The sequence below is a fragment of the Rhodoferax sp. genome (genome assembly GCF_028715765.1).
Lineage (GTDB): Bacteria > Pseudomonadota > Gammaproteobacteria > Burkholderiales > Burkholderiaceae_C > Rhodoferax.
Genome location: NZ_JAQURE010000022.1, coordinates 1 through 54,829, shown reverse-complemented (window position 1 = coordinate 54,829; position 54,829 = coordinate 1). Strand labels below are relative to the sequence as shown.

Genomic DNA, 54,829 nt, shown 5'->3' with positions numbered 1-54,829 from the left:
CATCAGGTCGCGCCACTCGCCAGCAGGTGGCGCTTTTTGGGTGATGACATCAGGGTCAAAACCGGGAATGTTCATGTCCAAAATGATGTCAACCGCCCAAATGATCTTGGCCAGCCCCAACGCGGGGAAAGCCATCAGCAAAGCATCCAGCACTTCCATGGGGCTGCAACCTTCACGCAGGGCACGGCCAAGGTATTGACGAAAACCTCGGTCAGTTTGCGAGTGAACCTTGGTAATGACCGAAATCAAATTTCGCGTCTTGGGGTCCAGGTGCTTGCCGGTTTCTTTGAGGAAGGCAAAGTAATGACTCACCGTTTCGGGGCGAGTCTTGATCAGGTAAGTAAGCGCATCACTCATAAATATTCACTCGAAAGTTAAGTGGGTTAAGTTGAAAAAGTCGTTATTTCTCGACACACAACGACGCCTGAAGGGATGGATAAAAACGGCTATCACCAATGGATTGGGCCAGTCCCGTGCGCCGCGCGACATCCATGAAGTGCTGCTTTGCATCGACAAACACCAGTTCGATGCCGTTTTCTTTCAGGTGCACAACCAGCTCTTTGAGCATGTCGACGGCCGAAGCATCCAGCAGATTGATCCCGGTAGCCAACACAATGAGTCGTTGCAACATGGGATGCTCTCGTTCAATTTGTCTAACCGCATCCTCAAAAAAAGAAGCGTTGGCAAAAATCAGAGCAGCATCAAACCGCAACACCATCACCTTGCTGTCGTCATGGGCTGGCGATGCAGTCGTCTTCTCGATCAAGTCATCAGACTCGCCGAGTCTGAAAATGGATATTTTCGGAAACATTCGGCGGTAAATAAACGCAGCAAGGGAAAAACTAATGCCAATCAAAATGCCTAACTGAATGTTTGGTGCCAATAACAACGTTGCACCAAACGTGACCAGAGCAGCTAGTCCGTCATCTCGACTCGCCGCCCAAGCACGCTTCAGAGACGAGAAGTCAATCAAATTCACGACCGCCATGACAATCATGGCGGCTAGAGCTGGCTTGGGAAGGTGGTACAGCAAAGGCGTGAAGAAGAGCAGCACCAGCAAAATACAGACACCGCCAAAAACCGAGGAATACCCAGTGCGGGCACCCGATGCCAAGTTGAGGGCTGACCTTGAAAATGAACCACTGACAGGCATCGAATGACAAAATGAAGCCACAATTTTGGCTAACCCTTGCCCAATCAGCTCCTGATTCTCATCCCAACCGGTGCGGGTTTTGATGGCCATGACTTTGCAACTGGACATGGCCTCCATGAAGCTAACCAAGGCAATCACGAAAGCCGCCGGAACTAAAGTGAGCGCGATATGCCAATCTACAACTGGCCAGATCAGATCAGGTAACCCCTTGGGAATATCCCCAACAATTTGGCCACCGATCTGACCAAATTGAAGCTGTGCACTGACCACAGTCATGATCACCACCATCACCAAGACACCAGGCACTTTAGGTACAAAACGTTTCAGAACCAATAGGATACCCAGGCTTAACAGGCCAAGCAAAGTAGATGCGGGGTGCAGCGTTGGCACATTCAAGATCAAGAAAAAAGTGTCCTTGACGATGCTGCCTGTCTGTACCGGATGAATGCCCAGCAGCGTTGGCAACTGTGACAGTGTGATGACAACAGCCGCAGCATTGATGAAACCCGACAACACGGGTCGCGAAAGCAGATTGAGCAAAACGCCGGCCTTGAAAACGCCCATCAAAACTTGAAAAATGCCCGATAGCAACGCTAACAACGTCACACTAGCAAAAAATTGTTCTGTGCCTGGATACGCCAATTGCACGACGCTAGCTGCCGTTAACAACGACGTGAGCGCTACCGGGCCAGTAGAGAGCCAGACCGAAGAACCAAACAGCGCCCCCACCACCGATGGAATAAACGCCGCATAGAGCCCATATACAGCGGGCACCCCTGCGAGTTGTGCATATGCCAAAGACTGGGGTACAACCAACAAAACAACCGTCAAACCCGCCACAAGGTCGGCCGTCAAAGTGGCGCGAGTGGGAGCTGGCCACCTCAAAAATGGCAGCAGACGGAAAAGTAAAGAGCCCATTGACACTGGAAATAACACTCAGGAAATGGTTTGGTAGTAAAGGTTTTGCGGGTGATTGGCCTGCGCAAAAAAGAACCAGCGTTCTGCCAGCAACCCCACATACTGGATGGCAAAAACCAAAAACAACACGGCGCTGGATGCGGTGTTCACCCCCAATGCCAAACCCAGCAAAGGCAGCGGAAACACCATCAACAAAAACGCCCACTTGACTGAACGCAACATCTGTGCCGTGCGGCCATGAAAAAACTCACGTGTATTGAACGAGCCCCCCATAAACCCTTGGGCTTTTTGCACAATGCGTGGGTGTTTGATGCCAATGGCGCTTTGCAGATTCGACTTTGGCCGGATGCGCGCATTGCGCAAAAGCGATGCGCTGCGGGTAACCCAAGCCAGTGCTGTCATGCCGGCGGCAGCCATGGCATAAGGTACCACCAGTTCGTTGACGCCCATGAGTGCGGCCAGCAAGGTTGCCAAGGTTAACCCGGAAGCGCACCCCAGCAAGATGTAATTCACCACGGTGAGCGGACTCGCCCACTCTTGCAAAAACTTGACTGACGCATAAATCATGGCGGTAGCCACAAACAGCCCCAAACACAGCACGGTGGTGATGCCACCGACCCAGCTGGTCACACCCCACCCCATCCAATGCGCAGCGCCGTACACGCAAAGACCGCCCATGAACATTGGCAATGCAATCACCTCGCGCGACAACCAAGAAGTGCGCCACATGGTGGCAGCACGCCAGGCACGCTCGGGATGCCCCAAGTGAAAAAATGATGCCAACAAACCCAGCCCGGTAAAGAACAGGGCAACCAACGTTGAGTAGGCTACAAAAGGTCGAAGTTCAGCGACCGAAGTCGCACCAAAAACACCCAGCTCGGTCGCGTAAAGGGTTAAAAAGAGCCCTTGTGCAGCGCCAATGAGGGTGGTGAGAAAGATGACAGAGTAAGCGGGTTGCATGGTCAGTTGGGCCCATTGTCAGGTGGCAAAGTCTTCACGCCCAGGCTCGCGGTGGGCGTACTCAGGTTGTTTTCCGTCAAGCTTGAGCGGGTTGTCAACACGCGTCAGGTCTTCAGGGTGAATGCGCATGTCAGTTTTGCGCCGTGGCAGATAGTGGTTGGATGGGCGGGTGCCCCACTCTGGCATGAGTTGATAGCCACCACGCTCGGCAATCGCTTTGGAAACCACCGATTCAGGGTCATGCACATCACCAAACAAGCGCGCATTGGCCGGGCAGGCAATCACGCAAGAGGGTTTGCGTTGTGGCTCGGGAATGGTGGTGTCGGTGATGCGATCCACGCACAGCGTGCATTTGGTCATGACCTTGCGGTCTTCATCAAATTCGCGAGCGCCATAAGGGCAAGCCCACGTGCAGTATTTGCAGCCAATGCACTTGTCATAGTCCACCAGCACAATGCCATCTTCGGCTCGCTTATAGCTGGCACCGGTGGGGCACACGGGCACACAAGGTGGCTCCTCGCAGTGCAAACAAGATTTGGGAAAATGCACCGTTTGGGTGTTGGGGAACTCCCCTACTTCAAAGGTTTGCACCCGGTTGAAAAAGGTTCCGTTGGGGTCTTTTCCATAGGGGTTGAGGTCTACCAATGAGCCTGCCGAACCCGACGTGTTCCATTGCTTGCAGCTGGTGACACACGCATGGCAGCCCACGCACACATTGAGGTCAATGACCAAAGCCAATTGCGTCATTTCTTGGCTCCTTTGCCAGCAAAATAGGCCAGCCAGCTTGGCCGAGCTGCCTGCTCACCGGGGACTGCAGAGACGGTTTTAAATTGAGGAGAGGTTTGCTCTGGCTCACCTTCTTCGGCCTTGTAAATGCGCACCCGCACATCGTACCAAGCCGCCTGACCGGTGATGGGGTCTGAGTTAGACACTTTTGCACCACCCGCGTCCAGCGGCAATTCTTCAGAAATCAGGTGGTTAAGCAAAAAGCCACGTTGCGACTCATTGGCGTCTGGGGAGAGGTTCCAGGCGCCACTGGATTTACCAATGGCATTCCACGTCCACACCGTACCAGGCTCCACAGCTTCTGAATAACGGCACAAGCAGCGCACTTTGCCCCACTGCGACTCCACCCACATCCAGCCACCATCTTCAATGCCTTGGGCTTGCGCCGTTTTGCTGTTCACCATCAGGTAGTTGTGGGTATGAATCTGGCGCAACCAGGCGTTTTGCGAGTCCCAAGAGTGGTACATGGCCATGGGGCGCTGGGTGATGGCGTTGAGCGGGTATTTGGAAATATCTGTGGCCGACTCTTCCAGCGGTGCATGGTGAAACGGCAGCGGATCAAAGTAGGTTTCAACCCGCTTGCGCAATTGGTCTGGGGGCTGCTTGCCTGGGCGCTTGCCTTGCGCAGCACGGCGAAAGCCTTGTAAAAATTCGGAATAGATGTGAATGACGATGGGGTCTTTGTCACGCCTGATGCCAACTTTTTGCGCCCACTCCATGTAGCCCAGGTTCCAGTTGCGCATGTAGAGGTGCTCTGGGGGCATGTGGTACTGAAAGACGCAATTGTTTTTTTCGTACATTTCCCACTGTTTGGGGTTGGGCTCGCCGCGCATCGGTTTTTCACCACCCTTGCCACGCCAGCCCGCCAAAAAGCCAATGCCAGAGCCAGGTGCAGTTTCGTAATTGACGATGAAATCGGTGTAGCCTTTGAATTTACGTGTGCCGTCTGGATTCGTAAAAGCCGGCAATTTGAGTCGACTGGCCAGCTCAACCACAACCTCTTGAAAGGGCTTGCACTGCCCTTTGGGCGCCACCACGGGTATGCGCACTGAGTCTACCGGGCCTTCAAACTCTGAAATAGGTCGATCCAGCATGGACATGGTGTCATGCCGCTCCAGGTAAGTGGTGTCTGGCAAGATCAAATCTGCAAAGGCCGTCATTTCTGACTGAAAAGCATCACACACCACCAGGAAGGGGATTTTGTATTCACCAGCATTGTCACCATCGGTGTGTTTGTCGTTCAGCATAGAACGCACTTGCGTGGTGTTCATGGTGGAGTTCCAGGCCATGTTGGCCATGAAGATCAGCAAAGTGTCTATGCGGTAGGGGTCACCACGCCAGGCGTTGGTGATGACGTTTTGCATCAAGCCGTGGGCAGACAGCGGGTGCTCCCAAGAGAAACCTTTGTCAATGCGCACAGGCTGGCCTTGGTCGTCTACAAACAAATCATCCGGACTTTCAGGCCAGCCCAAAGGAGCACCATCAAGCGGGGTATTGGGCTTGACGGCTTGTGGCCCCTTGGGTGGACGCGCATTGGGCGGCACGGCACGCGGGTAGGGTGCTTTGTGCCTAAAGCCACCCGGCCGGTCAATGGTGCCCAGCAATGACATCAATATGGACAAGGAGCGAATGGTTTGAAAACCGTTAGAGTGTGCTGCCAGCCCCCGCATGGCGTGAAAAGCCACAGGGTTGCCAGTCACGCTTTGGTGACGCTTGCCCCAGCAGTCTGTCCAGGCAATGGGCAACTCAATTTTTTGATCGCGCGCGGTGATGCCCATCTCATGCGCCAAGCGGCGAATGGTGTCTGCGGCAATGCCGGTGATGCCTTCGGCCCATTCGGGCGTGTAGGGTTTGACGCGTTCTTCAAGCAACTGAAATGCCGGTACCGCAGCAGTACCGTCTGGCATGGTGAAATGCCCAAGCAACGAGGGGTCTGCGCCTTCGGTGTGGTCAGCCACAGGTTGGTCTGTGAGTCGATCCCACCAATGAAAGTTGGCTGGACGCAAGGGGTTGGCTATGTCGGTGTCTGCTTTACGCAAAAACATCCCGAACTCATCGCTTTGAGTGTCTTGATTGACCAGTTGACCCGCATTGGTGTAGCGCGCTAAGAATTCACGATCATACAAACCCAATTTGATCAATTCATGGATCAGCGCCAAAAACAGCGCCCCGTCCGTACCCGGCTTGATGGGGATCCATTCATCGGCAATGGCTGAATACCCCGTGCGCACCGGGTTGATGGAGACAAAACGTCCGCCACCGCGTTTGAATTTGGCCAGCTCACGCTTCATGGGGTTGGAGTGGTGATCTTCAGCCGTGCCAATCATCACAAACAACTTGGCGCGTTCAAGATCTGGACCACCAAACTCCCAGAACGACCCCCCAATGGTGTAAATCATGCCCGCAGCCATGTTGACCGAGCAAAACCCACCATGCGCTGCATAGTTGGGGGTGCCAAACTGACGAGCAAAGAGACCGGTCAAAGCCTGCATTTGATCGCGTCCGGTGAACAGGGCAAACTTTTTGGGGTCGGTGGCACGCAAGTGCTTCAGTCGCTCTTCGAGCATGGCCAAGGCGGCATCCCACTCAATTTCTTCAAATTGTCCATCCCCACGATCACTGCCAGGTTTGCGCAGCAGGGGCTTGGTCAAGCGGGCAGGCGAATACTGCTTCATGATGCCCGACGAGCCCTTGGCGCAAATCACACCCTGATTCAGCGGATGGTCGGGGTTACCTTCAATGTAGCGAACTTCGCCGTTGCGCAAATGAACGCGAATGCCGCACCGGCACGCACACATGTAACAAGTGGTGGTGCGTACATCAGTTACAGCACCAGCCAGCGGCGGATTCAAAGGGTTATGGATGGGAGTGTCAGACATGCAATGGGTGCGGGTGTGTCGTTAGAGCAAACTGTCGGTGGGACGCTGTGCATGTCACCCAAAAAATGGCCGACACACATAGCAACAAAGTACCTGTATTACAAGCAAGGTCTTGTGGTGCGTCTATCACCGACAAGGGTGGTGCGCTGTAGCCCAAATGGGTAGCATAAAAAAACTTGAGAACATCGGGTTTTCCCAATACATAAGTTGCCTGTAATGTTTTACGATGCACCAAAACATCACATTCCATGATTGCCGTTATTCCCGTACCCACAGAAAACTCGCACAACCAAATCGCTTTGGAGACAGAGTTGATGGCAAGCTTGCAACCCAGTCAATTGGCTCATCCTGAAAACTTGGAAGCCTTGTTAGGGCGCTTTCTTGACTCAATCATCACTTTGGCGGGCGCCCAAGCAGGTGCTGTGCGGGTATTGGACGACGATGATGCATCTATGCGGTTAGTCGCCCATCTGGGGTTGCCTGCTGATGTGATCCAAACCGAACAACGGGTGGATAAAAACTGTGGAGTATGTGGTCAAGCAGCCACGGCTGACGTGTTGTCCTGGGTGGATGATTTAAGCGTGTGCAGCCACCACGGAAGCCAGCATTTCTTTGGTCAACAATGCAAAAGCATGCTGGCTATTTCACTCCCCTATGGCTCAAAAATTCTGGGTATTTACAACCTTTTTTTCAACACCAAACAGCCCATCCGCAATGAAACGCTGACCCTGTTGCGCTTGGTTGGGCAATTGCTCGGCTTATCCCTGCACAACGCACGTATTGAGCGTGAACGCTTGCGTGTGACGGTCTTGAAAGAACGGCAAGAAATGATCAATGAAGTGCATGATGTGCTGGCTCAAACCTTGGCCTACGCGCGCATGCGAATTCCGCTATTGAATGACGCCATCCTCAAAAAAGATGAACCACACGCGCTGAAGTATTTAGCCGATCTGCGCACTGCAGTCACCGAAGTGCATGACAACTTGCGCGAAGTCATGACCTACTTTCGCTCTCGCATGGATCCGCTTGGGCTCTTGCATGCGCTCCATGCCATTGCGGAGAGTTTTCACTCCAAGAATGCCATTGAACTCGAAATCCGCAACACGGTTCCACACCTCAACTTGACTGACGAGCAAGAGGTTCAGATTTTTTATGTGGTGCAAGAGGCTTTGGCCAACATTGCCAAACACTCTATGGCGCGCCACGCAGTGGTGATGATCTGCAGCACCCCACAACACCTTGAATTTTTGATTGAAGACGATGGCCTTGGCATGGATGAACCCTCAGTGGCCACCATCGTGACCTCAGCCAAGCCGTTGGTGCCGTCCACTCACTTTGGGCTAGACATCATGAAAAGCCGTGCCAAACGCCTGGGCGGCAGCCTTGAGGTTGGCAGCAAAGACGGTGTGGGTACCCGTGTTCGCTTGCAAATTCCGCATCATCGTACAAATGAGTTGGCATCATGACCCAACCGACGCGCATCATGCTGGTGGATGATCATTCGTTGTGCCGAAGTGGCTTGACAGAATTGTTGGAGCACCGGGGCGGCATGTCAGTGGTCACAGCCACAGGCAACCCCGACTTGGTGCTGCCACTGCTGCATGAGCATCAACCTGATTTACTGGTGCTTGATTTGCGACTCGCTCAAACGGATGGCCTGAGCGTGCTGCGCATGATTCGCGCCGATGGCTGCGAGACGCCTGTGGTCATTTTGACCATGAGTGACAGCGAGGACGACATGTCTGCAGCATTGCGCGCAGGTGTCAAAGGCTATTTACTCAAAGACATGGAGCCCGAAGAAGTGATTGATGCCATTGGCCGGGCGGCCAGAGGCGAAATGGTGGTGGCCTCCGCCATGATGCTCAAGTTTGCACAAATCCTGCAAACCGGCCCAAAGGGCTCGGCCATGGGAGATTTGGTTGCTACTTTGACCGACAGAGAACGCCAGGTGCTAGACCATGTGGCCAGTGGACAAAGCAACAAAGTGATTGCACGCGCTTTGGACATCAGCCACAACACCGTCAAGCTGCATGTGCGCCACATCATGGACAAACTCAACCTTCGATCACGGGTAGAAGCTGCAGTGTTTTCGTTTGAATACCGAAGCTCTCCCGACAAGCCAAAAAGTCACTGAGCCTACCAAGCGCTTGGTAGGCTCCCGATTAAACGCTTTGATTAGGCCGTTGAGCCATCAAACCGCATAGCCAGGGTTAGGCAACGCACCAATGATTTTTGGGGTGTTGAGTTTGCGTTTACCGACCTTGCCGCCACGCGCAGCCAGCCAGGTTTCGACCACTTCCCACACTTGCTTGTTGCCTTGGTTTTTAGCTTCTTCTGCGACAGGTGCCCAGCCGGCCACTTTGTATTTTTTATCAGCCTCCAAGAGCTTGCCATTGATGCGCATGTCAGTAATGCGTTTACCCATGCCCTCAGTTGGGGAGCAGCTGTATTGCAATCCGCCCACGCGCACCATGTCTCCCCCTTGCTGATAGTAAGGATCAGGGTTAAACAGGTTGTCTGCCACGTCCTCCAGCACAGTTTTGATGGTGCTGCCTGTCATCTCTGTCAAGGTGGCATAAGAATAAGTGGTGGCAGTCATGTCCATCAACCATTCACGGGTGATAGCTTGACCTGGCAGCAGGGTGGTACCCCAACGGAAACCCGGTGAAAAAGCAAGGTCAGCCCCCTGCACGTCCATCAAGGCATCTACCAGCAACTGATCACCGGTGCCATTGAAATTACCTCGGCGATAAAGCGTCCCTTCGGTGATGGCCAACTTTTCATTCAACTTGGCTTCATAGGGTGCACGCACTTTGGTGATCAGGGCTTGCATTTCTGGATCTGCTGGCAAGATGTTCGCAAACACAGGCAACAGTTTGTAGCGGAAGTCAGTCACCCTTTTGTCTTTGACATCAAAGTCGAGCACCCCCAGAAACTTGGCGTTGGAACCTGCATTGGTCACCAAGGTTTTACCCCCTTTGTTGCTGATGATGCTGGCCACGGGCATGCCATCGTGCGTGTGGCCACCCATGATGGCGTCAATGCCGCTCACTCGGCTGGCCATTTTCAAATCTACATCCATGCCGTTGTGGCTGATGACCACCACCACTTGTGCGCCCTTGCCACGGCACTCATCGACCATCTTTTGCATGTTTTCATCTTGAATGCCAAAGGCCCAATCTGCCACCATGTAGCGTGGATTTGCAATAGGTGTGTAGGGGAAGGCCTGGCCAATGATGGCGCAGGGAATGCCATTGATTTCGCGGATGACATAGGGTTTGAAAACCGGGTCACCAAAATCGTTGGTCTTGACGTTTTGAGCTACGAAATCAATTTTTCCGGCGAAATCTTTCTCAATGATTTCCTTGACCCGATCCATACCTAAGGTGAATTCCCAATGCCCCGTCATCACGTCCACGCCAAGCAATTTGCAGGCATCAACCATGTCTTGGCCATTGGTCCACAACGCGGTGCCTGAACCTTGCCAAGTGTCACCCCCATCAAGCAGCAGAGCCCCTGGGCGACTGGCTTTCATGCGTTTCACCAGTGTGGCCAAGTGTGCAAAACCACCCACTTTGCCGTAGCGTTTTGCCGCCTGCTCATAATTTAAGTAGGTCAAAGCGTGCGCTTCGGCTGTTCCAGGGCGAATACCAGAGGCTTTCAGCAAATGCTCGCCAACCAAATGGGGCAAATTCCCCTTCATGCTGCCAATACCTAAGTTGATACTGGGCTCGCGAAAGTAAATGGGATTGAGTTGCGCATGGCAATCTGTCATGTGCAAAAACGAGACATTGCCAAATTTCGGAATGTCATAAAGCCCGCGGGTGGCTGTCGTCGTGTCGGCTTGCGCATAAGCACTCAACCCCATGCCCGCCATCGTGCCAGCGCCCAGCACTTGGAAAAACTCACGTTTAGTTAGATTCATGATGTAACCGCCAATGGTAAGAAAGAAAAAAGCCCGGGCAAACCGGGCCTTGTTGATAAAAATGAACTTATTGATTGACGGGTGACTTGGGGTCAAGCAGCAACGCCATCAAATCTTTGGCTTGCTTTTCAGTGATGATGCCCTTGTGAACCGCACGTGGCATGACAGAGCATGCGTTGTAGGCTTTGGCATTCCAGATCTTGCCCCATGTGTATTCCACAATGGCTTTCGATGCAGCACTGTTGGGGTTAGCAATCACGCCGCGTGATTTACCGTACCCAGTCAGGCTCGGACCGATGGTGCCAAAAGAAATTTCTTTCGGGTCTAACTGGTGGCAGTTGTAGCAATTGCCGCCATTGGCTGTGTCAGCCTTGTCTGTCCAGGTCAAACCACGGCCGCTTTGTGCCAATTTTTCACCCGCTTTCCAGTCGCCCAAGTATTGACCATCAGTTGGCCATTTGATGGTTTTAAGCTGAGCAGCCTGCAGCTGTGCAGCAAGTTCAGGCGCTATGGGCTTGCCTGCCACGTCGGCAGCAGTGCAGGCAACGTTGATATCTTCAGGTGCGATGGCAGAAACCTTAACGATGCCTTTGTCGCTGAATGATGACTTGACGATCGCTGCAGCCATTTGGTCGAGGTCAGCTGAGCTCGGCCCGGTTGCGCAGCCTGCGACCAGCATAGACGCCAGCGCCGAGAGAGCAAAAGTAAATTGCTTGTTCATGGTGATGTTCCTTCGCCTTAACGCTTGATGGCAGGCGCAATAGATTTCGAGCCCTGACTGTTGACGCCCAAGTAAACCCCGAGCGCAATGGTGGCATCACTGCCAAACCCAGGGTATGGAAAGCGTTGCTGACGGTAGCAGTCATTCAGACGCAATTGCATGCTCCACATTTGACCATTGGACACACGGTAAGCCGGCCAGGCTGCAAAGCCAACGCCATCTCCGGGGTTTTTGGTCAGGTTAGGCAGGTCTTGCAAGCGAATACGCCAGTTGTCTGCGCCGTGGCAAGATGCACATGAGAAATCGTGCGGTCCACCACGTTGGAAAAACAAACGTTTTCCAATCTCATAGGCTGTTTGTTCCTTGATATGGGCTTGCGGCAAGTTGAACTTCATGTCGCGCGACTCGGCTGCAATCCAAGTTGCCAGTGCCGTGACATTTTTTTGCTCACCCTTGCCAAACGGTGTTTTGGCAATCTCTGCAGCATCGAAACCTTGGAGATTTTCCATGCAAGTCACCAAGCGAGACTCTAAGTCTTGCACGCGCTGGGTATCTGCAAAAAAACGGGGCAAGGTCACAAACGCTGCTTTCACGACACCTGGGCCTTGACCTAAATCACATTGCTCTAAGGAAGCATTTTTGGGACCACGTTTTTGCTTCCAAAGGTCTTCGCCTTTGGCTTCAAACAATTCTGCAGGGTTACCGTCTGCCAACATGGCACGGTATTCCTCAATGGCTTGTACTGCAGCAGACTTTTGTGCATGGGCAGAAACAGCTATTGCTCCAACTGTGACCAGCAGAAAAATATTTTTTTTCATGCAACCACCACTTTCATAAAAGAATTTTTATCAAACAAGGGATGCATGAATTTCTGCATCCCAAAGGCTTGGCACATTCATTGAATGCCATACCTTGTATCGACAAATGTTCAAGAAACAGTTGCTTCGTCGGTGCGGGTGTCACCCTTGGTGTCTTTCCAAGTGATGGCAACCTTGTCACCAGCTTTGGCGTTCTTGATATTGAATTGCAAGAACGGGTTTTTGGAAACCGCTGAGCCCCAGTCGGCCGTCAAGACGACTGCGCCATTGAGGCTGGCACTGACTTCCGTGATGTGCATGGCGGGCACTAATTTCCCGCTGGCATCTTTGCGTTGCCCGGACTCCATTTCGTGGCTCATGAGGACACGTACTGTGGCTTTGCCACCTTCTGCTTTGGCGCGAATGCGCATTGGATCTGCCATTTTTAGCTCCTGTTGGTTTCAATTGATTGGTTTTTGCCAAAGATTGCTTTGGACTGTAGGAATGAAAGCAGTGGTGGGTTCAACCGCCGCAGCCGCCCAATGTGACCTTGACTTCTTTTTTGGCAAACAAAGCTTTACCGTCGTTCAAGATGGCCACGGCATACACGTCTGAGGACTGTCCCATCTTGGAGCGGGTGGCAAAGTTGGGCTCGACACTGTCAGTGACATTGAATTGCGCCACCAGCGTAGAGGGGTTCTTTTCAACCAAGATCAGCATGTGCTTGACACCAGTCAGGCTGGTGCTGGCGGTCAAGGGCACCACAGCGCCGTTTTCTGCAATATCTGGGCCGCCGATGGTGACTTCTTTGCTCTCTGCAGGGGCGCTGGCGCCAAGGGCTTTGAGCACGTCTGCCACCGACTTGGCTTCAAAAGCGCCCTTGTTGTAAGCCAGTGCGTACTGGGGAAACAGGCCGGTGGTGGCCAACAGGCCGGCCACGATAGCGCTGTGTTTGAGTGTCTCGCGACGAGTTTGCATGGAAAGCTCCTTCATTAAGTTCATGCTGAAAATTTTTAAAAGTCTACCCACAGTGAAGTCTATTTGTTTGCACCCGCTGCCAACCAAGTCGCAATGACTTTGGCATCAGTTGCATTCAACGTTTGGGGCGGCATGGGAATTGACCCCCATACCCCCACTCCCCCAGATTTGATCTTGCCAGCCAGGTAATCCACTTGCCCTGCATGTTTTTTGGCTACATCAGAGTAGGCTGGCCCGACAATTTTGTTATTGATGCCATGGCACACCAAACAGCCATTTTTTTGCAAAAGAGACACTGCTTTTTTGGCATCAGGCTTGGTGTCATCCACTTTTGATGGGGCTTTGTCAATGGCAGCGGGCGGCGCAGATACCGGCGCTTGGCGTTCGCCTGTAGCAGATTCAGGGCGTGACGTGTCAGCGCCATGCTGTGCCCCCACCATGCGATTTTGTTCAGCCAGGTTACCGTGCGCATTGCGGGCAAATTCTGGGAGCAAAGAGGCCAACTTGGGTTCGGGCGTGCAATTGCTCATGCAGGCAACGTTTTGCGTGTCGGGTTTGGCCACCCCCCCAAATTCTTTGCCTGGCCACAATGCATGCTGCCGCGTCATGCTATGTCGGTTGGGCATTCGGGCTTGGACATCGTGCATGGTCTTTTCATTGAGCACAAAGTCTTCGGGCACGATGCCAGCAATATTCAACATGAAGTCGAGCACCGAATACACCTCGTCTGTCTTGAGGGTTTTGGGTGCATTCCACGGCATGGCACGGTTAATGAAATCCCATACAGTTGAAATCGTTGCAACCTTCATAAAGGTTGTGCGCCCGGGATAATTTGGATTGGTCAAATTTTGAACGTGACCGGTGACCAAATCGTTGGGTTGAACACCACCGATCAAGGGGTTAAAAACTTCACCAGATTCACCAAAAAAACCGTGGCACGAGGCACATTTGGCCTCCCAAATTTCCTGCCCTTTTTCAACTGTTCCCGAACCAGCAGGCAGACCTTTGAAGTCGGGTCGAACATCAATATCCCATGCAGCAACCTCTTTGGCAGTTGCATCACGTCCCAGATTGGTGATCTTGACTGAAGACTGGGCACACACCCCTACAGACAAGCCCAACAGAGCCAAGCTCAACCATGTTTTACGAAATCTGAACATTTTTTACCTCGCCGTTTTCTTGGACTAACCACGACTGAATGGCATTGTTGTGATAAATGGAGCGTGTGCCGCGAACCGCACGCAGCTGTTTGTAGGTGGGCTGCACAAAACCAGTGTCATCCATGGCTCTGCTCTGAATGATGGCTGGTTTGCCATCCCACACCCAGTCAATATTGAACCGTGTCAACGCTTTGGACATGACAGGTGACTGCAACCGGGCAGTGCGCCAATTGCGACCACCATCCACAGAAACATCAACTTTTTTGACCTTGCCTTTACCACTCCAAGCCAAGCCGGTGATGTTGTAAAAACCCTTGTCAAGCAGCACCTGACCGCCTGACGGTGTGGTCACAACACTTTTGCACTCTTGCAAACCTGAATACTGACGGTGCTGTCCAGAGGGCAACAAATCAATGTAGTGCACGGCTTCGTCTTTGGTGGCGTAAGGCATGTCACCCACTTCAATGCGACGCAAATACTTGACCCAGCTCACGCCCTGAATGCCTGGAACGATCAACCGCAGTGGATAACCTTGCTCTGGGCGAAGCATTTCACCATTTTGGCCATAAGCCACAAACACTTCGCCTGACAAAATCAGGCTCATGGGAATGGTGCGTGTCATGGATGAGCCATCGGCACCCTCCGCAAGCACAAACTTGCCATTTTTCAAATCAGCACCCGCTAACTCCAACAGCGTGATCAGCGGCACCCCCGTGAATTCACTGCATGAAATCATGCCGTGTGTGTATTGCACAGTGGGCACGGCCACGTTGCCCCAATCCACCGCAGTATTGGCACCACACTCGATGAAGTGAAAACGTGAAACCGATGGCAAGCGCATGATTTCATCCAGCGTAAACACTTTCGCAGCTTTGACCATGCCGTTGATCATCAACCGATGCTTGGAAGGGTCAATGTCCCACCAACCTTGGTGATGACGTTCAAAATGCAGACCACTCGGGGTGACAATGCCAAATAGAGACTGCAAGGGGGCAAAAGATACCGAAGCTTGGGTGGTTTGCGTCAACCCCGGGCTTTGCCGACGCTGCACACCGCTTTCATATTGCGAAGGTTTGCCGTAGCCATCGTTCTGAGCGACACCTTGACCAAGACCCACACTGTGCGCAGGTAAATTCAAAATGTTGGGGTCTCCCCCCTCAGTTGGAACAGGGTTGCTTTGAGCCATGACGGCTGGCACAGCAGCACCCGTGGCAGCTGCTGCAAAAGCTTGGCGAATGAAATTTCTCCGGCCATGTTTGGCCTCTGAAATCACGGTTTTGATGCCGGCTTGGCTTAGAAAATTCTCAGGCGCTTTGATGAATCGGCCTGAACTCGGACTTGAAGTCATTCAAGAAACTCCTTTAAAACTCACACATAAAAATCAGCAAAAGAAACCACGCTGGCACATTCCCGTGGCTGGAAAAATCACGCAACCAGGGGTGTTTTTATTTGAACTTGTAATGGTCTCTGTTCAAGACCGCTGCAATGGAATTGACTTCATCAGGGAACAACGCCAAATTGAGATTTGTGTTGCAGGCTTCGACTTGACCGCGTAGCAAGGCTGGTGAATTGATCCGCCCTTTGGGACGATAGATGCCATGACCGTTTCCACCTACATTGCGTACATGGCACGCATCACACTGATTTTCAGAAATCAATTTTTCGCCCACTTTCATATCGGCGCCCTGGTAAATTTGAGGCACCTCTTGAGCCCCCACCGAAATACCCAAAGACAGCAAACTGACTAAAACACCCCATGTCCACCCAGCTCTGTCACCAAGAAAATTGACACCTGATGATGGGCTAGCAAACACAATGTTCCTAAATGATTTTGAGCTGGATTTTATTGACATAAATAAAGTTTCGTTTAATTAAGTGAATCGGCATATTAGGATTTACCCTAGGGCATGTCTGCTTAGCGGCACAGCAGCACAGCAGGCAAAAGCACACGGTAAATACGGCGCTGCTTGTCCAGCGCTTCAATCACACCTTCTCGCTCCCAGCGGCCAATTTCGCGGCTCACTGTTTCAAGTTTCAGGTCAAGCATGGCACCCATGTCTTCACGCGAAAAAAGCACAGCAACGTCATGATGGCTTGGACTGCGCATCTTGAGAATCAAGTTCGCAACCCGCTGTCTGGCAGCACCAAAGTTCATGTCGGCTAGCCAATCGTCAGCGTCCTTTAACGCGCGTTGCCACTTGTGCATCAACTGCATGTGCAAGCGCGGGCTTTGTGAAGCCAATTTTTGAACGACCTCAACGGGGATACGACAAACTGAAATGGGCGTCAGCGCAATGGCATCGGTGGCGTAGCGCGCGCTTGCCAACACCTCCAACCCAATCACATCGCCTGAGCGCAGCACTCGAACAATGCGCGGACGGCCATCCAATGTACTGCGCACCAGTTTCACCATGCCGTCGCGCAAGGTAAAAATACCTTGCGACAAACTGCCCTCTGCAAACAAAACAGTACCTGCTGCACATTCAAGGTCGTCAATGGGCGCATGAATTTGGGCAAAGTCAGTCTCGTTCAAGTCAGCAAACAAGGCTATTTCACGAATACCGCAATTTCGGCAGTCAGAAATGCCACGCCATGCGGAGGCTGTTTTGATGGGGATCATCGAGCAGCTCCAGCTTTCGATAAGACCGCACGCGCCACGTTAAGACGTTCATCCAAATAAGCGCCATAAAAGTCAGGCAAGTAACCTCCAACCAACCGCTCGGCAATTTCTTTACCAGATAGCCCCACAAACAACACGGTTGGGGCAACTTTGATTCCCCAACTTTTCAGCAATTGATCATGGCTGTGACTGAGACCATCGAATCCCACAACAGTTTGCTGACTGCGCATGTTCAATTGAACAATAAAGTTGTCAGGATTGATTTGCAAGGGGCTCAAGTAATTTTCCCTGGCAATTTTGCAAAATGGGCAGCCCTCCAAACTTGCCAGAATCACCAGCGGGTTGCCACTTTTCAAAGCCAATGCCAACGCCTCAGGTAGTGAAGACGGCACCGGCAAGGAAGCTGTTTCAGCCAAGGCTGTGGTTGACGCACAAGCCATAAGTGATCCAAGCACTGCTGCACGGCGTGTCATCCACAAGTTGCACAGACTCATGGTTTGGCCTCTTGCTCCATTAACAAATAGGTGTTGTAGGCGTTCATCCGGTTGGCAACCTTGAACAAAGGCAAATGTTCAAAATATGACCAATCGGTGTGCTGGTAAGCCTCATCAAATGGCTCCATGGCCTGCGCGGCTTGCCCCATGGAGGTTCGAAGGTAAGTCAAATATTCGCGCGTGAGTTGCATGTCTTTGCGTGCCTCATGTGACAGTGGGCCGTGGCCTGGAACAATCACTTGGGTTTCAAAAGCCAGCAACTGATCCAGTGCCTTGATCCAATGCTGGCTGTCAGCTTGACCCACAAAGGGAATTCGGCTTCTGAAAACCAAGTCGCCAGCGAAAAGAACTTTCTCTTGGGGCAAGTAAAACGCCAAGTCCTCAGGGGTGTGTGCAGGGCCCACGGGTTGTGCCTGAATCTGCATGCCACCAAAATCAAACGTCTGGAAACCGTCAACCCAAATGTCAGCCTCGATCAAGCGGGTAGTGTCGTCAATCCATGGAAAAAGCTGCTCGCGAGACGCGGCCAAACGCAAGCGAGCGGTTTCACTGTTGAGGTAAATCAGCGCCGCACGATGCGCCACCACTTTGGCACCCAGGGCTCTGAAAACTTGCAAGCCATAAATGTGGTCAGCGTGGTAATGCGTCACCAACACATGCGTGATCGGCTTGGATGTGATTTTTTTAATTTCATCAACCAAGCGATGCGCCAAAGCGGGGGAACCTAAGGCGTCAATCACCACCACACCGTTCGGTGTGACCACGAACGCAGCGTTAGAGATAAAGTTTTGATTGGCAGGTGTACCGAGCGTTGACAACCCTTGTACATACCAGGTTGACGCAGAGATTTTTTGCACCTCAAACGCAGGCACTTCCTGCGCATGCACGGCTTGAACAGCAATAACACAAAATGAAACAAGCAAACTTCTGAGGGCGTGTAGGCATCGCAACATTTTGAATCGAGTCTCCTAAACAGGTTGTAGCTTTGTTCTAGAGTCTGTAATATAAGCTAAATATTAATTACATGGAGCCAACATGACCATTGCCGCCCTGATTGAAAACTATGGAGAAAAATACGTTTTGGCTGTGAGTGGCTTGATGGTGGGTTTGATGTTCGGCTTCTTTGCCCAACGCTCCAAATTTTGTTTACGCGCAGCCACACTAGAGTTTTGGCATCGCAGCTATGGCGAAAAAATTTCGGTCTGGTTGCTGACCTTTTCAAGTGCCGTCATTGGGGTTCAAGTACTCATTTTGATGGGGCAAATGGACAGTGCGGTCACCCGTCAAATTTCTGCCACGGGCAGCTTGTCTGGCGCCATCTTGGGTGGACTTTTGTTTGGCTCTGGCATGATTTTGACGCGTGGCTGTGCCAGTCGGCTGCTGATTTTGTCGGCCAATGGCAATTTGCGCGCCTTGTTGTCAGGGCTTATTTTTGCGGTCACCGCGCAGGCTTCATTGGGCGGGGTGCTGGCACCTTGGCGTGAAACCATCAGCGGCTGGTGGACGGTGGACGGGGGTCAATCCAGAGACCTGCTGGCGCTGGTTGGATTAGGCCCCTGGGGCGGGCTGGTCTTTGGGCTGGTCTGGTGCGCTGCTGCGCTTTATTTCTCTCTTCGCAGCGGCTGGGGCTTGTGGAAATGGGTGGGCGGCATTGGCACTGGGTTGGCAGTGGCGGCGGCTTGGGCCATGACTTACGCGGTCTCAAAAAATTCATTTGAGGTGGTGTCTGTGCAAGGCCTCACCTTCAGTGGCCCGTCTGCCGAATGGTTGATGCGCGTCTTGGCCTCACCCGCGCCAGAGATAGGTTTCAACTTTGGCATGTTGCCTGGCGTGTTTTTAGGCTCCATGGTGGGCGCCTGGGTGGGCAAAGACTTTGTCCTTGAAGGATTCAAAGATGGCTACAGCATGCGCCGCTACATTGCGGGTGCTATTTTGATGGGCTTTGGTGCCATGCTGGCCGGTGGTTGCGCCGTGGGTGCAGGCATTACGGGGGGAGCCATATTTGCTTTGACCGCCTGGCTGGCTTTGGCTGGTATGTGGGTTGGAGCCGGCATCACAGACCGGCTGGTTGACAGCCCAGCCCAAGTGGTCACATCGACCCAGCCCGCTCCCACCCACAAAGCGCCCTGAAAACAGCTTGGCTTACTTGCCGCTGATGTATTCAGCCACGGCAGCCATTTCAAGCGCCGTCATTTTGCTCACAATCGAATGCATGACAGCGTTGTCATTGGTGCGGTCGCGCTGATTGAAAAGCTTGAGCTGGGTTTCAATGTAGCTGGCATATTGACCTGCCAATCGTGGCAAATTGGCACTGCCCAGCCCGGCCTTGCCATGGCAACTGGCACATGCTGGCACCCCGCTGAAACGGTTACCAGTATGAAATATATAGTGCCCTACGCTTGCCAAATCTACGTCTTTGACTGTTTCTTTGTCTGAACTCTTGCCTTCAAAATATTGGCCTAAAGCCAGCATTTCATCCTCGCTCAAACGCGCAGCCATATCGGCCATGGCCGTACTTTTGCGCTGTCCAGACTTGAAGTTGGCCAACTGCTTGGCAATGTAGTTGGCGTGTTGACCCGCAAGCTTGGGGAAAATCTCGCTGGAAGACTCGCCATTTTCGCCATGACATAAAAAGCAAGAGCCTGAAACGATTTTGGCAGCGCGTGCCTGGTCAGCCTGAGCCCATACCGAGCCCAGACTGAACGCAAGGCAAGCCGCTGTGATTGCTTTGCGAACTTGCATCTTGATTTACACCAGCGTATCGGCCCAAATGCCTTTGGCCCATGACAGCGCAAAACGACCTTCAAGCTCATTGGCTGCCTTAGAGACACCCCCTGAGCCCGCCACGGTGACCATGGTTTTCTTGACCGGGTCATAGGTGTGCACGCTGGCCACATGCACCACATCTTCAGCACTGACAAAGCTGTAGCAGGTGTTGTTGTAAATAGGCGTTTGGTTGGGTGTTTGACCCGTCAATAAGGCCACCACAGCCGCTGCGCATGTTTTGCCATGCTGGTTGGCCATGTGGCCTGACTTCGGCATACCCGGCGCCACTTGGATGGAGTCACCCAACACGTGGATGTTTTTGGCTGCTTTGGACTCAAAAGTCAAAAAGTCAACCTCACACCAACGTTTATTGGCAGTAGCCAAGCCCGTTTGCACCGCAATCGCACCCGCCCGCATGGGTGGCAACACATTGAGCACAGAGGCCTTCACATCATCATGGAACTCAAATTTAAGGGTATTGGTTGCGGCATCCACATCTGCCAGCGCATGTTTACCACGGTATTCGACCATGCCTTTGTAACGTTCTGCCCAGGCTTTTTTAAACAGGGGACCCTTGGAGGTGACGTCTTCATTGGCGTCCAAGATCAGCACCTTGGACTTCGGCTTGGCCTGCGTGAAATAGTTGGCCACTTGACAGGCGCGCTCATACGGGCCGGGTGGGCAACGGTAGGGTGCCAAAGGAATGCTCAATGCAAACACACCACCATCTGGCATGTCTTGCAGTTGTTTGCGCAACGCCACGGTTTGTGCGCCCGCCTTCCACGAGTGCAAAACTTTGTCTTTGGCACCCGCTTTGGCCATGCCTGGCAGTGCTTCCCACATGAAATCAATGCCAGGCGACAAAATCAAACGGTCATAAGCCAGCTCGCTGCCACTGGCAAGTTTGACCACACGTTTGTCAGCATCGATGGTGTTGACTGTGTCATGCACCAGTTTGACACCATGGTTTTTGACCAAGCCATCGTACGGTGTGGTGATGTCCGCCATGGTTTTGACACCACCCAACACCAGATTTGAAATGGGGCAAGAGATGAAACTGGCGTTGGGCTCAATCAAGGTCACTTCAATGCCGTAGTCAGACCACATGCGCACATATTTGGCAGCGGTTGCACCACCAAAACCACCGCCCACCACCACCACTTTCAATCCGTTGCCCTTGCCAGTGGCGGCACAGCCCGAAAGCAGGCTGACACCACCCAACGCACCCAAGGCCGAACCAGCACCCAAAGTCTTTACAAATTGACGACGTAACATGTTTTCTCTCCTTATTTTTTGAGTGCTGAAAAATAACTGGCCAGTTGGTCAATTTGTGTGTCTGAGTAGCCTTTGGCAATTTGATGCATCAAAGTGGCTGGCTTTTTGCCAGACTTGAAGTCTTGCATTTTTGTAAGCAAATCGTCTTTGGGTTTACCGGCTAAAGACTCCATGCCTTTTTCAGCCCACCCATGGGTTCCGTGGCAAGCAGCGCATGAGGCTGCCATAGATCGCACTTGCAATGCATCTGCGTTCGCCCACGAGGAAAGGCTTGCGAGCGCCAAGCCCGCCATAACACAACAAAACTTTTTCACTTGAGCTCCTTGAATGAGTCGAACTTGAGAAAATTGATAACAACGGAAAATTCGAATCTTTAAATAAATGGATACGAATATACAAATGCTAATGCGAAATGTGCCCGCTTTGTCACCGTATAAACCCGGGGTCGCGCAGGTATTGCATACCCGTTACGCTCTGACTTCTATCAACATTTAAGGAAATCCACCATGCGTCAAATCTTCACTGCTTTCATTTTTATGCTCATCAGCCACATGGCTCTGGCGCAAGACACCAAGGTGGTCTATCACCTCACCACTGGCATCGACACCGCGGCGGCGGCATTGAACAACGTTAAAAACCATGTCGCGGCAGACCCCACGGCCAAAATTGTGGTGGTGACCAATGGACCCGGCATTGATTTTTTGATTGCCGATGCCAAAGACAGCAAAGGCCGTGATTTCTCTGGGTCAGTGAGTGATTTGGCCGCCAAAGGCGTAGAGTTTCGCGTCTGTAACAACACCCTGACGAGTCGCCACATTGACCCCAGCAAGCTGCTGCTTGAAACAAAAATTGTGCCTTCAGGTGTGGCAGAAGCTGCCAAGTTGCAAAGCAAAGAAGGTTTTGCTTACCTCAAGCCCTGAGCTTGAGTCAGGCCATAGCCTCATAACCCATTTGGGCTACCCCAGCCCACCCTTCGAGGTGATGGACGCTGGGGAGCGCGCCACTGAAAATCGTTTGAGAGTGCCAGCGTTACGCCCCCGCACCCGGGGCACAAATCACTGGCATACCCCTTTTTAAACTGATGGAGACACTTTATGGAATTTAGCAAAGAATTTGATGCATCTGGCCTGTCTTGCCCGCTGCCCATTGTTCGCACGAAAAAAGCCTTGGCCGACATGACGTCAGGTCAGGTGTTGAAAGTGATCGCCACAGACCCTGGCTCGGTCTGCGACATGGCCGCCTTTGCCGAGCAAACCGGCAATACCTTGCTGGAACAAGGCAGTGAAAACAGCAAATTTGTTTTCTTTTTGAAAAAAGCCTGATTCACCCCTTTCACTGACAGCAACAGACACCCGGAGCGCTCGCATGGCAACCAAAAAAATGGCACTGATCGCCACCAAAGGCACCTTGGACATGGCTTACCCGCCATTTATTTTGGCCTCCACTGCCGCCGCGCTGGGCTGGGATGTGCAGATCTTTTTCACGTTTTACGGGCTTCAACTGCTGCGTAAAAACCTTGACGACATCAAAATCAGCCCACTGGCCAACCCCGCCATGCCCATGCCTGTGCCGATGCCCGTGATGGTACAAATGTTGCCCGGCATGGAGTCCATGGCCACCATGATGATGAAAAACAAGATGAAGTCCAAAGGCGTGGCTTCGTTGCAAGAACTGCGTGACATTTGCCTCGAGTCAGATGTGAAGTTTGTGGCTTGCCAAATGACCGTGGATTTATTTGAGTTTGAAACCAGCGAATTCATCAAAGACGTCGAATACGGCGGAGCCGCCACGTTCATGAAGTTTGCTGGCGAATCTGACGTTTGCTTGTTCATTTAAGCCATGCGCAAACATTGGCTCATCGGTTGCGCCCTGTGGTGTGTAGCGCAACTCAGCATGGCGCTTGCGCCCTACACACACGCCAGCCCATTACCCGCAGCCGACCTTAACGCCCAAATTTCTCAGATTGAGGGCAAGCTCAAGAGTGAAGGCTTTACGCTGCTCGGGCATCACGTGCCCAAAGGCATCACCGGCCAGGCCAGCATTGTGGTCTCTGACCCCGCCATGTTGGCAGTGATTCAAGCCAACGGCACGGGCAGCAGCATTGTGGCGGCCGGGCTTCGGGTAGGCATCGCCCAAGATGGCGCAGTGTCCTACATGACCCCTGAATACTGGTACCGCGCTTACTTGCGTAACCACTATGCGGGCGCACAAACGGCAGTGAAATCCATTGAACAACGCTTGGCTAAAGTTTTGGGGTCGGGCGAAGGTTTTGGCGGTGATGTGCCGTTTGCGCAGTTGACAGACTACCGCTACATGTTTGGCATGGAACGGTTTGACTCAGCCAACAGTGAAATTGGCAGCTTCACCAGCTTTGATGAAGCGCTCAACACAGTTCAAAGCAACTTGAATAAAGGCTTTGGCGATACCCAGCGGGTTTATGAAGTGGTGATGCCAGCCCAGAAAATGGCAGTGTTTGGTGTCGCCATGAACAGCGCCAGCGACGGTGAAGGCTGGTGGGTGAACAAAATTGGCACCGATTTCCCTGCGGCCTTGCCGTATGAAGTGTTCATTGTGGACAACAAGGTCTATGCCTTGTACGCCCGCTACCGCATTGCGCTGGCATGGCCCGCTTTGGGCATGGGGCAATTCATGGGCATCATCAATGCGCCTGAAGCCATTCGCAACACCTTAGCGCGCGTAGCCGCTGCCAGCACCGCAAACAACTGAACCGTACCTTGCTACCTGAGGAAAAGATCAAATGACTGAAGCCGTCAATCCTTCTGCATGGGTAATTTGGGGGGGCTTTGTGCTGGCCTTCGTGTTTGGGGCATTGGCCAATAAAAGCAACTTTTGCACCATGGGTGCCATTTCAGATGTGGTCAACATGTCGCATTGGGGGCGCATGCGCATGTGGTTTTTGGCCATGGCGGTAGCCATCGTTGGCACCGCTTTGCTGCACACGCAAGGGTTGATTGACTTGACTAAAACCATTTACACGCGCCCCAATGTGCCCTGGCTGTCCATGCTGGTGGGCGGCGGTTTGTTTGGCGTGGGCATGACGATTGCCGGTGGCTGTGTCAACAAAAACCTGGTTCGGGTGGGCGCTGGCAGCTTGCGCTCTGTGGTGGTACTGGTGTTTGTGGCCATATCTGCTTACATGACGCTCAAAGGCTTGTTTGGTCAATGGCGTGCCAGTTTTTTAGACCCGGTGGTACTCGATTTATCTGCCTGGGGGCTGGCTGGGCAAACCCTGCCGCAGTTGGTGGCCAAGCTCACTGGCCTATCCGGTAATAGCGTTGTGTGGTTGACGGCTGCGGTGGTCAGCATCGGATTGCTTCTGTTTGTCTTGAAAGACAAACGTTTTCGTGCCAACAACCTTCAAATGGTCAGCGGCGTGGTGTTGGGGTTGCTGGTGGTGGCCGCTTGGTACCTGACCGGACACGTGGGTCATGGTGAAAACCCTGACACCATGGAAATTGTTTACTTTGCCACCAACACCCGCACACTTGAATCTTTCAGCTTTGTGGCGCCCACTGCGTTTGGCTTGGAACTGCTGATGCTCTGGACAGATAAGTCGTTGCTACTGACCTTTGGCATTGCCAGTGCCATGGGTGTGGTGCTGGGCTCCATGGCTTATGCGCTGAGTGCTGGCCAATTCCGTTGGGAAGGTTTTGCCTCGGTTGAAGACTTGCGCACCCAGTTGCTGGGGGCAGTGTTGATGGGGTTTGGGGGTGTCACCGCGCTGGGTTGCACTGTGGGTCAAGGTTTGTCGGGGGTGTCCACTCTGGCCATGGGCTCGTTTTTGGTGCTGGGCAGCATCACGGCGGGTGCGGTGGCCACCATGCACTACCAAAACCGCTGACCTGCGCCATGGCACATGTCATTGACGTAGAAGAAGCCGACTTTGAAGCCCGGGTAGTACTGGCTTCACATCAAGTGCCCGTGGTGTTGGACATTGGCGCCGAATGGTGCAGCCCGTGCCGCGTGTTGACGCCCTTGCTGGAGCGTCTGGCGGCGCAGTACAGCGGTCAATTCATTTTGGCCAAAGTGGATGCCGATGAAAACATGCGCATTGCAGGGCGGCATCAAGCCAAAGGCTTTCCCACCGTGGTGGCCTATAGCCGCGGTTTGGTCACAGACCGTTTTCACAGCATGCAAACCGAAGGATTTTTGCGCAGCTTTTTAGATCGGCTGATCGCGCACCATGCGGCTGGTGCGGCGTTCACAGTTGAAACCCCTTTACCCACCGCAGACACATCAACCCAGAAAGCACCCTGAAAAATGAACCTACCCGAACGCGATGGCGATGGCTACCTGACCGACATGTCTGCCTGGACAGACGATGTGGGGCGCGCCATGGCGCAAGCTGACAACTATGAACTTGACGATGTGAAGTGGTCGCACATCCTGAAAGCGCGTGCCTATTACGACGAGTTTGGCAGCGTGCCGCCGATTCGTAAATTCGCCAAGTACATTGAAGAAGACCAAAACGCTGTCTTCAAATTGTGGATGACCGGCCCCATGAAACCCATCACCAAATACGGTGGACTGCCCAAACCTACCGGTTGTGTTTAGGTCGGTTGCTCCATCGAATTGTTTGAATTTGTGAATCAAAATAGCCTCTACTGCTTATTTCATAAGTGCAAGCAGCTATGAAAATAGTAGTTTTCAGGACAACTGCTTTCGGCAATAGCAGTAGACAAACTTTTGCACGCTGCCAAACGGCGTATGGTGATCTTCGCGCTCATGGCTCAGCAAGACAAACGGGGCGCCAAACTCCGCATGCAATGCATCTGGCTCGTAGCGCATGACCGGCAAACCACTGCATTGCAGGGGGCCATCGCTGGCAAATGTGGCCATGATGACGTGACCCCCTGGTTTTAGCGAGCGCAACACGCAGTTTACATAGGCCTCACGATCTGCTTTGTTGGTTAAAAAGTGGAACACCGCACGGTCATGCCAAACATCAAAAGCATGCTGGGGCAGGGCGAGTTTGGTAATGTCGCCCACCAGCCATTGAACCTTGTTGGCTTGTGCGCCAAGTCTGGCCTGTGAGGCTGCCAGTGCGGATGCAGACAGGTCAAGCACCGTCACGCTTGTGAAAGCGTGCTGTAAAAGATCATCGACCAGGGTGGAGGCTCCGCCACCCACATCAATGATGGCTGCCGACGCTTGCACCCCGGTGCCCTGAATCAGCCGCAAGGATTGTTCTGCATGCACCTGAAACCAACTGACATCGGTGGCTGGTTTGTGGGTGTAAACATTTTCCCAATGGTCTTTGGTTTGCATGCAATGCCTTTCAATCATCACCCTTGGGGCCTGCCACACGCACCTGGCACAGCAAGTCTTGCGCCTGCAGAGGGTCTTCGGCAAATATGACTTTCACCTTGTCAGTGGCTGGCAGCTCAAGCTGCAAACGCAGCAGCTTGGCTTGCTTGGAGGCCTCTGAAAACGTGTCAAGCGCACGCAGTTGCTCAAGTTGACCAAAGGGTTTGACGTGGTAAATGTAGTAAGGCATGGCGCTGAAATAGGTTGGGTTCGGGACGGGGTTCAGACGTAAAACTTGGAAGCACGGCGCCTGCCGGGCAAGGCTTTTTGAATGATCACCCCTTTGATGCCAGACAAGTCGGCAATCGGCTCATCGGCAAATGCCGGGTTGAGCGCGTGCAAAAACCAACCCGTGTGGTCACGCAGCAGCTGCCTGAAAATCCAGTTGTCTTGGTGCCAGGCCAAGACAAAAGCGCCCGCTTTGGCCAAGCCTTCGGGTTCAATCAAAATGATTTCACCCTCTTGAAACTCAGGCACCATGCTTTGCCCCTGCACCATCAAAGCAAACGACTCGCCACCCGCGCACTCTGGCAGCGCCATGGCATGTGCATCGAGGGTGGCCTGGGCATAAGTGTCGGTGGCGGCGCTCACAGGCTCAGTAGCCAATGTGGTTTGAGTGGCAATGGGGACAGAAGGATGCATCAGATCACCTGGGCAAAAATTTGAGCTGCGGCCACACCCGAAGCACGCAACTCGTCATGCAAGGTTTGCACAAAGATGGCCGGGCCACACAGGTAAAAGTCGCAGTCAATGTCAAACAGATCAGCACGCATGGCCTGGGCAATTTGCCAGGCGCCCAAGGCGGCATCGGGGTGGGTGACCAACTCGAACTCGAAGGGGTCAAGCGCTTCAGACCAGGCGCGGCATTGGTTGCTGTAGAAGTGCCCATCGCTGCGCGTGGCCAGCCAAAACAGCGACAGCGAAGGCGATGCGTCTAACGACAGCGCGTACTCAATCAAGCTTTTGATGGCGCCAAACCCTTCATCGCAGGCCGCAAACACCAGCGGCCGGTGCCCTTCAGCCAACACAAATTCGCCATCGGGTCCAGTCACCGTCAAGCTGCTGCCATGGTGAAGCTGGCGCTCAAACAATGCTGTGGCAAAGGCATCCGCCGGGTTGCGGGTGATGAAAAATAGCAAATTGCGGTCGTCACACGGACAGCTGGCCAGCGCGTAAACGCCAGACACGTCGCCCACACCAGGCACGGCGGCACCCAGTTGGACCGACTGCCCCGCCAAAAAGCGCAGCCGGTGGGTGCGCGGGGTTTGCAGATGCAACAGCCAGGTGTTAGGGGCGAGTTCGGTCACAGCACGCACCGTGGTCACGATCAATTGCAAAGCGATGTCTTGCGGGCCATGGGCTTCAAGCAACTCCAGCGTCAGGTTGCTGCTGGCTGCGGTGTGGCAACACATCAGGGTGTAGCCCTGGGTTTTTTCAGCCTCTGAGAGCACGTAGTCAGCGTGCTGGGTGGGTGCCACTGCGCCTTCTATCACCCGCACTTTGCACATGCCGCAACTGCCGTTGCCACAGCCATAGTTCAGCTTCAAGCCAGCATGTAGCCCGGCTTGCAACAAGTTGGCATGCCCCTCGACCGAGAACTCGTGCCCGCTGGGGCGCACTGTGACCTGCGCCGTCATGATTTTCAACATATCGTCCATCACCTCCAGCATGCCCACCGACTCCGTGGCCAAGACCTTGGCCAACCCTTGGGTCGCCGCTTGCTCTAACGCCTGCCACTGCACTGCTTCCGGGCTGCGCTGGCACTGCTGGCGAATCTGCTGCTGCAGCTCAATTACCAGCGCGTGGTAGCGCTGCACATGGCGGCGCAGGTCGGCCAGCTCTTGGCTTTGGGTAAACAAGCGCTGTGCCAACACCTCTTGGCTGGGAAGCAAGCGCTCGCGCACCCGTTTGCCAAAGGCTTCATCGCGGATTTGCGTCACGCGCTCCAACATGCCCGACGCTTCGAGTTGGGCGTTGGGGTAAAGCCGTCGGAGTGTCTCGGTGCTGACCCAGCCGTCTTCCAGCACCAGCGTGCCATCGCGCACCTGCTGTTGCAAGACACCACGCGCCAACCCCAAGAGCTGTGCAGCACGCCAAATACTGACTTTGTGGGTCATGGTGATGCTATCTAATAAAGAGCTGCTTGTGCATATATATCAAGCGCTAGAGGCCAATTTGTTATAAATTTCTGGCGCCATAACGCGATCCAGGTAACGCGCCCGGTACAGCAAGCGTGGCTGGGCGGGGGCATCTTCAAAAGCGGCGCGGTCGTGCAAGACGTTGTTGCACACCAGCCCCATGCCCGGCTCCAGCTTCAAGCGAAAGATACAGGGGCTGTCACTGGCCAAAAAATCTGTCAGAAACTGTACCGCCGCACGGGTAGATGCGTCATTTTTCCAAACAATGCTGCGCGTGCGGGCGGTGTAGCGCATGTGCAAAACACCGGTGTGCGGGTCAACCGAAAACACCGGCCCAGTTTGCTCAGGGCGTGCCACACCGTCGTCGTCCAACCGCGCGGGAATGGTCATGGCATCAGCGGCCATCAAAGCACGCACCCAATCTGGGTTGGCGTCGCGCATGGCGATGTAGGCCATGTCGTGGTCAAGCAGCGCGGTTTCACCGCCACGGCTGGCAGGGCGCACGCAATGCAGCACCATGCCACGTATCAAACGCTGCGCGGGCTGGTAGTAGCCGTCGGTATGCCACTTAATGGCGCGGTTGGTGTAGGGAATAAAAGCCGGGCGGTCGCCGCTGGGCTCTGCCACTGCGATGGGTGAAATGCCATCCACATCGGCCAGCCAATTGCCATCAAGCCGGTGCAAGCCCAGCTGTTGACCTAACCGCAAAGGAATGTTTTTATCAGCTTCGGTCACAGCGCTTTGGTATATGACCATATTGACCTGAGAGCATTTATTTATAAGCGCAAGCAGCTCTGTTTTTTGTAGTAATCTAGGGTCTGCTACAGGCACCACCAAGTCACTCGCCTGGTGTGGCTGGGCGGCCCATTTGGCGGCGCGCCAATGGGCATAGGCGGGTGCATTGTTCAAATCAAAGGGGGTTGACATGGGTAGAGGGTGGGGCTTGGTTGGGGGCTTAGGGCAACTCAATCGCCAGAAACCGCGCCTCTGGCACCACGTTTGGCATGGGGTTCGGTTGACAGCACGCCGTCCATGCCGCGGCCGATCATGCCCAGGGCGTCGGGCACCTCGCTGGCCATGACCTGGTCAACCACCCAGCGTTTGTCTTTGTCAGGCATCAAGGCCTCAATGCGGTGACCCAGGTAGCGCACAAAAGCAAAATCCGGGCCATGGGCATCAAAACCAAAGTCGGCGTAGTGGTCAGCCAGCTGGTTGTAAAGGTCAATGAATTGGTCAGCGTAGCTGCCCTGCCCGGCGCCGGGCTCGCCCATCAAACCCTCTTCGTTGTCTTGCAGCACCTGCGCCACGCGTTGCACCAATGCGGTCATGAATTCAGTGCGCATGGCATCATCCATGCGCTGGGCTGCCAGGCGGTCAATGACCTGGGTCAAAAACACCAGCACTTCATGCGTAAAAGCAAAGTATTGCGCCCCTACTTCAATGTCAAAGCGCGCCGAACGCATTTGCTTGAGCGTGTTTTGCGCCACCCGCCAGGTGATGAAGGCCATGGCGCTGGCTTGCTGTTGCGGCGTTTTGGAGGCGCCGTCATGAAACCACTGGCTCTTGATGCGGATGTTGGCCATGGTCAGCAGGCACCCGCATCAAGCCACTTCAGCGACACCATCTCAATACCCACCTTTGCCCAAAGGCTGTGGCAACCCAGCCACTTTGGGACCCTGCTTGGCTGGCCCAACAGGGAACAGGTCGTAGAGGTATTTGCTGTCAACACCGGGGTGAAGCTCGGCAAAGCCTTTGAGCATGTTGCGAAAGTTGGGGGTGTGGCCGTGTTCACGGTATTCATCACGCAGGTAGTTGACCACTTCCCAATGGGCGTCTGTCAAGCTGATGCCTTCGGCTGCTGCGATCACGCGCACGGCTTCATCGTCATAAAGGGGTTCCAGCAAGTAGCCCAAATCGTCTGTTTCAACTTCCGAACCGTTGATGATGTATGCCATGGGGTTGCTCCTTTCAGGGTTAAAAAAATAGGGTTACACCGCTGCTGCGGATTTGTGGGGAATGAAAATGCCGCAGCCTTGCAAGCGGTAGGGTCCCAGGCCTTGCTGCTGCAGGTGCAAAGACGGTGCCGGAGCCAGACCATGCAGCATCAGGCTGAAGGCGGTGACTTTGCCATGCGCCAAACTGAGCTGCTGGCGTTTGCCACACACGCGCTCACCGGCAATGCCCAAACCAGCTAACTCGGCCGCCATGCCTTGCATGAAAGCCACCTCGTCTGGGTCTGAGGCGGCCACTCGGTAGGCATACAGCGTGGTGTGTGGCACCAATTCATGCAGGTGCGGCGCCGCCAGGCGCAACGCATGGCCGGCCACCGTCAGGTCAATGGGGGCGCACGACAACAGCGCTTGCGCCCGCTCGCGTGACAAGCGCACCATCAATTTGGCACGCCCAGACAACATGGCCAAAGGCTCGGCTCCCGTGACCAGCTTGATGGTGTGCACTGCCGCCAAAGGCTCGTCTTTTAGCCAAGGCCAGGCTTCACACAGCGCCTCTTTAAGACTCTGGGCATGGTCACGCGGTAAAAACCGGCCCGTGACTGGAAACACCAGGTCAACCGTGGCGCAGGGATCAGATGCGTTCATGACACCTCCGGGGGCTGCGTTTGATGCGCTGGCTGGGCTTGTGCCCAACGCACCAAGGCCTCACCCCACAAGCGTGCCGACTGCGGGTCGATGTCAAACACCGTGAAGCGGCTTTTCTCGCGGATGCGCGTTCGCAGCAAACGCATGCCGCCGCCTTCAAAGTCAAGCTGCTGCAGTTCAATGACCTGTCCGGTGACTGGAATCGTCCATTTTTCAAGCGGTGTAAGTGTGCTCATGGTGTTTTTTGGAGGGTTGTCAACAAAGCTTGAGGGCAGGCTGGGCGCGCAGTTTCAGGGCAAAAAATGCTATTTTCTTCAAGCCTCTATTGGGCGCAACAGCAAGCCCGCCCGTCTATCACCGGGACGGGTGGGGGCATATAGCCCAAATGGGTAGCCCAAAATACCCAACGAGGGGGATGGTTTGGTACGGCGCTGACTCGTACGATTTGCGCCAGAGTTGAGGAAATTGAGCTGCAAAGTTCAATGGATGCAAAAGCCCGGTTCGATCGACCAGCGCAAACCCCGCGCACCATGACAGGAGACACCCCATGAGCATTAAGCAACACGACACCCCCATGCTTGACCAACTCGAAAGCGGGCCTTGGCCCAGCTTTGTGACCGGTCTGAAACGGCTGGCCAAAGACAGCGAGTACATGACCGATTTGGTAGGCCAACTGGAGCACTCCTACAAAACCCGCAAAGGGTACTGGAAGGGTGGCACGGTGGGTGTGTTTGGCTACGGCGGTGGCGTGATTCCACGGTTTTCAGAAGTGGCAGAGATGTTTCCCGCTTCCAAAGAATTTCACACGCTGCGCGTGCAACCCCCGGCTGGCATGCACTACAACACCGACGTGCTGCGCAAAATGTGTGACATTTGGGAGCGTCATGGCTCTGGGTTGATCGCTTTTCATGGCCAGTCTGGCGACATCATGTTCCAAGGTGCCAGTACCGCCAACGTGCAAGGTGCGTTTGACGAGATCAACGAGCTGGGTTTTGACCTGGGCGGTGCCGGGCCCGCAGTGCGCACCAGCATGTCATGTGTAGGGGCGGCACGTTGCGAGCAATCTTGCTTTGACGAGGCACGCGCTCACCGCCAAGTGCTCAACACCTTTTTGGATGACATGCACCGCCCGGCGCTGCCTTACAAGTTCAAATTCAAGTTCTCAGGCTGCCCGAACGACTGCATGAACTCCATTCAGCGTGCGGACATGGCGGTCATTGGCACCTGGCGCGACAACATCCGGGTTGACGAAGCCTTGGCGCGCAAGTGGTTTGACAAGCATGGCATGACCGAACTGGTCAACGACGTGGTCAGCCGTTGCCCCACCAAAGCCATCATGCTCAAAGAAATCAAACAGCAAACCAGTGGCGAAAAAATCTCTAGCGTGGCTGTGAGCGACACGCATTGCCTTGAAATCGACAACAGCAACTGCGTGCGCTGCATGCACTGCATCAACGTCATGACCGGCGCTTTGGCCACTGGGGTGGACAAGGGTGTGAGCATTTTGATGGGGGGCAAGCGCACCCTCAAGATTGGCGATCTGATGGGCACGGTGGTGGTGCCCTTCATGCCCATGAAAACCGATGAAGACTACGAAGCACTGGTGGATCTGGGTCAAAAGTCGATTGACTTCTTTGCTGAAAACGCCTTAGAGCACGAGCGCACCGGCGAAATGATCGAGCGCATTGGGTTGATCAACTTTCTGGAAGGCATTGGCCTGGAAATTGACCCCAACATGGTGGCCACCCCACGCACCAACCCCTACGTTCGCACCGATGGCTGGGACGACGAAGTGGCCAAGATCAACGCCCGCAAAGCCGCGGCCTGAAGCCCGTCGTCACCCCACGCATTGACACCAACTCCATTGAACAGGAAAGACAACCATGGCTACTAAACGCACCCCCATTGAGAGCGGCGTACCAGACAACAAGCAGTTTTTGCACCCGCTGATGGCCAAAAATTATGGCAACTGGAAATACCATGACCGGCCACGCCCAGGGGTGTTGCACCATGTATCTCACAGCGGCGATGAAATCTGGACGGTGCGTGCAGGCACGCAGCGCCAAATGGATTTATTCACCATCCGCAAGCTCTGCGACATTGCCGACACCTATGCCGATGGCCATGTGCGCTTCACCATTCGCTCCAACATCGAATACATGGTGTCTGACCCAGCACGGGTTGAGCCGCTGGTGGCTGCACTCACCACCAACGGTTTTCCGGTGGGTGGCACAGGTAACTCGGTGTCTTCCATTGCCCACACTCAAGGCTGGCTGCACTGTGACATTCCAGGTACCGATGCCTCCGGCGCAGTCAAGGCCTTGATGGACGAACTGGTGGATGAATTTGTCAAGGAAGACATGCCCAACCGGGTACACCTGTCGACCTCATGCTGCGAAATCAATTGCGGCGGCCAAGCCGACATTGCCATCGTGATGCAGCACACCAAGCCACCCAAAATCAACCATGACTTGGTTGCCAACATGTGCGAACGCCCCACCGTGGTGGCGCGCTGCCCGGTGGCCGCCATTCGCCCTGCCATGGTCAACGGCAAGCCGTCTCTCGAAATTGACGAGTCCAAATGCATGTGCTGTGGTGCGTGCTTCCCACCCTGCCCGCCCATGCAGATCAACGACCCAGATCACAGCAAGCTGGCCATTTGGGTAGGCGGCAAAAACTCCAACGCACGCGGCAAACCCACCTTCATGAAGATGGTGGCCTCGGGTCTGCCCAACAACCCGCCACGTTGGCCAGAAGTGTCGGCCATGGTGAAAAAGATTCTCTACACCTACAAGGCAGACGCCCGCTCGTGGGAGCGTATTTCTGACTGGATTGAACGCATTGGTTGGCCCGCATTCTTTGAGAAATGCGACCTGCCTTTCACCAAATACCTGATTGACGACTGGCGTGGTTCACGCGCTAGCTTGAACGCATCAACCCATATCCGTTTTTAACTTTTCTGACCCCACACACCATGAAATTTGGCATTCTCGTCAATGAAGGCCCCTACACACACCAAGCGTCTGACAGCGCTTACCAGTTTGTGGTGGCGGCACTGGACAAAGGTCACACCATCCAGCGTGTGTTTTTCTACCACGATGGCGTCAACAACGCCACCCGACTGACCGAGCCACCGCAAGATGACCGCAACGTTGTCAACCGCTGGTCGGCCTTGGCGGCAGAGCACAAGGTGGACTTGGTGGTGTGCGTGGCCGCGGCGCTGCGCCGTGGCATCAAAGAAGAAGTGTTGGCACCAGGGTTTCGGATTTCAGGCTTGGGGCAGTTGGTAGACAGCGGCATCAAGGCAGACCGGCTGGTGACCTTCGGCGACTAACTTCAACCCAAGAAACAAACACACCATGAGCGAACAAGCAGCACCCAGCGGCCCCAAAGTGAAGAAATTCATGTTTGTGAACCGCAAAGCCCCTTACGGCACGATTTACGCATTGGAGAGCCTGGAGGTGGTTTTGATCACCGCCACATTTGACCAAGACGTGAGCTTGGTGTTCATTGACGATGGCGTTTATGAATTGGTCAAAGGCCAACAAACCAAAGGCATTGGCATCAAAAACTTTTCACCCAGCTACCGCGCGCTGGATGGCTATGACGTTGAAAAACTTTATGTGGATCAAGCCTCCATGGCGCAACGCGGTTTGACCGAAGCCGACTTGCTGGTGCCTGTCGAAGTGCTCGATGACCAGCAAATGGGTGAGCTGATGGCACAGCAAGATGTGATCTTGAGCTTTTAACAACAAGGACAACCTCATGCTGCACATCATCAATCAATCACCTTTTGAAAATAACTCGCTCGACACGTGCCTGCGCATGGCACTGCCCGGACACGCCGTGCTGCTGATTGAAGACGCGGTGTACGCCGCCACACAAGGCAACGCCCTGCAAGAGCGCGTGACCCAAGCCTGTGCCAAACACAGTGTCTATGTGTTGCAGCCTGATCTGGATGCCAGGGGCTTGGGCAGCAAGCTGCTGGCTGGCGTGAGCCCGGTGGACTACGGTGGCTTTGTTGACCTGGTTGAAAAACACGACACCTCGCATTCCTGGCTGTAAGCCGAATCATCCCTTTTTATTTTTACCTACTGGAGTACACCATGAGCTTTGAAATCAACGGAAAAACCTACGAAACAGACGAAGAAGGCTACTTGCTCAATTTGGCTGAGTGGACCACCGAGGCTGCCGGCCACCTGGCAGTCGAGGAAAAAGTAGAACTGACAGACAACCACTGGGAAGTCATCAACTTTTTGCGTGAGTACTATAACGAGTTCCAAATTGCGCCCGCCGTGCGTGTGCTGACCAAAGCCATTGGCAAAAAATTTGGTGAAGAAAAAGGCAACAGCAAATACCTGTACGACCTGTTCCCCTACGGCCCGGCCAAACAAGCTTGCAAGATTGCAGGTTTGCCCAAGCCAACCGGTTGCATCTGACCCAGATTGAGCCAAACCCCACGAACTTGCGGCCTCAACCATGACCTTGTTGACCATTGCTTATGCGGTGTTGTTTTACGTCGCCACCATCGTCTTCGTGGTTGGGTTGACCCGCAAAATTAGCACCTACGCCACCACCCCCGCTCCGTTGAAGATCCCCACCACACCTGCGCCCACCACCGTGGCGGGGGTGCGCTGGCGCTTGGCGCGCGAAGTGGTGTTGTTCGAGAGCCTGTTCAAGTCCAGCAAATGGACATGGTTGTTTGGCTGGTTGTTTCATGCCAGCTTGCTGCTGGTGACCCTGCGGCACTTGCGCTATGTGCAAGAACCCGTGTGGTTGCCAGTGACACTGGTGCAACCCTTTGGCACTTACGCCGGGTTTGCCATGGTGGCTGGCCTGGGTGGGCTGTGGGCCAGACGCTGGTTGGTCGACCGGGTGCGCTACATCTCCACCCCTTCAGACCACTTGATGTTGGTGCTGCTGTTGGCCATTGGCATGTCGGGGCTGGCCATGCGCTTTGTAGCTCACACAGATATTTTGGCGCTCAAAGCCTTTGTGCTGGGCTTGATGCGCTTTAACTTGCAACCCCTGCCCACCGACCCGGTGCTGTTGGTACACCTGGCGCTGGTGGCGTTGCTCATGATGATTTTCCCCATCAGCAAACTGTTGCACGCACCGGGTCTGTTTTTCAGTCCCACACGCAACCAAGCTGACAACGCCCGCGAAGTTCGCCATATTTCGGCTTGGGCAGCCGCTCTGGATAAAAAAGCCTAAGCACACACACCATGGCCACCGCAGCGTTCGAAACCCCCAAGCTCAAAAGCTACCCGGTCATCCCCTTGATTCAAGTGGGTGCCATGTCGCACATCAAGTCTTTTCCAGCGGCAGCACCCATTCAAAAGGCGCTGGGCTTCCCAGAGGGCTTGGTTGACGACTGGCAAGACAAGGTCATTGCCAAAATGGGCGACATGCTGGGCAAATACAGGTCGCTGCAGGTGTACATGGACGCCTGCGTGCATTGCGGTGCCTGCTCAGACAAATGCCACTATTTTTTAGGATCAGCCGACCCCAAAAATATGCCGGTGGCACGCCAAGACCTGATGCGCAAGGTCTACCGCCGTTACTTTACTTTTGCCGGCAAGCATTTCCCCAAGCTGGTGGGTGCGGTTGATTTGACGCGCGAGGTGCTCGACGATTGGTACAGCTACTACAACCAGTGCTCTGAGTGCCGGCGCTGCTCGGTGTTTTGCCCCTACGGCATTGACACCGCTGAAGTCACCATGGCGGCGCGCGAGATCATGGACTCCATTGGGTTGGGTCAAAAATATTCCAATGAAATCATTGGCAAAGTCCACCGCATTGGTAACAACCTGGGGCTGCCCGGCCCAGCGCTGATCAACACGCTGGAAGGGCTTGAAGAAGACGTGAAAGATGACACGGGTGTGGATGTCAAATTCCCCATTGATGTCAAGGGTGCAGAAGTTTTGCTCATCACCCCATCTGCTGACTTTTTCTCAGAGCCGCATGTAGAGAGCCTGATTGGTTACGCCAAGGTGTTTCACGCAGCAGGCATCAGCTGGACACTGAGCTCGCATGCATCTGAGGCTGGCAACTTTGGCATGTTCATTGGCAACTATGAGCAAATGCGCAATATCTCCATGCGGGTCAAAGAAGCTGCGCTTGAACTGGGCGTGAGACGCATTGTGGTGGGCGAATGTGGCCATGCCTGGCGCGTGGCCTACAGTTTCTGGAACACCTTGATTGGCCCCTTTGACTATCTAGACCAGCGCTACCCGGTGCCGCAGCACATTTGCGAATTCACCGATGATTTGATTCAACAAGGTGCGTTGCAGTTTGACAAAGACGCCAACGATAACCGCATCATCACGTTTCACGACTCCTGCAATGTGGCACGTGGTTCGCGCATGGGCAACATGCCAGGCGGGCAGTTTGTGATACCTAGACGCATCATCACGACGGTGGCCAATCATTTTTATGACATGGCACCTGAGACCATTCATGAAAGCACCTTTTGCTGTGGCGGCGGCGGCGGTCTGCTGACCGATGACCTGATGGAGTTGCGTGTGAAAGGCGCCCTGCCCCGCATGGAGTCTTTGAAGCAAGTGGTTGATGAGCATCAGGTGAACTTCATGGCCACCATTTGCGCCATTTGCAAAGCCCAGTTCACCAAGGTGTTGCCTTATTACGGCTTCAACATGAGCATGGTGGGCGGTGTCCACCAACTGGTCAGCAAAGCCATTCGACTGGGCGACAAATAGCCCTGCCTTTCCTATTTCACGTACAAAAACCAGGAGATTCCAACATGTCTGCGACCCCCGAAGTCATTGAAGCCAAGCCCTTGACGTTTCGACGTTTTAAAGACGGCGATGCCAAAGTCAAAACCTGGCAAGCACAAATTTTTGATGCGGGTCATTCGCACAAGTGCCCCACTTACATTCAAAGCACCCCACCTTGCCAAGGAAGTTGCCCCGCGGGTGAAGACATTCGGGGTTACCTGAACATTGTGCGTGGCATTGAAAAACCACCCGCAGGCATGGTGTGGCAAGAATATGCCTTTCGGCGTCTGACCGAGGCCAACCCGTTTCCGTCGGTGATGGGTCGGGTTTGCCCAGCACCTTGCGAATCGGGTTGCAACCGCAATCAGGTGGAAGATTTTGTGGGCATCAATTCGGTAGAGCACTTTTTGGGTGACTACGCCATCAAAAACAAACTGGCCTACCACAAGCCTGCGCAAAGCACGGGCAAAACCGTGGCGGTGATTGGTGGCGGACCGGCAGGCTTATCTACCGCTTACCAATTGGCGCTCAAAGGCCACGCCGTCACGATTTTTGATGAGCGCGCCGAGCTCGGCGGCATGATGCGCTACGGCATTCCTGGGTTCCGCACACCACGTGATGTGCTGGATGCTGAAATTCAGCGCATTTTGGACTTGGGCGTGGCAACACGCATGAAATGCCGCATTGGTACCGACATCACCATGGCGCAAATCCGTGAGCAATTTGATGCGGTGTTTTTAGGACTGGGTGCGCAAGCGGGTCGTGCACTGCCCGTAGACGGTGCTGATGCGCCCAATTGCGTCACAGCCACTTCGTTTTTGAAGGCGTTTAACGACGGCCGGTTGCGCCACGTGGGCAAGCGGGTGGTGGTGATTGGTGGTGGTGACACCTCCATTGACGTCGCCACAGTGGCGCGGCGCTTGGGTCATATTGACAAAATCAACGAATCAGACCGGCCAGAGCATGCCATTGCTGGCCATGTGGCGCACGATGTGGCCGCAGCTTCTGTGCGCCAGGGCGCTGAGGTCACGCTGACCACCATTTTCGACATTGAGAAAATGCAGGCTTCCAAGCATGAGGTCGAGCACGCTTTGTCTGAGGGCATCACCATTCGCGGTGGCATGGCGCCAGTGGCCGTGATTCGCGGTGAAGATGGCCGTGCTGTGGCACTGCGCATCATGCGCTGCGAAGCCAAAGTGGTGGGGGGTCGCTTGGAGATCAAAAACATTGAAGGTACCGAGGAAGACATTCCTGCCGATTTGATTGTTTCAGCCATTGGTCAGTCGGTTGACTTCTCCGGCTTGGAAGAATTCAACAACGGCAAGGGTGCCATTGCGTCTGACAAAAACTACCAAGTTCAAGGCCAACCTGGCATTTTTGTTGGCGGTGATGTGGTGCGCCCCCATTTGCTGACCACGGCCATTGGCCATGGCGCGATTGCAGCAGATGGCATCGACCGCTTTTTGCAAAACGAGGCGCTGGACAAACGTCCCAAAATTGACGTTCACACCTTCGATTTGAAGCGCAAGATGATCGAAAAAGGCTTGAACTTTACCGAGGTTCATGAGCCAACCCGTGGCACGGACAAAAGCACTGCAGCCATTCACAATTTTGACAACCGGTCTGATCGCTATGTCATCTCTCACAAAGAATTGTTTTTAGGGCACTTTCCCTTTGCACCTCGCAACAAGCGTGGCATTGTGTCGCTGACTGCGCAAGAAGCGCTGGACAATTTTGAAGAGCGCCTGCAACCCTTGCTTGAAGCCCAGGCCGTGGCTGAAGCCAAGCGCTGCATGAGCTGTGGCCAGTGTTTTGAATGCGACAACTGCGTGGTGTACTGCCCGCAAGTGGCCGTGTTCAAGGTGCCCAAAGCCAAAGCCACCACCGGGCGCTACGTGGACACCGATTACAGCAAATGCATTGGTTGCCATATTTGTTCAGATGTCTGCCCCACGGGTTACATCCAGATGGGCTTGGGGGACTGAGGTCATGGCACGAAGCGTGTGTGATGTGCGGCACAGCCTCTGGCGGCTGGTCTGCCTGGGTTTGTGTGTGGGCTTAGGGCTGTCTGCACAGGCTCAAACGCCTGCCGCAGCGCCAACACCCGGCTTGACGCTGCAACCCAAGGTGGAAAAAGCTCGTGGTGGCCAGTGTGTGGAAGACCCTGTATTCATGCGGCGCAACCACATGACTTTGCTCAAGCACCAGCGTGACGACACAGTGCATGGCGGCATTCGCACCGGTCAATATTCATTGAAAGCATGCGTAGCGTGCCATGCCAGTCAAACCAGCCAAAGTGTCAGTGCCCATCCAGGCGATTTCTGCCAAAGCTGCCACACCTATGCAGCGGTCAAGATTGATTGTTTTGAATGTCATGCCAACAAGCCTGATGCCACATCAACACCGGCCACAGCCACACATGCTGATGCAAATCAGTCAGCCAAATTGGCGCAACTCCAGCAGCTTTTAGGTCAAGAAAAGGCCAAACCATGACGCATGAACCTACGCCTCGCCCGGCTTCACCCCACACCCATCGGCGTGGCTTCTTGGGTGTCGCCGCCGCTGGTTTGGCAGGTGTGATGCTGGCACCTGGGGTGCGCTTGATGGAAGTTGCCCAAGCCGCAACATCCACCACCACGGCCGGAGTGAGCCCCAAAGTACGCTGGGGTATGCTGATTGACACGGGCAAATGTGCCAGTGGCTGCACGGCGTGTGTCACGGCATGTAATTCAGAAAATGGGCTCTCTGGTGGAACCCTGCCAACAGATTCGCAGTGGATTCGCAAGCTGGAGTTGACCCATGCGGGCAGCGGCAACACCGTTTCAATGCCCATGATGTGCCAGCACTGCGCCGAGCCGCCTTGTGTGGATGTCTGTCCCACGGGTGCTTCATTCAAGCGGGCGGACGGTATTGTGCTGGTTGACAAACATATCTGTATTGGGTGCCGCTACTGTGTCATGGCCTGCCCTTACAAAGCCCGCTCGTTTGTGCACGAACCTTTGCACAACCAAAAAACCGATGTCCCCCGTGGCGTCGGTACCGCAGAAGGTTGCACCCTCTGTGTGCACAAGGTTGATCAGGGCGAACAGCCGGCGTGTGTCACGGCCTGCGCTGAGGCCGAGCATGGCGCCATTTTGTTTGGCGACCTCAACAACCCCGAGAGCGACATTGCCAAACGTGTGGCCAGCTATCCATCGCGCCAAATCCGGGAAGACCTCAACTTGAACACGGGTGTGCGTTACAGCGGCATTTGAAGAAAGATCTAGGCCATGAAATTTGTCTTACGCCCTTTGAAAGAAACCGGGTTTGGCTTCCAAGCCTTGGCCGCTGGCTTCAGCCTGATGCTGGCCGTGGGGCTGGGTGCAGTGTGGTACATGGAGCACAACGGTCACATCGTGACCGGCATGAACAACCAGGTGGTTTGGGGCTTGCCACATGTGTTTGCGGTGTTTTTGGTGGTGGCAGCTTCTGGCGCGCTGAACATGGCTTCGATGGCTTCGGTCTTTGGCAAAACAGAGTTCAAACCCTTGGCTCCGCTGTCTGGTGTGTTGGCCATTGCTTTGCTGGCTGGTGGCTTGTTGGTGCTGATGTTGGACTTGGGTCGGCCTGATCGACTGCTGGTGACAGTGACGCACATGAACTTCAAGTCTATTTTTAGTCTCAACATCTTTTTGTATTCTGGTTTTTTTGGCTTTGTGGCGGCGTACATCTGGACCATGATGGAGCGGCGGATGAACCGTTTTACGCCCCTGGCAGGTTTTTTTGCATTCATCTGGCGCATGGCACTGACCACTGGCACGGGCTTAATTTTTGGTTTTTTGGTGGCGCGACAAGCCTATGACTCGGCTTTGTTAGCTCCTTTGTTCATTGCCATTTCACTGAGTTACGGTCTGGCCGTGTTCATTTGGGTACTGATGCTCGCCTGTCATGCAGGAGACCGGCCTTTGGGTGATGTTCTGGTGGCTAAACTGGCACGGTTGCAAATTATCTTCATAGCGGCAGGGTTTTACTTTGTGTTGGTTTACCACCTGACCAACATGTACTTCACCAAACATCACGATTTTGAACGCTTTATTTTGCTGGAAGGTGGCATCTACACCGCCCTGTTTTGGTTAGGACAAATTGTGCTGGGCTGTGTGGTGCCATTGTTGATGCTGTTGCACCCCCACATTGGCGCGCTGCGTGGCAGAGTTGCGGCCAGTGCAGGCTTGGTCATGGTGGGCGGTCTGGCGCAGATGTACGTCACCATTGTGGGTGGTCAGGCGTTTGGTTTGGTGCTGTTTCCTGGTTACCAAGTTCGTAGCAGCTTTTATGACGGTGTGACTGCCAGCTACGCATCCAGCCTGCCGGAATGGCTGTTGGGGCTAGGGGGCGTGGCATTGGTCGGACTGATTGTGATGCTGGCGCTTCGCGTACTGGGGTTTTTACCTGAGCGGCTGGATGACAGTGTCTTTAACGCCAACAGTGCGGCGGCCACCGCGCACGCCAGCGCTTGAATTTCAACTTGAGTTGACCCAGTGATGTCGCGTTTTTTAGTTTCAGCTGCACACAAGTCATCGGGTAAAACCACCATCAGCATTGGGTTGTGTGCTGCGTTGTCAGCGCAAGGGCTGCGCGTACAAGCCTTTAAAAAAGGGCCTGATTACATTGACCCCATGTGGTTGGCGCAAGCCAGTGGCCACCCCTGTTTCAACCTAGACCCCTACTTAAGTCCGGCAAACCAAATCATTGACAGTTTTGTGTGTCATTCAGCGTTGGCTGATGTCAGCCTGGTGGAAGGCAACAAAGGGCTTTACGACGGCCTGGCGCTCGATGGCAGCAACAGCAATGCTGCGCTGGCGCATTTGCTTGATTTGCCTGTGGTGTTGGTGTTGGATGCGCGTGGCATGACGCGTGGCATTGCACCCTTGATTTTGGGTTACCAAGCCTTCGACAGCCGCATTCGCATTGCCGGAGTGATCCTCAACCAACTCGGTGGCAGCCGCCACGAGGCCAAACTGCGCGCTGTAATTGAGCACTACACCGATGTCCGAGTGTTGGGCGCTATCGCGCATGACCCCCAACTGGCCTTGGTTGAGCGGCATTTGGGCTTGATGCCCAACCAAGAAAAAGACGATGCATCACAGCTTGTGCGCCTGATTGGTGAGAGAGTTTCAGAACAAGTCGATTTAGCTCAAGTGTTGGCATTGGCAAAAACTGCGCCGCCACTGCAACCTCAAATCACCCAAACGCACGTGACACAGGTCACGGCTCAAGGTCTAAAGAAACCTCAAAAACTGCGCATTGGCCTTGTGCAAGACAAAGCGTTTGGGTTTTACTACCCAGACGACGTGTTGGCACTGCAAGCGGCTGGTGCGGAATTGGTAACGGTCAATGCTCTGCAAGACACACACTTGCCGCCTTTGGATGGTTTGTTCATAGGCGGTGGCTTCCCTGAAGTGTTTATGGCGCCATTGGAAGCCAACCACGCATTTCGCATGCATTTGAAGTCATTGATTGAAGCGGGACTGCCGGTTTATGCTGAATGCGGCGGGCTGATGTACCTGGCGCGAAGCCTGCGCTGGAAAGACACTGTTGCCGACATGGTGGGTGCATTGCCCATGGATGTGGTGATGCATGACCGCCCCGTCGGCCGCGGCTATGTCCGCTTGCAAACCACAGCAGATGCACCCTGGCTGACCAATGCCCATGAGCATGCGCCTGGGCAAACCCTTCAAGGGCATGAGTTTCACTATTCAAGTGTTGAAAACTTGCCGATAGATTCAAAATTTGCTTACCGTGTTTTACGCGGTTACGGCATCGACGGTCAGCACGATGGGCTTGTTGTTCACAATGTGCTGGCTTCATATGCACACTTGCGAAGTGGCGCCGGGGCAGATTGGACGCGGCAGTTTATGGATTTTGTCCGGCTCAAGAAGACGTCTGAATCGGTTACCTCGGTCTGCTGCGCGCCTTTTGTTTGGGTCAATGGCTCCCCCATAGCCACTGACACCGAGGGCTATCTTAAAAATCTGGGCGACTGGTCGGAGGATTTTGCCAAAACTCAGGCACAAGCTGAAAACCTGACCCTGACCGAAGCACACTGGCAGGTGATTGCGTATTTGCGCGCCTACTACGAAGAGCACAGGGTGCAGGCGCAAGTTCGCGCGATGATTTGGCATTTTTCCAAACTTTGGGGTCCAGAGTTAGGCAACAATCATCATTTACACACGCTTTTCCCAGTTGGTGGCCCGCAAAAGCAAGGCAACCGTCTGGCGGGTCTGCTCAAGACCAAAGGCGAACATTGACTTGCATGGGTTTGAGCTCGACACGATCAGAGTTTCACGTTAACAACTTACAGGAGTTTTCACATGTTCAATTTAACGCCTGCAGCGGCTCAGCAAATTCAACAATCTGCCCAAGCCAGTGGTGCTCAAACCTTGGCGCTGCGAGTGGCAGCCAAAAAAGACGCCAGCGGCGACATGCAATTTGGCATGGGCTTTGATGAGCCACACGATGAAGACATGAAGCTCGATTTACAAGGCATCGCCGTGGTCATCAATGACGAATCTCAAGCATTGCTATTTGACACTGTGCTGGACTTTGTTGAACTCAACCCGGGCGAGTTCAATTTCATATTCATTCCCAACAGCCATCCTTCGTGCGGTAGCGCGTCTGTCACTACCAGCAGTTGCGGCAGCGGTGGCTGCGGCAGTTGCGCCAGCCAAGGAGCGGCGCATTGAGTGCCCACATGCAAACGTCTACACCAGCCACAGGTCGTGTTTACCTGGTGGGCGCCGGCCCGGGCGACCCCGAATTGCTCACACTTCGTGCGGTGCGTTTGCTAGAAAAAGCCGATGTGGTGGTCTATGACAACTTGGTCTCGCCTGGGGTGTTGGACTTCGTGCCTGCAACTGCAGAGCGCATTTATGCGGGCAAACGACGCAATGAACACACCCTGCGCCAAGAGCAAATCAACGCCCTGTTGGTCAAGCTGGCCCTGCAAGGCAAGCAAGTGGTGCGGCTCAAGGGTGGCGACCCGTTTATCTTTGGCCGTGGCGGAGAAGAAATGCAAACGCTGGCGGGCTCTGGGGTTGACTTTGAAGTGGTACCAGGTGTCACAGCTGCCTCGGGGGTGTCGAGTTATGCAGGCATTCCACTGACCCACCGTGACTACGCCCAATGCTGTATGTTTGTCACCGGCCATTTGAAAGACGGCAGTGCCGACCTGGACTGGCCGAGCCTGGTCAGGTTGAACCAAACCGTGGTGATTTACATGGGGCTCAATGGCCTGCCTGAAATCTGCCAGCAATTGGTGGCACACGGCGCCTTGCCCAGTTTGCCCATTGCCGTGGTGCAGGATGGCAGCATGAAGTCGCAAAAAGTGGTTACAGGCACATTGGCAGATATGGCTCAAAAAGTGGCGCAAGCTGGTCTCAAGTCACCATGCCTGACCATCATTGGCGAGGTAGTCAAGCTGCATGATGAGCTTGATTGGTTTAAGGCCAATGCCTGACGTAACACCCTTCAGGCACCTCACTGCAATTGCAGCGTATCAAGAACTTTGGCCGTTGAGTTGATCAACTTGACTTGTCCACAGCTCGTTTAACCATGGAATTTTCTGACAGTGTTTTTTTCTTGCATGAAAACATGCAAGTTATTCACTGACAAATGAAAAAGCCGTTGTAAATAATGAATTTACAACGGCTTAATTTTTGGCGGAGCGGACGGGACTCGAACCCGCGACCCCCGGCGTGACAGGCCGGTATTCTAACCAACTGAACTACCACTCCTGGTAGCTAACGTTTAGCTCTTTCAAGCTCAAGTCATTTGCTTTTGACAGCAAACCGTTACCGACTTGCGCCGCATTATCTTGCGATAATTTGGCGACCCCACGGGGATTCGAACCCCGGTACTCACCGTGAAAGGGTGATGTCCTAGGCCTCTAGACGATGGGGTCAAAACCTTGGACTTTCGTCTCTCATGAAACCCTTGGTGGAGATAAGCAGGATCGAACTGCTGACCTCTTGCATGCCATGCAAGCGCTCTCCCAGCTGAGCTATACCCCCGTTAACACAACTCTGATTAGAAGCAGTGTTTGTTTCCAAGCCCTAAATTATAGCCACAATTTCAGGCCAACTTCAGCCTTTCGATAACTTTTTCTCGATTGAACAACTCCAACACTGCATCGAGTGAAGGTGTGTGGGCATTCCCCACCACCAACACGCGCACTGGCATGGCCAAGTGCGGCATTTTCAGGCCGCAGGCTTTCAGCACATCTTTGATCTCTGCCGCAATGCTGGCCTTGTCCCAGGCACATGTGGCCAGCTTGTCAGACAGCATGGTCAAAGCAGGTTTGACAGCATCGGTGACGTGCAATGCCAGATCAGCTTCTGGCGCCTGCACGTCGGCATAAAACACTGCAGCCCAGTCAGCCAAAACCACCGTGGTGTCACAGCGGTCTTTGAACAGCGCGCAAATTTTGACCAATCTGTCGTCAGACGCAATGCCACGCTTTTGCAACTGAGCTTGCACCAGGGGTGCCAACACCTCGTCTGGGGTGATCTTGATGTGCTGAGCATTGACCCAACGCAGCTTGGCTTCGTCAAACTGTGCGGCACTCTTGCCCAGATGATCCAAGTTAAACCAGTCAATGAACTGCTGCCGGCTGAAAATTTCATCGTCACCATGGCTCCAGCCCAAACGCGCCAAGTAATTCACCATGGCATCAGGCAAGTAACCTTCTTCACGGTATTGCGTGACCGCCTTGGCGCCATTGCGCTTGCTCATTTTTTCGCCCAGCTCATTGAGCACCGTGGGCAAATGTGCGTACACCGGGGGCTCTTTGCCCAGCGCTTTGAAAATATTGATTTGGCGCGGGGTGTTGTTGACGTGGTCATCGCCGCGAATGACATGGGTGATGGCCATGTCGATATCGTCCACCACCACGCAAAAGTTGTAAGTAGGCGTGCCGTCGGGTCGGGCAATGACCAGATCGTCGAGCTCGTCGTTGCTGATCTCAATGCGGCCTTTGACCTTGTCGTCCCACACCACAGCGCCATCTTGCGGATTTTTGAAGCGCAATACCGGTTGAACACCTGCTGGCACGGGCGGCAACACTTTGCCCGGTGCGGGGCGCCAAGTGCCGTCGTAGCGCGGCTTTTCTTTGGCCGCTGTCTGGCGCTCGCGCAGCGCATCGAGCTCGGCCAGGCTCATGTAGCACGGGTACACATGGCCAGCGGCCACCAAGTCGGCCAGAACCGCCTTGTAGCGCGCCATGCGCTGCATTTGGTAAAAAGGCCCTTCATCTTGATCCAGCCCTAGCCATTTCATGCCTTCAATGATCACGTCCACCGAGGCTTGGGTCGAACGCTCAAGGTCGGTATCTTCAATGCGCAAAATGAAATCGCCACCTGTGGCGCGAGCAAACGCCCACGGGTAAAGCGCTGAGCGGATGTTGCCCAAATGAATAAATCCGGTGGGAGACGGGGCGAAGCGGGTACGTGTTTTTTGTGTCATAACTCAAGCCAAGGTGGACAAGCCGCGCAGCAAGTCGGCCTTCAAATCTTCAAGATGTTCCAAACCCACTGCAATGCGAATCAGCCCTTGGCCAATGCCTGCCGCTTGGCGCTGGGCAGGGGTCAAGCGGCCGTGCGAAGTGGTCGCGGGGTGGGCGATGGTGGTTTTGGTGTCGCCCAAATTGGTGGTAACCGAGCACACCTGCGTGCTGTCAATGACGTGAAAGGCGCGCGTGCGTCCCGTCACTTCGTCGGGGGCACGCACATCAAACGACACCACCGCGCCACCCAGGCCAGACTGCTGGCGCATGGCCAGGGCTTGCTGTGGATGGCTGGGCAAGCCTGGGTAATACACATGCGCCACTTGCGGCTGGTTTTGCAACCACTGCGCCAAGGCCAAGGCACTGTCACACTGGGCGCGCATGCGAATCGCCAGCGTTTCCATGCCTTTGGTCACCACCCAAGCGTTGAATGGGGAGAGCACCATGCCCGCGGTGCGGTTGATGGGCCAAAACACATCGTTGACGTATTTCTCGGTGCAACAAATGGCACCGGCCACCACCCGGCCCTGGCCGTCAAGGTATTTGGTGCCTGAATGAATGACGAAATCAGCCCCCCATTCGGTCGGACGCTGCAGCGCCGGGCTGCAAAAGCAGTTATCTACAGCCAACAGTGCGCCGCTTTGATGCGCCACATCAGCCAACGCGGCAATGTCGCAAATGTCGGTCAGCGGGTTGGTGGGGGTTTCGGCAAACAGCAGCTTGGTGTTGGGCTGAACCGCCGCACGCCATTGCGACACATCGGTTTGCGAGACAAAGGTGGTTTGCACACCAAATTTTGAGAATTCGGTTGCAAACAGGCGCAGCGTTGAGCCAAAGACCGATTGCGAACAAATCACATGGTCACCCGCGCGCAGCAAGCCCATGCCCAGCAACAGCACAGCGGCCATGCCGCTGGCAGTGGCCATGGCTGATTCGGTGCCTTCAAGCGCGGCCAAGCGCTGCTCCATGCAGGTGACGGTGGGGTTGCCGACGCGGGAATAGGTGTAGCCGTCTTCTTCGTTGGCAAAGCGCTTGCGGGCAGTTTCAGCGTCGGGCTGTAAAAAACTGCTGGTCAGGTACAGCGCTTCGGAGTTCTCGCCGTACTGGCTGGGGGCAATGCCTGCGCGCACTGCCAGGGTGTCGCGGTGCAAACCTTCAGGGAGTTTTTTTTTGGTCATGTTCAATTTTCCAAATTGGGCAGCGCCAGCCGGGAGGTGTCTTCTTGAACTTCATCACCACCCACCCGGTGCGAATTCAAGCGAACAATGTCTTCCAGCGTGACATCACCCGTCACATACACGCCGTCAAAACACGAGGCGTCAAAGCCTTTGATGGCTGGGTTAAGTGACCCAATGGCGCGTTTCATGGCCTCTACGTCTTGGTAAATCAACGCGTCGCAACCAATCAGCTGGCGGATTTCTTCCACCGTGCGGTTGTGCGCCACCAGCTCTTGCGGGGTGGGCATGTCAATGCCATACACATTGGGGTAGCGCACCGGGGGCGCAGCGCTGGCCATGTAGACCTTGCGCGCGCCAGCCTCGCGCGCCATTTGCACAATCTCTTTGGAGGTGGTGCCGCGCACAATCGAGTCGTCCACCAGCAGCACATTGCGCCCCTTGAACTCGCTGGCGATCACGTTGAGTTTTTGGCGCACCGACTTTTTGCGCACGCTCTGCCCCGGCATGATGAAAGTGCGACCCACATAGCGGTTTTTCACAAACCCCTCGCGGTAAGGCAAGCCCAGCAACTGCGCCAATTGCGCGGCGCTGGGACGGCTGGACTCGGGGATGGGAATGACCACATCAATCTCATTGGGCGGCACGGTCGAAATAACCCGCTTGGCCAAGGTTTCGCCCAAATTCAGCCGTGCCTGGTAGACCGAAATACCGTCCATCACCGAGTCTGGCCGCGCCAGGTAGACGAATTCAAAAATGCAGGGGTTCAGCACCGGGTGGTCAGCACATTGCTGTGCATGAATCTGCCCTTCAAGGTCAATGAACACCGCCTCACCCGGCTCGATGTTGCGCTCAAAACGGTGCGAGGTGCCCTCTAAAGCGACCGATTCACTGGCCAGCATCCAGGTGTCGTCGCTGCGCCCCATGCACAGCGGGCGAATGCCAAAAGGGTCACGAAAAGCGAGCACGCCATGCCCAGCTATCAAGGCAATGACGGCATAAGAGCCTTTGATGCGGCGGTGCACCTTGCGCACCGCGCTGAACACATCGGCAGGCGCGAGTGGCAGACCCCGGGTGGTTTCGCCCAACTCATGCGCCAGCACGTTGAGCAGCACTTCAGAGTCGCTCTCGGTGTTGATGTGGCGGTGGTCGGCGTTGAACAACTCGGCCTTCAGGGCGTGGGCGTTGGTGAGGTTGCCGTTGTGCACCAGCACGATGCCAAACGGTGCATTCACATAAAACGGCTGTGCCTCTTCTTCACTGAACGCATTGCCCGCAGTGGGGTAGCGCACTTGCCCCAGACCACAGTTGCCCGGCAGCGAGCGCATGTTACGGGTGCGAAACACATCGCGCACCATGCCCTTGGCCTTGTGCATGAAAAATTTGCGCTCCTGCTGCGTCACGATACCCGCAGCGTCCTGGCCGCGGTGTTGCAGCAACAACAATGCGTCATAAATCAGCTGATTGACCGGCGCGTGACTGACTACACCCACAATTCCACACATAAAAATCCAATCTTTTCAACGACTTATTCAAATAGACAACAATTTTTTCAGCTCCGGGGGCAGCATGGGCTGGGTGGTTTTGACCAACACCGTCATCACACCAACACCCACTGACTCGTGCCACGCCGCGCTTGATTTCATGGGCGTCATGGCCATCAACAGCGTCGCCACCAGCAGCAGCAAGACCCCGCGAACCATGCCAAACACAGCGCCCAACGCCCGGTCAAAAGGGCTCAAGCCCACCGACGACACCAGTTTTTTAAACACCACCGCCACCAAGCCCCCCAGCATCACGGTGGCCACAAACACCAGGACAAACCCGGCGGCGTAGCGCAGCGTGTCGCTCGACCCGTGCATGGGCAAATACTGCGCGGCATCCAGCGCCAGCCACTGCGCCAACACAAACGCACCCAGCCAGGTCAGCAACGACAACACCTCAAACACCAAACCGCGCCACAACCCGAGCAGCAACGAGGCCAGCAACACACCCACAAAAATCCAGTCCAGTGTGGCCATGGGAGTTAATTCAAAGTGTCAGCAAGGCCGCTGGCAGGTTGAGCTTTTTGATCTTTTCAGCAGATTTTTCAGCCTCTGCCTTGACGGCAAAAGGTCCCACCCGCACGCGAATGCGTTTGCCATCTTTGGTATCAGCCACGTGGGTGTAGGTTTTCAGGCCAGCACGTTCAAGCTTCAAGCGCACTTCATGGGCGCGGGTGGCATCGGCAAAAGCACCCACTTGCACCACAAACCGGCCAGCCACTGGCGCAGTGTCTGATGCCGCGCCATTGAGCAGCGCCTGAGCTTTGGCTGCGTCATTTACTTTAGGCACGGCTACAGGTGTAGGGTGATCGGGAGCAGGCTTATCAGGTGCAGGTTTAACCACTTTGACGGCAGGCAAGGCAGTCGATGCGGCAACTTTGGGGGGCTCTGGCGGCACCACATCAGACGCTTTATTGACGGGCGCTACAGGTCGATTTGGCTCTTCTTTTTCGGTGATCACACCAGCTTCACCAGCTACCGCTTCAACGGCTTTGCCCACGGCCGCTGGCACCGTGCTGGCCGGGGCGGCAGGAAAAGCCAGTGGCAAGACTTTGTTGCGATCCGGGATGTCGATGGGCGTGTCGATGGCCAGCGGGCGCGGCTGCTTGTCAAACAGCAAGGGCAAGCCCAGCACACCCAGCAGCACCAGCACGGTGGCACCGGCCAAGCGGTAGGTGGCGCGCTTGCGAATGGCCTCAATGCTTGGCGCCAGGGGCGGCGCAGTGGCAGGCTCGTCGGCAGCTTTGCGAAACTTGAAAAAAGCCATGCGGGGGAAGAAGGGTAAGGGTCAGGAAAAATCAGGCACCGGGCAGGTGTTTGGCCTGCAGGCGGGGCACACCATCTTTGAGCACACCACCTACGGTGTAGAACGATCCAAAGACCACAATTCTATCAGCGGGGTCGGCGCAAGCCAGTGCCGCTTGCAGCGCTGACTCGGGGTCTGGGTGCGTGCTGGCACTGGCGTCTGAGCGGGTGTTGAGCGCACGCCAAGCCTGCTGCAAATCTTGCGCAGAGGCGGCACGCGGGGTGGGCAAATCGGTGAAATACCAACGGTCTATCAGCGGGTTCATGCGCGCCATGAGGGCGCTCACATCCTTGTCGGCCATGGCACCAAACACGCCGTGGGTGGTGGGGAAAAAGCCCATGGCGTCCAAATTCAGCGCCAACGCCGCCACCGCATGCGGGTTGTGCGCCACGTCCAGCACCAGGTTGGGCTGACCCGGCACAATCTGAAAGCGCCCTGGCAAGTCCACAAACACCAGCCCATTGCGCACCGCTTGCGCCGTCACCGGCAGCAGCTCGCGCAAGGCGGTCAGGGCGGCAAGCACACCGCCGGCGTTGACCAGTTGATTGGCACCACGCAGCGCCGGGTAAGCCATGCCGCTGTAGCGCCGCCCGCGCCCCGCCCAACCCCACTGCAGTTTGTCGCCAGTGACGTTGAAGTCCACCCCCACCCGCCACAGGTCTGCGCCCACCTCCAGCGCCCGGTCTAACACGCTTTGCGGCGGCAGCGGGTCGCTGACCACCACCGGTTTGCCGGTGCGCATGATGCCGGCTTTCTCGTACCCAATGGCTTCACGGGTTTCGCCCAGCAAGGCCATGTGATCGAGGTCAATGCTGGTGATGATGGCGCAGTCTGGCTCGATGATGTTGACCGCATCCAACCGCCCGCCCAGCCCCACCTCCAAAATGGCCACATCCAGCTTGGACTGCGCCATCACATCCAAAATGGCCAGCGTGGTGAATTCAAAATAGGTGAGCGATATTTCATCATCATTTTGGCCTCTAGCGCTCTCCACGCTTTCGCAGGCAGCTATTAATTTTGTATCGCTGACAGCTTCGCCCGACAGCCGCAGACGCTCTTCAAAATGCACCAAATGCGGCGAGGTGTAGACGCCCGTGCGGTAGCCGGCCTCTAGCAAAATAGCTTCCAGCATGGCGCAGGTGGAGCCCTTGCCGTTGGTGCCCGCCACCGTGATGACGGGGCAAGTCAGGCGAATGCCCATGCGCTGCGCCACGGTTTGAACGCGCTCAAGACCGAGGTCAATGGCAGTGGGGTGGAGGTGCTCGCAGTAGGCAAGCCAGTTTGGAAGAGTTTGGGGCGTGGGTTTCATACAGGTGTGAATTGTCTTCCAGAGCGCCGCAGGTCGAGCCAGTGCGGGCTAATTTTGGGTCGGTGGCATGATACCGGGCATGAACACACCACCCCTCACCGTTTACGGCATTCCCAACTGCAACAGCGTCAAAAAAGCCCGTGCCTGGCTCACTGAGCATGGCGTGAGCTATGCGTTTCATGATTTCAAAAAGCAAGGCGTGCCAGCTGACCTGTTGGCGCGGTGGTTGGCGGCCGTGGGATGGGAAAAACTGCTTAATCGACAAGGCACCACCTGGCGCAAGCTCGACGAAGCCACGCGCTTGGCCGTGATGAACGATGCCACCGCCACCGCGCTGATGCTGACCCACCCCAGCGTCATCAAGCGCCCCGTGGTGATGTGGCCGCAAGGGGTCATCAGCGTGGGGTTTGACGTGGAAGTTTTCGCACAGCAGCTGGCCAACGAGTGACTGGGCTTGGGGCACACTTGCGCATACGTTTTGGTGCAGAAAGCCACCGGCACAGGTCAACCTGTCGCCCTGCGTCACCTAAAATTGGCTCTTTTCCCACAAGTTGCAGGCCACCATGACCACCACCCACATCGACGCGGTCAGCGTCACCACCCAAGCCAGTGTTTACTTTGACGGCAAATGCATCAGCCACGGCATCACTTTTGCCGATGGCACCAAAAAATCAGTCGGTGTGGTGCTGCCCGCCAGCTTGACGTTCAACACCGGTGCGCCCGAAACCATGGAATGTGTGGCTGGCAGCTGTGAGTACAAACTGGCTGGCAGCGAGGCTTGGCTCGCCTCCGGCCCTGGCGAGAGCTTCAGCATCCCCGGCAACTCCAAGTTTGACATTCGTGTCACAGAACCCTACCACTACATCTGCCATTTTGGTTGATTCAAATCTTTTTTTGCTATTTTTAATATAGCTGCTTACGCATATTCAACGGGCACTAGAGGCCAAAAACATGTCAAACACCATTCTTCAAAACATTCCAGTCGGTCACAAGGTGGGCATTGCCTTCTCGGGCGGGCTCGACACCAGCGCAGCCCTGCACTGGATGAAGCTCAAAGGCGCCCTGCCCTATGCCTACACCGCCAACCTGGGCCAGCCAGACGAGTCTGACTACGACGAAATTCCGCGCAAGGCCATGGCTTACGGCGCTGAAAAAGCCCGCCTGATTGACTGCCGCCAGCAGCTCGCAGCCGAGGGCTTGGCCGCGCTTCAAAGCGGTGCGTTTCACATCAGCACAGCCGGTGTGACTTACTTCAACACCACCCCCATCGGCCGCGCCGTCACCGGCACCATGCTGGTGGCCGCCATGAAAGAAGACGATGTCAACATCTGGGGCGACGGCTCCACCTTCAAGGGCAATGACATTGAGCGCTTTTACCGCTACGGCCTCTTGACCAACCCCAGCCTCAAAATCTACAAGCCCTGGCTTGACCAGGCTTTTATTGACGAGCTGGGGGGCCGCGCTGAAATGAGCGCGTTCATGACCGCGCATGGCTTTGGCTACAAGATGTCGGCTGAAAAAGCCTACAGCACCGACAGCAACATGCTGGGCGCCACCCACGAAGCCAAAGACCTGGAGTTTTTAAATTCAGGCATTCGAATCGTCAACCCCATCATGGGCGTGCCGTTTTGGCGCGAAGACTGTGTGGTGAAAGCCGAAGAAGTGAGCGTGCGCTTTGAAGAAGGCCGCCCGGTGGCGCTGAATGGCACAGAGTACCCAGACCTG

General features: G+C 54.7%; 62 protein-coding genes and 3 tRNA genes (1 of these 65 cut by a window edge). 28 read left to right on the top strand and 37 right to left on the bottom strand.

Features of this window, described 5'->3' with window-relative positions; genetic code table 11:
• The 5 genes from PHT20_RS09500 to PHT20_RS09480 form a co-directional block, all read right to left on the bottom strand.
• On the bottom strand, positions 1-357 hold the 5' portion of the coding sequence (locus tag PHT20_RS09500) for a Rieske 2Fe-2S domain-containing protein (protein ID WP_301020334.1). The gene continues 282 nt to the left of window position 1, outside the view; 357 of the gene's 639 nt are visible here — the first part of the coding sequence; it begins with the start codon at positions 355-357; its stop codon lies beyond the left edge, outside the window.
• Between the two features lie 43 nt (positions 358-400).
• Positions 401-2,008, bottom strand: a complete 1,608-nt coding sequence (gene sulP / locus PHT20_RS09495; protein ID WP_301020333.1) for a sulfate permease — start codon at positions 2,006-2,008, stop codon at positions 401-403.
• Positions 2,009-2,089: 81 nt separating this feature from the next.
• Positions 2,090-3,031 (bottom strand): DmsC/YnfH family molybdoenzyme membrane anchor subunit, encoded by a 942-nt coding sequence (locus PHT20_RS09490; RefSeq protein WP_301020332.1) that lies wholly within the window; start codon positions 3,029-3,031, stop codon positions 2,090-2,092.
• An 18-nt stretch (positions 3,032-3,049) separates the two neighbouring features.
• Positions 3,050-3,778 (bottom strand): sulfite dehydrogenase subunit SoeB, encoded by a 729-nt coding sequence (soeB, locus tag PHT20_RS09485; RefSeq protein WP_300084481.1) that lies wholly within the window; start codon positions 3,776-3,778, stop codon positions 3,050-3,052.
• Entirely contained in the window at positions 3,775-6,696 is a 2,922-nt protein-coding gene (locus PHT20_RS09480) for a molybdopterin oxidoreductase family protein (protein ID WP_301020331.1), read from the bottom strand. Before PHT20_RS09480 ends, soeB begins: the two co-directional genes overlap by 4 nt.
• 248 nt (positions 6,697-6,944) lie before the next feature.
• Between PHT20_RS09480 and PHT20_RS09475 the strand changes: the two genes are divergently transcribed.
• Positions 6,945-8,162, top strand: coding sequence for an ATP-binding protein (locus PHT20_RS09475; protein WP_301020330.1), 1,218 nt, complete (start codon positions 6,945-6,947; stop codon positions 8,160-8,162).
• Positions 8,159-8,830 carry a response regulator gene (locus PHT20_RS09470; protein ID WP_300084478.1) on the top strand — a complete coding sequence of 224 codons (672 nt, stop codon included), beginning with the start codon at positions 8,159-8,161 and terminating at the stop codon, positions 8,828-8,830. The genes PHT20_RS09475 and PHT20_RS09470 overlap by 4 nt, the downstream gene beginning before the upstream one ends.
• A 57-nt stretch (positions 8,831-8,887) precedes the next feature.
• Here PHT20_RS09470 and soxB read toward each other — a convergent pair whose 3' ends face one another.
• From soxB to PHT20_RS09415, 11 genes are all read right to left on the bottom strand, one after another.
• Entirely contained in the window at positions 8,888-10,621 is a 1,734-nt protein-coding gene (gene soxB, locus PHT20_RS09465) for a thiosulfohydrolase SoxB (RefSeq protein WP_301020329.1), read from the bottom strand.
• Positions 10,622-10,688: 67 nt separating this feature from the next.
• On the bottom strand, positions 10,689-11,342 hold the full coding sequence (gene soxX, locus PHT20_RS09460) for a sulfur oxidation c-type cytochrome SoxX (protein WP_301020328.1): 654 nt from the start codon (positions 11,340-11,342) through the stop codon (positions 10,689-10,691).
• 17 nt (positions 11,343-11,359) lie between these two features.
• Positions 11,360-12,160: a sulfur oxidation c-type cytochrome SoxA gene (soxA, locus tag PHT20_RS09455; protein WP_301020327.1), complete on the bottom strand. Its 801-nt coding sequence runs from the start codon at positions 12,158-12,160 to the stop codon at positions 11,360-11,362.
• Between the two features lie 110 nt (positions 12,161-12,270).
• Entirely contained in the window at positions 12,271-12,582 is a 312-nt protein-coding gene (soxZ, locus tag PHT20_RS09450) for a thiosulfate oxidation carrier complex protein SoxZ (RefSeq protein WP_300084474.1), read from the bottom strand.
• A gap of 79 nt (positions 12,583-12,661) precedes the next feature.
• Positions 12,662-13,117: a thiosulfate oxidation carrier protein SoxY gene (soxY, locus tag PHT20_RS09445; RefSeq protein WP_301020326.1), complete on the bottom strand. Its 456-nt coding sequence runs from the start codon at positions 13,115-13,117 to the stop codon at positions 12,662-12,664.
• Between the two features lie 59 nt (positions 13,118-13,176).
• Positions 13,177-14,277 carry a c-type cytochrome gene (locus PHT20_RS09440; RefSeq protein WP_301020325.1) on the bottom strand — a complete coding sequence of 367 codons (1,101 nt, stop codon included), beginning with the start codon at positions 14,275-14,277 and terminating at the stop codon, positions 13,177-13,179.
• The gene (soxC, locus tag PHT20_RS09435) at positions 14,261-15,625 is read right to left on the bottom strand and encodes a sulfite dehydrogenase (protein ID WP_301020324.1); all 1,365 of its coding nucleotides are present in this window, start codon (positions 15,623-15,625) and stop codon (positions 14,261-14,263) included. The genes PHT20_RS09440 and soxC overlap by 17 nt, the downstream gene beginning before the upstream one ends.
• Before the next feature lie 97 nt (positions 15,626-15,722).
• A complete protein-coding gene (locus PHT20_RS09430) occupies positions 15,723-16,130 on the bottom strand; it encodes a hypothetical protein (RefSeq protein ID WP_301020323.1) in 408 nt (135 codons plus the stop codon).
• A 62-nt stretch (positions 16,131-16,192) separates the two neighbouring features.
• Positions 16,193-16,897: a Crp/Fnr family transcriptional regulator gene (locus PHT20_RS09425; RefSeq protein WP_301020322.1), complete on the bottom strand. Its 705-nt coding sequence runs from the start codon at positions 16,895-16,897 to the stop codon at positions 16,193-16,195.
• Positions 16,894-17,391: a hypothetical protein gene (locus PHT20_RS09420; protein ID WP_301020321.1), complete on the bottom strand. Its 498-nt coding sequence runs from the start codon at positions 17,389-17,391 to the stop codon at positions 16,894-16,896. The genes PHT20_RS09425 and PHT20_RS09420 overlap by 4 nt, the downstream gene beginning before the upstream one ends.
• Complete coding sequence (locus tag PHT20_RS09415; protein WP_301020320.1) at positions 17,388-18,278, bottom strand: MBL fold metallo-hydrolase; 891 nt, start codon at positions 18,276-18,278, stop codon at positions 17,388-17,390. Before PHT20_RS09415 ends, PHT20_RS09420 begins: the two co-directional genes overlap by 4 nt.
• Positions 18,279-18,426: 148 nt before the next feature.
• On the opposite strand from PHT20_RS09415, the gene PHT20_RS09410 reads away from it, so the two are divergent.
• Entirely contained in the window at positions 18,427-19,521 is a 1,095-nt protein-coding gene (locus PHT20_RS09410; protein ID WP_301020319.1) for a YeeE/YedE family protein, read from the top strand.
• 12 nt (positions 19,522-19,533) lie between these two features.
• Here the strand turns inward: PHT20_RS09410 and PHT20_RS09405 are convergent, their stop codons facing one another.
• The 3 genes from PHT20_RS09405 to PHT20_RS09395 are packed head-to-tail and all read right to left on the bottom strand — an operon-like array spanning position 19,534 to position 21,659.
• A complete protein-coding gene (locus PHT20_RS09405; RefSeq protein ID WP_300084465.1) occupies positions 19,534-20,133 on the bottom strand; it encodes a c-type cytochrome in 600 nt (199 codons plus the stop codon).
• 6 nt (positions 20,134-20,139) lie between these two features.
• On the bottom strand, positions 20,140-21,432 hold the full coding sequence (locus PHT20_RS09400; protein WP_301020318.1) for an NAD(P)/FAD-dependent oxidoreductase: 1,293 nt from the start codon (positions 21,430-21,432) through the stop codon (positions 20,140-20,142).
• Between the two features lie 11 nt (positions 21,433-21,443).
• A complete protein-coding gene (locus PHT20_RS09395; protein ID WP_301020317.1) occupies positions 21,444-21,659 on the bottom strand; it encodes a cytochrome C in 216 nt (71 codons plus the stop codon).
• A gap of 279 nt (positions 21,660-21,938) precedes the next feature.
• Between PHT20_RS09395 and PHT20_RS09390 the strand changes: the two genes are divergently transcribed.
• The 7 genes from PHT20_RS09390 (at position 21,939) to PHT20_RS09360 (ending at position 26,007) form a co-directional block, all read left to right on the top strand.
• Entirely contained in the window at positions 21,939-22,352 is a 414-nt protein-coding gene (locus PHT20_RS09390; RefSeq protein ID WP_301020316.1) for a DsrE family protein, read from the top strand.
• 174 nt (positions 22,353-22,526) lie between these two features.
• A complete protein-coding gene (locus PHT20_RS09385) occupies positions 22,527-22,754 on the top strand; it encodes a sulfurtransferase TusA family protein (protein ID WP_300084461.1) in 228 nt (75 codons plus the stop codon).
• Positions 22,755-22,797: 43 nt separating this feature from the next.
• Positions 22,798-23,268, top strand: coding sequence for a DsrE/DsrF/DrsH-like family protein (locus PHT20_RS09380; protein WP_300084460.1), 471 nt, complete (start codon positions 22,798-22,800; stop codon positions 23,266-23,268).
• Positions 23,269-23,271: 3 nt separating this feature from the next.
• A complete protein-coding gene (locus tag PHT20_RS09375; protein WP_301020315.1) occupies positions 23,272-24,159 on the top strand; it encodes a hypothetical protein in 888 nt (295 codons plus the stop codon).
• A 31-nt stretch (positions 24,160-24,190) separates the two neighbouring features.
• Positions 24,191-25,294, top strand: a complete 1,104-nt coding sequence (locus PHT20_RS09370) for a YeeE/YedE family protein (protein WP_301020314.1) — start codon at positions 24,191-24,193, stop codon at positions 25,292-25,294.
• Positions 25,295-25,302: 8 nt separating this feature from the next.
• Complete coding sequence (locus PHT20_RS09365) at positions 25,303-25,710, top strand: thioredoxin domain-containing protein (RefSeq protein ID WP_301020313.1); 408 nt, start codon at positions 25,303-25,305, stop codon at positions 25,708-25,710.
• Between the two features lie 3 nt (positions 25,711-25,713).
• Entirely contained in the window at positions 25,714-26,007 is a 294-nt protein-coding gene (locus PHT20_RS09360; protein ID WP_301020312.1) for a TusE/DsrC/DsvC family sulfur relay protein, read from the top strand.
• A 93-nt stretch (positions 26,008-26,100) separates the two neighbouring features.
• Here PHT20_RS09360 and PHT20_RS09355 read toward each other — a convergent pair whose 3' ends face one another.
• From PHT20_RS09355 to PHT20_RS09315, 9 genes are read right to left on the bottom strand one after another with little or no spacing between them, the layout of a single operon-like run.
• Positions 26,101-26,721, bottom strand: coding sequence for a class I SAM-dependent methyltransferase (locus PHT20_RS09355; RefSeq protein ID WP_301020311.1), 621 nt, complete (start codon positions 26,719-26,721; stop codon positions 26,101-26,103).
• 10 nt (positions 26,722-26,731) lie between these two features.
• The gene (locus tag PHT20_RS09350) at positions 26,732-26,950 is read right to left on the bottom strand and encodes a hypothetical protein (protein ID WP_301020310.1); all 219 of its coding nucleotides are present in this window, start codon (positions 26,948-26,950) and stop codon (positions 26,732-26,734) included.
• Positions 26,951-26,982: 32 nt separating this feature from the next.
• Positions 26,983-27,402 (bottom strand): S24 family peptidase, encoded by a 420-nt coding sequence (locus tag PHT20_RS09345; RefSeq protein WP_301020309.1) that lies wholly within the window; start codon positions 27,400-27,402, stop codon positions 26,983-26,985.
• Positions 27,402-28,877 carry a 2Fe-2S iron-sulfur cluster-binding protein gene (locus tag PHT20_RS09340; RefSeq protein WP_301020308.1) on the bottom strand — a complete coding sequence of 492 codons (1,476 nt, stop codon included), beginning with the start codon at positions 28,875-28,877 and terminating at the stop codon, positions 27,402-27,404. Before PHT20_RS09340 ends, PHT20_RS09345 begins: the two co-directional genes overlap by 1 nt.
• A 39-nt stretch (positions 28,878-28,916) precedes the next feature.
• Complete coding sequence (locus PHT20_RS09335) at positions 28,917-29,825, bottom strand: TauD/TfdA family dioxygenase (protein WP_301020307.1); 909 nt, start codon at positions 29,823-29,825, stop codon at positions 28,917-28,919.
• Positions 29,826-29,863: 38 nt separating this feature from the next.
• A complete protein-coding gene (locus PHT20_RS09330; protein ID WP_301020306.1) occupies positions 29,864-30,481 on the bottom strand; it encodes a hypothetical protein in 618 nt (205 codons plus the stop codon).
• 42 nt (positions 30,482-30,523) lie between these two features.
• Positions 30,524-30,853: a TusE/DsrC/DsvC family sulfur relay protein gene (locus PHT20_RS09325; protein WP_301020305.1), complete on the bottom strand. Its 330-nt coding sequence runs from the start codon at positions 30,851-30,853 to the stop codon at positions 30,524-30,526.
• 33 nt (positions 30,854-30,886) lie between these two features.
• On the bottom strand, positions 30,887-31,495 hold the full coding sequence (gene cas6, locus PHT20_RS09320) for a type I-MYXAN CRISPR-associated protein Cas6/Cmx6 (RefSeq protein ID WP_301020304.1): 609 nt from the start codon (positions 31,493-31,495) through the stop codon (positions 30,887-30,889).
• Positions 31,492-31,731 carry a hypothetical protein gene (locus PHT20_RS09315; RefSeq protein WP_301020303.1) on the bottom strand — a complete coding sequence of 80 codons (240 nt, stop codon included), beginning with the start codon at positions 31,729-31,731 and terminating at the stop codon, positions 31,492-31,494. The genes cas6 and PHT20_RS09315 overlap by 4 nt, the downstream gene beginning before the upstream one ends.
• A 311-nt stretch (positions 31,732-32,042) precedes the next feature.
• On the opposite strand from PHT20_RS09315, the gene dsrA reads away from it, so the two are divergent.
• From dsrA to cobA, 15 genes are all read left to right on the top strand, one after another.
• Positions 32,043-33,323, top strand: coding sequence for a dissimilatory-type sulfite reductase subunit alpha (gene dsrA, locus PHT20_RS09310; protein ID WP_301020302.1), 1,281 nt, complete (start codon positions 32,043-32,045; stop codon positions 33,321-33,323).
• A 55-nt stretch (positions 33,324-33,378) separates the two neighbouring features.
• Positions 33,379-34,449 (top strand): dissimilatory-type sulfite reductase subunit beta, encoded by a 1,071-nt coding sequence (gene dsrB / locus PHT20_RS09305; protein ID WP_300084446.1) that lies wholly within the window; start codon positions 33,379-33,381, stop codon positions 34,447-34,449.
• A gap of 20 nt (positions 34,450-34,469) precedes the next feature.
• Entirely contained in the window at positions 34,470-34,829 is a 360-nt protein-coding gene (gene tusD, locus PHT20_RS09300) for a sulfurtransferase complex subunit TusD (protein WP_301020301.1), read from the top strand.
• Positions 34,830-34,854: 25 nt separating this feature from the next.
• On the top strand, positions 34,855-35,244 hold the full coding sequence (gene tusC / locus PHT20_RS09295) for a sulfurtransferase complex subunit TusC (protein ID WP_301020300.1): 390 nt from the start codon (positions 34,855-34,857) through the stop codon (positions 35,242-35,244).
• A gap of 16 nt (positions 35,245-35,260) precedes the next feature.
• A complete protein-coding gene (tusB, locus tag PHT20_RS09290) occupies positions 35,261-35,560 on the top strand; it encodes a sulfurtransferase complex subunit TusB (protein WP_301020299.1) in 300 nt (99 codons plus the stop codon).
• Between the two features lie 41 nt (positions 35,561-35,601).
• Positions 35,602-35,934, top strand: a complete 333-nt coding sequence (locus PHT20_RS09285) for a TusE/DsrC/DsvC family sulfur relay protein (RefSeq protein WP_300087726.1) — start codon at positions 35,602-35,604, stop codon at positions 35,932-35,934.
• 40 nt (positions 35,935-35,974) lie between these two features.
• A complete protein-coding gene (locus tag PHT20_RS09280) occupies positions 35,975-36,709 on the top strand; it encodes a respiratory nitrate reductase subunit gamma (RefSeq protein WP_301020298.1) in 735 nt (244 codons plus the stop codon).
• Positions 36,710-36,720: 11 nt separating this feature from the next.
• Positions 36,721-38,214, top strand: coding sequence for a sulfate reduction electron transfer complex DsrMKJOP subunit DsrK (dsrK, locus tag PHT20_RS09275; protein ID WP_301020297.1), 1,494 nt, complete (start codon positions 36,721-36,723; stop codon positions 38,212-38,214).
• 44 nt (positions 38,215-38,258) lie between these two features.
• Positions 38,259-40,217 carry an NAD(P)-binding protein gene (locus PHT20_RS09270; RefSeq protein ID WP_301020296.1) on the top strand — a complete coding sequence of 653 codons (1,959 nt, stop codon included), beginning with the start codon at positions 38,259-38,261 and terminating at the stop codon, positions 40,215-40,217.
• Positions 40,218-40,221: 4 nt separating this feature from the next.
• Positions 40,222-40,725: a hypothetical protein gene (locus PHT20_RS09265; protein ID WP_301020295.1), complete on the top strand. Its 504-nt coding sequence runs from the start codon at positions 40,222-40,224 to the stop codon at positions 40,723-40,725.
• On the top strand, positions 40,722-41,486 hold the full coding sequence (dsrO, locus tag PHT20_RS09260) for a sulfate reduction electron transfer complex DsrMKJOP subunit DsrO (protein WP_300087717.1): 765 nt from the start codon (positions 40,722-40,724) through the stop codon (positions 41,484-41,486). Before PHT20_RS09265 ends, dsrO begins: the two co-directional genes overlap by 4 nt.
• A gap of 15 nt (positions 41,487-41,501) precedes the next feature.
• The gene (gene nrfD / locus PHT20_RS09255) at positions 41,502-42,728 is read left to right on the top strand and encodes an NrfD/PsrC family molybdoenzyme membrane anchor subunit (protein ID WP_301020294.1); all 1,227 of its coding nucleotides are present in this window, start codon (positions 41,502-41,504) and stop codon (positions 42,726-42,728) included.
• A 24-nt stretch (positions 42,729-42,752) separates the two neighbouring features.
• A complete protein-coding gene (locus PHT20_RS09250) occupies positions 42,753-44,519 on the top strand; it encodes a cobyrinate a,c-diamide synthase (protein WP_301020293.1) in 1,767 nt (588 codons plus the stop codon).
• A 63-nt stretch (positions 44,520-44,582) separates the two neighbouring features.
• Positions 44,583-44,954 (top strand): iron-sulfur cluster biosynthesis family protein, encoded by a 372-nt coding sequence (locus PHT20_RS09245; RefSeq protein ID WP_300085455.1) that lies wholly within the window; start codon positions 44,583-44,585, stop codon positions 44,952-44,954.
• 8 nt (positions 44,955-44,962) lie between these two features.
• Entirely contained in the window at positions 44,963-45,727 is a 765-nt protein-coding gene (gene cobA, locus PHT20_RS09240; RefSeq protein ID WP_301020292.1) for a uroporphyrinogen-III C-methyltransferase, read from the top strand.
• A 200-nt stretch (positions 45,728-45,927) separates the two neighbouring features.
• On the opposite strand, the gene PHT20_RS09235 is transcribed toward cobA, so the two are convergent.
• The 9 genes from PHT20_RS09235 to folC all read right to left on the bottom strand — a co-directional run bounded on the left by PHT20_RS09235 (position 45,928) and on the right by folC (position 53,104).
• Positions 45,928-46,004, bottom strand: a tRNA-Asp gene (locus PHT20_RS09235).
• Between the two features lie 91 nt (positions 46,005-46,095).
• Positions 46,096-46,171, bottom strand: a tRNA-Glu gene (locus PHT20_RS09230).
• 33 nt (positions 46,172-46,204) lie between these two features.
• Positions 46,205-46,280: transfer RNA gene (locus tag PHT20_RS09225), tRNA-Ala, on the bottom strand.
• A gap of 61 nt (positions 46,281-46,341) precedes the next feature.
• Positions 46,342-47,730: a glutamate--tRNA ligase gene (gltX, locus tag PHT20_RS09220; protein WP_301020291.1), complete on the bottom strand. Its 1,389-nt coding sequence runs from the start codon at positions 47,728-47,730 to the stop codon at positions 46,342-46,344.
• Positions 47,731-47,733: 3 nt separating this feature from the next.
• A complete protein-coding gene (locus tag PHT20_RS09215) occupies positions 47,734-48,948 on the bottom strand; it encodes an O-succinylhomoserine sulfhydrylase (RefSeq protein ID WP_301020290.1) in 1,215 nt (404 codons plus the stop codon).
• Positions 48,949-48,950: 2 nt separating this feature from the next.
• Positions 48,951-50,450, bottom strand: a complete 1,500-nt coding sequence (gene purF, locus PHT20_RS09210) for an amidophosphoribosyltransferase (protein ID WP_301020289.1) — start codon at positions 50,448-50,450, stop codon at positions 48,951-48,953.
• 27 nt (positions 50,451-50,477) lie between these two features.
• The gene (locus PHT20_RS09205) at positions 50,478-50,966 is read right to left on the bottom strand and encodes a CvpA family protein (protein WP_301020288.1); all 489 of its coding nucleotides are present in this window, start codon (positions 50,964-50,966) and stop codon (positions 50,478-50,480) included.
• Between the two features lie 10 nt (positions 50,967-50,976).
• A complete protein-coding gene (locus PHT20_RS09200; RefSeq protein ID WP_301020287.1) occupies positions 50,977-51,756 on the bottom strand; it encodes an SPOR domain-containing protein in 780 nt (259 codons plus the stop codon).
• 31 nt (positions 51,757-51,787) lie between these two features.
• Positions 51,788-53,104, bottom strand: a complete 1,317-nt coding sequence (folC, locus tag PHT20_RS09195) for a bifunctional tetrahydrofolate synthase/dihydrofolate synthase (protein ID WP_301020286.1) — start codon at positions 53,102-53,104, stop codon at positions 51,788-51,790.
• Between the two features lie 79 nt (positions 53,105-53,183).
• Here folC and PHT20_RS09190 point away from each other — a divergent pair, with 79 nt between their 5' ends.
• The 3 genes from PHT20_RS09190 to argG form a co-directional block, all read left to right on the top strand.
• On the top strand, positions 53,184-53,552 hold the full coding sequence (locus PHT20_RS09190) for an ArsC family reductase (RefSeq protein ID WP_301020285.1): 369 nt from the start codon (positions 53,184-53,186) through the stop codon (positions 53,550-53,552).
• A 115-nt stretch (positions 53,553-53,667) separates the two neighbouring features.
• Positions 53,668-53,985, top strand: coding sequence for a pyrimidine/purine nucleoside phosphorylase (locus PHT20_RS09185; protein ID WP_300085478.1), 318 nt, complete (start codon positions 53,668-53,670; stop codon positions 53,983-53,985).
• A gap of 70 nt (positions 53,986-54,055) precedes the next feature.
• A partial coding sequence (gene argG, locus PHT20_RS09180; RefSeq protein WP_301020284.1) for an argininosuccinate synthase occupies positions 54,056-54,829 on the top strand: 774 nt, incomplete at its 3' end.

Excerpts from the sequence above, each read along its gene's own strand:
- soxY (WP_301020326.1), bottom strand. The coding sequence starts at position 13,117 with ATGCAAACTCGTCGCGAGACACTCAAACACAGCGCTATCGTGGCCGGC.
- PHT20_RS09215 (WP_301020290.1), bottom strand. The coding sequence starts at position 48,948 with ATGACCAAAAAAAAACTCCCTGAAGGTTTGCACCGCGACACCCTGGCA.
- PHT20_RS09375 (WP_301020315.1), top strand. The coding sequence starts at position 23,272 with ATGCGCAAACATTGGCTCATCGGTTGCGCCCTGTGGTGTGTAGCGCAA.
- PHT20_RS09440 (WP_301020325.1), bottom strand. The coding sequence starts at position 14,277 with ATGTTCAGATTTCGTAAAACATGGTTGAGCTTGGCTCTGTTGGGCTTG.
- PHT20_RS09400 (WP_301020318.1), bottom strand. The coding sequence starts at position 21,432 with ATGTTACGTCGTCAATTTGTAAAGACTTTGGGTGCTGGTTCGGCCTTG.
- soxB (WP_301020329.1), bottom strand. The coding sequence starts at position 10,621 with ATGAATCTAACTAAACGTGAGTTTTTCCAAGTGCTGGGCGCTGGCACG.
- PHT20_RS09405 (WP_300084465.1), bottom strand. The coding sequence starts at position 20,133 with ATGCAAGTTCGCAAAGCAATCACAGCGGCTTGCCTTGCGTTCAGTCTG.
- PHT20_RS09250 (WP_301020293.1), top strand. The coding sequence starts at position 42,753 with ATGTCGCGTTTTTTAGTTTCAGCTGCACACAAGTCATCGGGTAAAACC.
- PHT20_RS09395 (WP_301020317.1), bottom strand. The coding sequence starts at position 21,659 with ATGGCAGCCTCATGCGCTGCTTGCCACGGAACCCATGGGTGGGCTGAA.
- folC (WP_301020286.1), bottom strand. The coding sequence starts at position 53,104 with ATGAAACCCACGCCCCAAACTCTTCCAAACTGGCTTGCCTACTGCGAG.
- dsrB (WP_300084446.1), top strand. The coding sequence starts at position 33,379 with ATGGCTACTAAACGCACCCCCATTGAGAGCGGCGTACCAGACAACAAG.
- PHT20_RS09285 (WP_300087726.1), top strand. The coding sequence starts at position 35,602 with ATGAGCTTTGAAATCAACGGAAAAACCTACGAAACAGACGAAGAAGGC.
- PHT20_RS09335 (WP_301020307.1), bottom strand. The coding sequence starts at position 29,825 with ATGTCAACCCCCTTTGATTTGAACAATGCACCCGCCTATGCCCATTGG.
- PHT20_RS09360 (WP_301020312.1), top strand. The coding sequence starts at position 25,714 with ATGAACCTACCCGAACGCGATGGCGATGGCTACCTGACCGACATGTCT.
- PHT20_RS09385 (WP_300084461.1), top strand. The coding sequence starts at position 22,527 with ATGGAATTTAGCAAAGAATTTGATGCATCTGGCCTGTCTTGCCCGCTG.
- PHT20_RS09480 (WP_301020331.1), bottom strand. The coding sequence starts at position 6,696 with ATGTCTGACACTCCCATCCATAACCCTTTGAATCCGCCGCTGGCTGGT.
- tusD (WP_301020301.1), top strand. The coding sequence starts at position 34,470 with ATGAAATTTGGCATTCTCGTCAATGAAGGCCCCTACACACACCAAGCG.
- soxA (WP_301020327.1), bottom strand. The coding sequence starts at position 12,160 with ATGAAAAAAAATATTTTTCTGCTGGTCACAGTTGGAGCAATAGCTGTT.
- purF (WP_301020289.1), bottom strand. The coding sequence starts at position 50,450 with ATGTGTGGAATTGTGGGTGTAGTCAGTCACGCGCCGGTCAATCAGCTG.
- PHT20_RS09280 (WP_301020298.1), top strand. The coding sequence starts at position 35,975 with ATGACCTTGTTGACCATTGCTTATGCGGTGTTGTTTTACGTCGCCACC.
- PHT20_RS09370 (WP_301020314.1), top strand. The coding sequence starts at position 24,191 with ATGACTGAAGCCGTCAATCCTTCTGCATGGGTAATTTGGGGGGGCTTT.
- PHT20_RS09410 (WP_301020319.1), top strand. The coding sequence starts at position 18,427 with ATGACCATTGCCGCCCTGATTGAAAACTATGGAGAAAAATACGTTTTG.
- soxX (WP_301020328.1), bottom strand. The coding sequence starts at position 11,342 with ATGAACAAGCAATTTACTTTTGCTCTCTCGGCGCTGGCGTCTATGCTG.
- PHT20_RS09315 (WP_301020303.1), bottom strand. The coding sequence starts at position 31,731 with ATGAGCACACTTACACCGCTTGAAAAATGGACGATTCCAGTCACCGGA.
- PHT20_RS09325 (WP_301020305.1), bottom strand. The coding sequence starts at position 30,853 with ATGGCATACATCATCAACGGTTCGGAAGTTGAAACAGACGATTTGGGC.
- PHT20_RS09265 (WP_301020295.1), top strand. The coding sequence starts at position 40,222 with ATGGCACGAAGCGTGTGTGATGTGCGGCACAGCCTCTGGCGGCTGGTC.
- PHT20_RS09365 (WP_301020313.1), top strand. The coding sequence starts at position 25,303 with ATGGCACATGTCATTGACGTAGAAGAAGCCGACTTTGAAGCCCGGGTA.
- PHT20_RS09190 (WP_301020285.1), top strand. The coding sequence starts at position 53,184 with ATGAACACACCACCCCTCACCGTTTACGGCATTCCCAACTGCAACAGC.
- PHT20_RS09330 (WP_301020306.1), bottom strand. The coding sequence starts at position 30,481 with ATGGCCAACATCCGCATCAAGAGCCAGTGGTTTCATGACGGCGCCTCC.
- soxC (WP_301020324.1), bottom strand. The coding sequence starts at position 15,625 with ATGACTTCAAGTCCGAGTTCAGGCCGATTCATCAAAGCGCCTGAGAAT.
- PHT20_RS09270 (WP_301020296.1), top strand. The coding sequence starts at position 38,259 with ATGTCTGCGACCCCCGAAGTCATTGAAGCCAAGCCCTTGACGTTTCGA.
- PHT20_RS09430 (WP_301020323.1), bottom strand. The coding sequence starts at position 16,130 with ATGTCAATAAAATCCAGCTCAAAATCATTTAGGAACATTGTGTTTGCT.
- PHT20_RS09490 (WP_301020332.1), bottom strand. The coding sequence starts at position 3,031 with ATGCAACCCGCTTACTCTGTCATCTTTCTCACCACCCTCATTGGCGCT.
- tusC (WP_301020300.1), top strand. The coding sequence starts at position 34,855 with ATGAGCGAACAAGCAGCACCCAGCGGCCCCAAAGTGAAGAAATTCATG.
- soxZ (WP_300084474.1), bottom strand. The coding sequence starts at position 12,582 with ATGGCAGATCCAATGCGCATTCGCGCCAAAGCAGAAGGTGGCAAAGCC.
- PHT20_RS09470 (WP_300084478.1), top strand. The coding sequence starts at position 8,159 with ATGACCCAACCGACGCGCATCATGCTGGTGGATGATCATTCGTTGTGC.
- PHT20_RS09200 (WP_301020287.1), bottom strand. The coding sequence starts at position 51,756 with ATGGCTTTTTTCAAGTTTCGCAAAGCTGCCGACGAGCCTGCCACTGCG.
- tusB (WP_301020299.1), top strand. The coding sequence starts at position 35,261 with ATGCTGCACATCATCAATCAATCACCTTTTGAAAATAACTCGCTCGAC.
- PHT20_RS09345 (WP_301020309.1), bottom strand. The coding sequence starts at position 27,402 with ATGCATCCTTCTGTCCCCATTGCCACTCAAACCACATTGGCTACTGAG.
- nrfD (WP_301020294.1), top strand. The coding sequence starts at position 41,502 with ATGAAATTTGTCTTACGCCCTTTGAAAGAAACCGGGTTTGGCTTCCAA.
- dsrA (WP_301020302.1), top strand. The coding sequence starts at position 32,043 with ATGAGCATTAAGCAACACGACACCCCCATGCTTGACCAACTCGAAAGC.
- PHT20_RS09355 (WP_301020311.1), bottom strand. The coding sequence starts at position 26,721 with ATGCAAACCAAAGACCATTGGGAAAATGTTTACACCCACAAACCAGCC.
- dsrO (WP_300087717.1), top strand. The coding sequence starts at position 40,722 with ATGACGCATGAACCTACGCCTCGCCCGGCTTCACCCCACACCCATCGG.
- PHT20_RS09380 (WP_300084460.1), top strand. The coding sequence starts at position 22,798 with ATGGCAACCAAAAAAATGGCACTGATCGCCACCAAAGGCACCTTGGAC.
- PHT20_RS09185 (WP_300085478.1), top strand. The coding sequence starts at position 53,668 with ATGACCACCACCCACATCGACGCGGTCAGCGTCACCACCCAAGCCAGT.
- PHT20_RS09425 (WP_301020322.1), bottom strand. The coding sequence starts at position 16,897 with ATGATCCCCATCAAAACAGCCTCCGCATGGCGTGGCATTTCTGACTGC.
- PHT20_RS09475 (WP_301020330.1), top strand. The coding sequence starts at position 6,945 with ATGATTGCCGTTATTCCCGTACCCACAGAAAACTCGCACAACCAAATC.
- PHT20_RS09205 (WP_301020288.1), bottom strand. The coding sequence starts at position 50,966 with ATGGCCACACTGGACTGGATTTTTGTGGGTGTGTTGCTGGCCTCGTTG.
- cobA (WP_301020292.1), top strand. The coding sequence starts at position 44,963 with ATGCAAACGTCTACACCAGCCACAGGTCGTGTTTACCTGGTGGGCGCC.
- gltX (WP_301020291.1), bottom strand. The coding sequence starts at position 47,730 with ATGACACAAAAAACACGTACCCGCTTCGCCCCGTCTCCCACCGGATTT.
- PHT20_RS09420 (WP_301020321.1), bottom strand. The coding sequence starts at position 17,391 with ATGAGTCTGTGCAACTTGTGGATGACACGCCGTGCAGCAGTGCTTGGA.
- PHT20_RS09390 (WP_301020316.1), top strand. The coding sequence starts at position 21,939 with ATGCGTCAAATCTTCACTGCTTTCATTTTTATGCTCATCAGCCACATG.
- dsrK (WP_301020297.1), top strand. The coding sequence starts at position 36,721 with ATGGCCACCGCAGCGTTCGAAACCCCCAAGCTCAAAAGCTACCCGGTC.
- PHT20_RS09350 (WP_301020310.1), bottom strand. The coding sequence starts at position 26,950 with ATGCCTTACTACATTTACCACGTCAAACCCTTTGGTCAACTTGAGCAA.
- PHT20_RS09340 (WP_301020308.1), bottom strand. The coding sequence starts at position 28,877 with ATGACCCACAAAGTCAGTATTTGGCGTGCTGCACAGCTCTTGGGGTTG.
- cas6 (WP_301020304.1), bottom strand. The coding sequence starts at position 31,495 with ATGAACGCATCTGATCCCTGCGCCACGGTTGACCTGGTGTTTCCAGTC.
- soeB (WP_300084481.1), bottom strand. The coding sequence starts at position 3,778 with ATGACGCAATTGGCTTTGGTCATTGACCTCAATGTGTGCGTGGGCTGC.
- PHT20_RS09245 (WP_300085455.1), top strand. The coding sequence starts at position 44,583 with ATGTTCAATTTAACGCCTGCAGCGGCTCAGCAAATTCAACAATCTGCC.